The organism is Sodalis sp. RH15, assembly GCF_047324255.1.
GTDB classification, from domain to species: Bacteria; Pseudomonadota; Gammaproteobacteria; order Enterobacterales; family Enterobacteriaceae; genus Acerihabitans; species Acerihabitans ligni.
Genome location: NZ_CP178738.1, coordinates 6,046,064 through 6,101,671 on the forward strand (window position 1 = coordinate 6,046,064; position 55,608 = coordinate 6,101,671).

Annotated in this window: 59 protein-coding genes and 1 pseudogene (1 of these 60 running past the window's edge); 30 read left to right on the plus strand and 30 right to left on the minus strand. The window is 53.2% G+C overall.

From position 1 onward, the window contains the following. On the plus strand, positions 1-751 hold the 3' portion of the coding sequence (gene tpiA / locus ACL2XO_RS27290) for a triose-phosphate isomerase (RefSeq protein WP_132924317.1). 17 nt of this gene lie to the left of the window's left edge; the window shows 751 of its 768 coding nt (coding positions 18-768); the start codon falls outside the window, past its left edge; the stop codon is at positions 749-751. Between the two features lie 284 nt (positions 752-1,035). Here the strand turns inward: tpiA and rbsR are convergent, their stop codons facing one another. From rbsR to cpxP, 9 genes are all read right to left on the minus strand, one after another. Continuing rightward, positions 1,036-2,037, minus strand: coding sequence for a ribose operon transcriptional repressor RbsR (gene rbsR, locus ACL2XO_RS27295; protein ID WP_413741967.1), 1,002 nt, complete (start codon positions 2,035-2,037; stop codon positions 1,036-1,038). A gap of 1 nt (position 2,038) precedes the next feature. Further along, positions 2,039-2,965 (minus strand): ribokinase, encoded by a 927-nt coding sequence (gene rbsK, locus ACL2XO_RS27300; protein WP_413741968.1) that lies wholly within the window; start codon positions 2,963-2,965, stop codon positions 2,039-2,041. 84 nt (positions 2,966-3,049) lie between these two features. Then, entirely contained in the window at positions 3,050-3,937 is an 888-nt protein-coding gene (gene rbsB, locus ACL2XO_RS27305) for a ribose ABC transporter substrate-binding protein RbsB (protein ID WP_132924312.1), read from the minus strand. Positions 3,938-3,960: 23 nt separating this feature from the next. After that, positions 3,961-4,929: a ribose ABC transporter permease gene (gene rbsC / locus ACL2XO_RS27310; RefSeq protein WP_132927943.1), complete on the minus strand. Its 969-nt coding sequence runs from the start codon at positions 4,927-4,929 to the stop codon at positions 3,961-3,963. Continuing rightward, entirely contained in the window at positions 4,929-6,440 is a 1,512-nt protein-coding gene (gene rbsA / locus ACL2XO_RS27315) for a ribose ABC transporter ATP-binding protein RbsA (RefSeq protein WP_413741969.1), read from the minus strand. The genes rbsC and rbsA overlap by 1 nt, the downstream gene beginning before the upstream one ends. Positions 6,441-6,447: 7 nt before the next feature. Beyond that, positions 6,448-6,867: a D-ribose pyranase gene (gene rbsD / locus ACL2XO_RS27320; RefSeq protein WP_132924308.1), complete on the minus strand. Its 420-nt coding sequence runs from the start codon at positions 6,865-6,867 to the stop codon at positions 6,448-6,450. Between the two features lie 456 nt (positions 6,868-7,323). Then, positions 7,324-8,313 (minus strand): sulfate ABC transporter substrate-binding protein, encoded by a 990-nt coding sequence (locus ACL2XO_RS27325; protein ID WP_132924306.1) that lies wholly within the window; start codon positions 8,311-8,313, stop codon positions 7,324-7,326. Positions 8,314-8,490: 177 nt separating this feature from the next. Then, a complete protein-coding gene (gene pfkA / locus ACL2XO_RS27330) occupies positions 8,491-9,453 on the minus strand; it encodes a 6-phosphofructokinase (protein WP_132924304.1) in 963 nt (320 codons plus the stop codon). A 654-nt stretch (positions 9,454-10,107) separates the two neighbouring features. Then, positions 10,108-10,605, minus strand: coding sequence for a cell-envelope stress modulator CpxP (gene cpxP, locus ACL2XO_RS27335; protein ID WP_413741970.1), 498 nt, complete (start codon positions 10,603-10,605; stop codon positions 10,108-10,110). Positions 10,606-10,752: 147 nt separating this feature from the next. On the opposite strand from cpxP, the gene cpxR reads away from it, so the two are divergent. The 3 genes from cpxR to trmL all read left to right on the plus strand — a co-directional run bounded on the left by cpxR (position 10,753) and on the right by trmL (position 13,435). Beyond that, positions 10,753-11,451 carry an envelope stress response regulator transcription factor CpxR gene (cpxR, locus tag ACL2XO_RS27340; protein ID WP_413741971.1) on the plus strand — a complete coding sequence of 233 codons (699 nt, stop codon included), beginning with the start codon at positions 10,753-10,755 and terminating at the stop codon, positions 11,449-11,451. Beyond that, on the plus strand, positions 11,448-12,818 hold the full coding sequence (gene cpxA, locus ACL2XO_RS27345) for an envelope stress sensor histidine kinase CpxA (protein WP_132924299.1): 1,371 nt from the start codon (positions 11,448-11,450) through the stop codon (positions 12,816-12,818). Before cpxR ends, cpxA begins: the two co-directional genes overlap by 4 nt. Positions 12,819-12,967: 149 nt before the next feature. Then, entirely contained in the window at positions 12,968-13,435 is a 468-nt protein-coding gene (gene trmL, locus ACL2XO_RS27350) for a tRNA (uridine(34)/cytosine(34)/5-carboxymethylaminomethyluridine(34)-2'-O)-methyltransferase TrmL (protein WP_132924298.1), read from the plus strand. Positions 13,436-13,486: 51 nt separating this feature from the next. On the opposite strand, the gene cysE is transcribed toward trmL, so the two are convergent. From cysE to ACL2XO_RS27375, 5 genes are read right to left on the minus strand one after another with little or no spacing between them, the layout of a single operon-like run. Next, the gene (gene cysE / locus ACL2XO_RS27355) at positions 13,487-14,302 is read right to left on the minus strand and encodes a serine O-acetyltransferase (RefSeq protein WP_132924296.1); all 816 of its coding nucleotides are present in this window, start codon (positions 14,300-14,302) and stop codon (positions 13,487-13,489) included. A 52-nt stretch (positions 14,303-14,354) separates the two neighbouring features. Beyond that, positions 14,355-15,374 (minus strand): NAD(P)H-dependent glycerol-3-phosphate dehydrogenase, encoded by a 1,020-nt coding sequence (gpsA, locus tag ACL2XO_RS27360; protein WP_413726067.1) that lies wholly within the window; start codon positions 15,372-15,374, stop codon positions 14,355-14,357. Further along, positions 15,374-15,844: a protein-export chaperone SecB gene (gene secB / locus ACL2XO_RS27365; RefSeq protein WP_132924292.1), complete on the minus strand. Its 471-nt coding sequence runs from the start codon at positions 15,842-15,844 to the stop codon at positions 15,374-15,376. Before secB ends, gpsA begins: the two co-directional genes overlap by 1 nt. 58 nt (positions 15,845-15,902) lie before the next feature. After that, positions 15,903-16,154: a glutaredoxin 3 gene (gene grxC / locus ACL2XO_RS27370; RefSeq protein ID WP_132924290.1), complete on the minus strand. Its 252-nt coding sequence runs from the start codon at positions 16,152-16,154 to the stop codon at positions 15,903-15,905. A gap of 22 nt (positions 16,155-16,176) precedes the next feature. Then, the gene (locus ACL2XO_RS27375) at positions 16,177-16,608 is read right to left on the minus strand and encodes a rhodanese-like domain-containing protein (RefSeq protein ID WP_413726068.1); all 432 of its coding nucleotides are present in this window, start codon (positions 16,606-16,608) and stop codon (positions 16,177-16,179) included. A 249-nt stretch (positions 16,609-16,857) separates the two neighbouring features. Between ACL2XO_RS27375 and envC the strand changes: the two genes are divergently transcribed. The 7 genes from envC (at position 16,858) to ACL2XO_RS27410 (ending at position 24,223) form a co-directional block, all read left to right on the plus strand. Further along, the gene (gene envC / locus ACL2XO_RS27380; RefSeq protein WP_203524300.1) at positions 16,858-18,156 is read left to right on the plus strand and encodes a murein hydrolase activator EnvC; all 1,299 of its coding nucleotides are present in this window, start codon (positions 16,858-16,860) and stop codon (positions 18,154-18,156) included. 49 nt (positions 18,157-18,205) lie between these two features. Further along, entirely contained in the window at positions 18,206-19,087 is an 882-nt protein-coding gene (locus tag ACL2XO_RS27385; RefSeq protein WP_413726861.1) for a divergent polysaccharide deacetylase family protein, read from the plus strand. A gap of 83 nt (positions 19,088-19,170) precedes the next feature. Then, positions 19,171-20,103 carry an ADP-glyceromanno-heptose 6-epimerase gene (gene rfaD, locus ACL2XO_RS27390; RefSeq protein WP_132924285.1) on the plus strand — a complete coding sequence of 311 codons (933 nt, stop codon included), beginning with the start codon at positions 19,171-19,173 and terminating at the stop codon, positions 20,101-20,103. Positions 20,104-20,131: 28 nt separating this feature from the next. Then, complete coding sequence (gene rfaF / locus ACL2XO_RS27395) at positions 20,132-21,178, plus strand: ADP-heptose--LPS heptosyltransferase RfaF (RefSeq protein WP_413741972.1); 1,047 nt, start codon at positions 20,132-20,134, stop codon at positions 21,176-21,178. Next, complete coding sequence (gene rfaC / locus ACL2XO_RS27400; RefSeq protein WP_203524117.1) at positions 21,178-22,149, plus strand: lipopolysaccharide heptosyltransferase RfaC; 972 nt, start codon at positions 21,178-21,180, stop codon at positions 22,147-22,149. The genes rfaF and rfaC overlap by 1 nt, the downstream gene beginning before the upstream one ends. A gap of 81 nt (positions 22,150-22,230) precedes the next feature. After that, entirely contained in the window at positions 22,231-23,052 is an 822-nt protein-coding gene (locus ACL2XO_RS27405; protein ID WP_413741973.1) for a sugar glycosyltransferase, read from the plus strand. Next, positions 23,039-24,223: an O-antigen ligase family protein gene (locus ACL2XO_RS27410; RefSeq protein ID WP_413741974.1), complete on the plus strand. Its 1,185-nt coding sequence runs from the start codon at positions 23,039-23,041 to the stop codon at positions 24,221-24,223. Before ACL2XO_RS27405 ends, ACL2XO_RS27410 begins: the two co-directional genes overlap by 14 nt. A 7-nt stretch (positions 24,224-24,230) precedes the next feature. Here ACL2XO_RS27410 and ACL2XO_RS27415 read toward each other — a convergent pair whose 3' ends face one another. Both ACL2XO_RS27415 and ACL2XO_RS27420 read right to left on the minus strand, forming a co-directional pair. Continuing rightward, positions 24,231-24,947, minus strand: a complete 717-nt coding sequence (locus ACL2XO_RS27415; RefSeq protein WP_413741975.1) for a glycosyltransferase family 9 protein — start codon at positions 24,945-24,947, stop codon at positions 24,231-24,233. A 418-nt stretch (positions 24,948-25,365) separates the two neighbouring features. Further along, positions 25,366-26,319 carry a deacetylase gene (locus ACL2XO_RS27420; protein WP_413741976.1) on the minus strand — a complete coding sequence of 318 codons (954 nt, stop codon included), beginning with the start codon at positions 26,317-26,319 and terminating at the stop codon, positions 25,366-25,368. Between the two features lie 216 nt (positions 26,320-26,535). Here ACL2XO_RS27420 and ACL2XO_RS27425 point away from each other — a divergent pair, with 216 nt between their 5' ends. The 7 genes from ACL2XO_RS27425 (at position 26,536) to coaD (ending at position 33,680) form a co-directional block, all read left to right on the plus strand. Continuing rightward, positions 26,536-27,633: a glycosyltransferase gene (locus tag ACL2XO_RS27425; protein WP_413726074.1), complete on the plus strand. Its 1,098-nt coding sequence runs from the start codon at positions 26,536-26,538 to the stop codon at positions 27,631-27,633. A 124-nt stretch (positions 27,634-27,757) separates the two neighbouring features. Continuing rightward, the gene (locus ACL2XO_RS27430; RefSeq protein WP_132924270.1) at positions 27,758-28,759 is read left to right on the plus strand and encodes a glycosyltransferase; all 1,002 of its coding nucleotides are present in this window, start codon (positions 27,758-27,760) and stop codon (positions 28,757-28,759) included. A 63-nt stretch (positions 28,760-28,822) separates the two neighbouring features. Continuing rightward, positions 28,823-29,899: a putative lipopolysaccharide heptosyltransferase III gene (rfaQ, locus tag ACL2XO_RS27435; RefSeq protein ID WP_132924268.1), complete on the plus strand. Its 1,077-nt coding sequence runs from the start codon at positions 28,823-28,825 to the stop codon at positions 29,897-29,899. Then, positions 29,896-31,026 carry a glycosyltransferase family 4 protein gene (locus ACL2XO_RS27440; protein WP_413726075.1) on the plus strand — a complete coding sequence of 377 codons (1,131 nt, stop codon included), beginning with the start codon at positions 29,896-29,898 and terminating at the stop codon, positions 31,024-31,026. The genes rfaQ and ACL2XO_RS27440 overlap by 4 nt, the downstream gene beginning before the upstream one ends. 129 nt (positions 31,027-31,155) lie before the next feature. Continuing rightward, positions 31,156-32,424 carry a lipid IV(A) 3-deoxy-D-manno-octulosonic acid transferase gene (gene waaA / locus ACL2XO_RS27445; protein WP_132924264.1) on the plus strand — a complete coding sequence of 423 codons (1,269 nt, stop codon included), beginning with the start codon at positions 31,156-31,158 and terminating at the stop codon, positions 32,422-32,424. Next, on the plus strand, positions 32,425-33,201 hold the full coding sequence (locus ACL2XO_RS27450; RefSeq protein ID WP_132924262.1) for a glycosyltransferase family 2 protein: 777 nt from the start codon (positions 32,425-32,427) through the stop codon (positions 33,199-33,201). After that, positions 33,198-33,680 carry a pantetheine-phosphate adenylyltransferase gene (coaD, locus tag ACL2XO_RS27455; RefSeq protein ID WP_132924260.1) on the plus strand — a complete coding sequence of 161 codons (483 nt, stop codon included), beginning with the start codon at positions 33,198-33,200 and terminating at the stop codon, positions 33,678-33,680. The genes ACL2XO_RS27450 and coaD overlap by 4 nt, the downstream gene beginning before the upstream one ends. 1 nt (position 33,681) lies before the next feature. Here coaD and mutM read toward each other — a convergent pair whose 3' ends face one another. The 4 genes from mutM to radC form a co-directional block, all read right to left on the minus strand. Next, the gene (gene mutM, locus ACL2XO_RS27460) at positions 33,682-34,491 is read right to left on the minus strand and encodes a bifunctional DNA-formamidopyrimidine glycosylase/DNA-(apurinic or apyrimidinic site) lyase (protein WP_413726076.1); all 810 of its coding nucleotides are present in this window, start codon (positions 34,489-34,491) and stop codon (positions 33,682-33,684) included. A 76-nt stretch (positions 34,492-34,567) separates the two neighbouring features. Continuing rightward, a complete protein-coding gene (gene rpmG, locus ACL2XO_RS27465; protein ID WP_026738454.1) occupies positions 34,568-34,735 on the minus strand; it encodes a 50S ribosomal protein L33 in 168 nt (55 codons plus the stop codon). Positions 34,736-34,746: 11 nt separating this feature from the next. After that, entirely contained in the window at positions 34,747-34,983 is a 237-nt protein-coding gene (rpmB, locus tag ACL2XO_RS27470) for a 50S ribosomal protein L28 (RefSeq protein ID WP_132924257.1), read from the minus strand. Positions 34,984-35,221: 238 nt separating this feature from the next. Then, positions 35,222-35,905, minus strand: coding sequence for a RadC family protein (gene radC, locus ACL2XO_RS27475; protein WP_413726077.1), 684 nt, complete (start codon positions 35,903-35,905; stop codon positions 35,222-35,224). 183 nt (positions 35,906-36,088) lie between these two features. Here radC and coaBC point away from each other — a divergent pair, with 183 nt between their 5' ends. The 3 genes from coaBC (at position 36,089) to slmA (ending at position 38,486) form a co-directional block, all read left to right on the plus strand. Continuing rightward, a complete protein-coding gene (coaBC, locus tag ACL2XO_RS27480; protein WP_413726078.1) occupies positions 36,089-37,303 on the plus strand; it encodes a bifunctional phosphopantothenoylcysteine decarboxylase/phosphopantothenate--cysteine ligase CoaBC in 1,215 nt (404 codons plus the stop codon). Beyond that, positions 37,281-37,739 (plus strand): dUTP diphosphatase, encoded by a 459-nt coding sequence (gene dut / locus ACL2XO_RS27485; protein ID WP_132924251.1) that lies wholly within the window; start codon positions 37,281-37,283, stop codon positions 37,737-37,739. Before coaBC ends, dut begins: the two co-directional genes overlap by 23 nt. A gap of 150 nt (positions 37,740-37,889) precedes the next feature. Beyond that, positions 37,890-38,486, plus strand: coding sequence for a nucleoid occlusion factor SlmA (gene slmA, locus ACL2XO_RS27490; RefSeq protein ID WP_132924249.1), 597 nt, complete (start codon positions 37,890-37,892; stop codon positions 38,484-38,486). Positions 38,487-38,512: 26 nt separating this feature from the next. Here slmA and pyrE read toward each other — a convergent pair whose 3' ends face one another. Together pyrE and rph are read right to left on the minus strand one after the other, a co-directional pair. Then, positions 38,513-39,154, minus strand: a complete 642-nt coding sequence (pyrE, locus tag ACL2XO_RS27495; protein WP_132924247.1) for an orotate phosphoribosyltransferase — start codon at positions 39,152-39,154, stop codon at positions 38,513-38,515. A gap of 49 nt (positions 39,155-39,203) precedes the next feature. Then, positions 39,204-39,920 carry a ribonuclease PH gene (gene rph, locus ACL2XO_RS27500; protein ID WP_132924245.1) on the minus strand — a complete coding sequence of 239 codons (717 nt, stop codon included), beginning with the start codon at positions 39,918-39,920 and terminating at the stop codon, positions 39,204-39,206. 127 nt (positions 39,921-40,047) lie between these two features. On the opposite strand from rph, the gene ACL2XO_RS27505 reads away from it, so the two are divergent. Next, positions 40,048-40,911: a YicC/YloC family endoribonuclease gene (locus ACL2XO_RS27505; protein WP_132924243.1), complete on the plus strand. Its 864-nt coding sequence runs from the start codon at positions 40,048-40,050 to the stop codon at positions 40,909-40,911. 169 nt (positions 40,912-41,080) lie between these two features. Continuing rightward, positions 41,081-41,302, plus strand: a pseudogene (locus ACL2XO_RS27510) (type II toxin-antitoxin system Phd/YefM family antitoxin). A gap of 56 nt (positions 41,303-41,358) precedes the next feature. On the opposite strand, the gene ACL2XO_RS27515 reads toward ACL2XO_RS27510, so the two are convergent. The 3 genes from ACL2XO_RS27515 to ACL2XO_RS27525 form a co-directional block, all read right to left on the minus strand. After that, on the minus strand, positions 41,359-41,661 hold the full coding sequence (locus ACL2XO_RS27515; protein ID WP_132924238.1) for a helix-turn-helix domain-containing protein: 303 nt from the start codon (positions 41,659-41,661) through the stop codon (positions 41,359-41,361). Next, entirely contained in the window at positions 41,651-41,986 is a 336-nt protein-coding gene (locus tag ACL2XO_RS27520; RefSeq protein WP_413741977.1) for a type II toxin-antitoxin system RelE/ParE family toxin, read from the minus strand. The genes ACL2XO_RS27515 and ACL2XO_RS27520 overlap by 11 nt, the downstream gene beginning before the upstream one ends. Positions 41,987-42,474: 488 nt before the next feature. Next, the gene (locus tag ACL2XO_RS27525; RefSeq protein ID WP_413741978.1) at positions 42,475-42,810 is read right to left on the minus strand and encodes a DUF5375 family protein; all 336 of its coding nucleotides are present in this window, start codon (positions 42,808-42,810) and stop codon (positions 42,475-42,477) included. Between the two features lie 645 nt (positions 42,811-43,455). Between ACL2XO_RS27525 and ACL2XO_RS27530 the strand changes: the two genes are divergently transcribed. From ACL2XO_RS27530 to ACL2XO_RS27550, 5 genes are all read left to right on the plus strand, one after another. Continuing rightward, entirely contained in the window at positions 43,456-43,734 is a 279-nt protein-coding gene (locus ACL2XO_RS27530; protein ID WP_413741979.1) for a hypothetical protein, read from the plus strand. A gap of 96 nt (positions 43,735-43,830) precedes the next feature. Continuing rightward, positions 43,831-44,046, plus strand: a complete 216-nt coding sequence (locus ACL2XO_RS27535) for a DUF1127 domain-containing protein (RefSeq protein ID WP_413726084.1) — start codon at positions 43,831-43,833, stop codon at positions 44,044-44,046. 303 nt (positions 44,047-44,349) lie between these two features. Further along, positions 44,350-44,640 carry a hypothetical protein gene (locus tag ACL2XO_RS27540; protein ID WP_413741980.1) on the plus strand — a complete coding sequence of 97 codons (291 nt, stop codon included), beginning with the start codon at positions 44,350-44,352 and terminating at the stop codon, positions 44,638-44,640. 345 nt (positions 44,641-44,985) lie between these two features. Beyond that, positions 44,986-45,126 (plus strand): hypothetical protein, encoded by a 141-nt coding sequence (locus tag ACL2XO_RS27545; RefSeq protein ID WP_413726086.1) that lies wholly within the window; start codon positions 44,986-44,988, stop codon positions 45,124-45,126. Between the two features lie 66 nt (positions 45,127-45,192). After that, positions 45,193-46,401: a winged helix-turn-helix domain-containing protein gene (locus tag ACL2XO_RS27550; RefSeq protein ID WP_413743013.1), complete on the plus strand. Its 1,209-nt coding sequence runs from the start codon at positions 45,193-45,195 to the stop codon at positions 46,399-46,401. 344 nt (positions 46,402-46,745) lie between these two features. Here ACL2XO_RS27550 and ACL2XO_RS27555 read toward each other — a convergent pair whose 3' ends face one another. Further along, positions 46,746-48,119, minus strand: a complete 1,374-nt coding sequence (locus tag ACL2XO_RS27555; protein WP_413741981.1) for an MFS transporter — start codon at positions 48,117-48,119, stop codon at positions 46,746-46,748. A 108-nt stretch (positions 48,120-48,227) separates the two neighbouring features. Between ACL2XO_RS27555 and ACL2XO_RS27560 the strand changes: the two genes are divergently transcribed. Beyond that, a complete protein-coding gene (locus ACL2XO_RS27560; protein ID WP_203524303.1) occupies positions 48,228-49,097 on the plus strand; it encodes a LysR family transcriptional regulator in 870 nt (289 codons plus the stop codon). Between the two features lie 353 nt (positions 49,098-49,450). Here ACL2XO_RS27560 and ACL2XO_RS27565 read toward each other — a convergent pair whose 3' ends face one another. After that, positions 49,451-49,609 (minus strand): hypothetical protein, encoded by a 159-nt coding sequence (locus ACL2XO_RS27565; protein ID WP_165934199.1) that lies wholly within the window; start codon positions 49,607-49,609, stop codon positions 49,451-49,453. Between the two features lie 516 nt (positions 49,610-50,125). Here ACL2XO_RS27565 and ACL2XO_RS27570 point away from each other — a divergent pair. Then, positions 50,126-51,781 carry a UbiD family decarboxylase gene (locus ACL2XO_RS27570; RefSeq protein WP_413741982.1) on the plus strand — a complete coding sequence of 552 codons (1,656 nt, stop codon included), beginning with the start codon at positions 50,126-50,128 and terminating at the stop codon, positions 51,779-51,781. 120 nt (positions 51,782-51,901) lie between these two features. Here the strand turns inward: ACL2XO_RS27570 and ACL2XO_RS27575 are convergent, their stop codons facing one another. The 3 genes from ACL2XO_RS27575 to ACL2XO_RS27585 all read right to left on the minus strand — a co-directional run bounded on the left by ACL2XO_RS27575 (position 51,902) and on the right by ACL2XO_RS27585 (position 55,579). After that, complete coding sequence (locus tag ACL2XO_RS27575) at positions 51,902-52,447, minus strand: hypothetical protein (RefSeq protein ID WP_413741983.1); 546 nt, start codon at positions 52,445-52,447, stop codon at positions 51,902-51,904. 16 nt (positions 52,448-52,463) lie between these two features. Beyond that, on the minus strand, positions 52,464-54,272 hold the full coding sequence (locus tag ACL2XO_RS27580) for a hypothetical protein (RefSeq protein ID WP_413741984.1): 1,809 nt from the start codon (positions 54,270-54,272) through the stop codon (positions 52,464-52,466). Between the two features lie 437 nt (positions 54,273-54,709). Further along, the gene (locus ACL2XO_RS27585; protein WP_413726092.1) at positions 54,710-55,579 is read right to left on the minus strand and encodes a MurR/RpiR family transcriptional regulator; all 870 of its coding nucleotides are present in this window, start codon (positions 55,577-55,579) and stop codon (positions 54,710-54,712) included. Between the last annotated feature and the right edge of the window lie 29 nt (positions 55,580-55,608).

Below are 55,608 nucleotides of genomic sequence, written 5' to 3' on the forward strand. Positions count from 1 at the left end.
GATGGGTAACTGGAAACTGAATGGTAGCAAACATTTGGTGAACGATCTGATTACTGCCCTACGCAGTGAACTGAGTGGCGTCGTCGGCTGTGATGTGGCTATTGCGCCGCCGGTCATGTATCTGGATCAAGCCAAACACCAGCTTGCCGGCAGCCGCCTGGCATTGGGCGCCCAAAACGTCGACGTTAATCTGTCCGGCGCCTTTACCGGTGAAGTTTCCGCCGCCATGCTGAAAGACATCGGCGCCAAATACATCATCATCGGCCATTCCGAACGTCGAACCTACCATAAAGAAAGCGATGAGCTGATCGCGAAGAAATTTGCGGTACTGAAAGACGCCGGACTGATTCCGGTGCTCTGTATCGGTGAAAGCGAAGCTGAAAACGAAGCCGGGCAAACCGAAGCGGTATGCGCCCGTCAACTGGACGCCGTATTGACCACCCTGGGTGCCGGCGCGTTTGAAAACGCAGTGATCGCCTATGAACCCATTTGGGCCATCGGCACCGGCAAATCCGCCACCCCGGCACAGGCGCAAGCGGTGCATAAATTCATCCGCGACCATATCGCCAAACAGGACGCCGCGGTCGCCGAACAGGTTATTCTTCAGTACGGCGGCTCGGTTAACGCCGGCAACGCCGCTGAACTGTTCACCCAGCCGGATATCGACGGCGCGCTGGTGGGCGGCGCTTCACTGAAAGCCGATGCATTTGCCGTTATCGTTAAAGCCGCGGCACAAGCCAAACAGGCCTGATACTGAATCAAGACGAAAACGGGAACAGATGTTCCCGTTTTTTTTTTGCGCAATACCCAGCCATGAACAGTGCGAGAACATGCAACGGCCGGGTCGCATCGGCGAAAACTGATGACCTCATGGCACGACCCGCGATCGCCGGAGGTTACACCGAGCGTGTTAAAGGGAGACCGTGCTGATGGGGTCGAAGCGGGCGTGGTTTTACCGCCTGCCGGAGCGCCCCACAGCTCGGTAGGCCCGCGATCACCGGCGGTTAAACCAAGAGAAACGGGGCAATGGCGCCATCATCGACGCCCCACCGACGCCCGCTCCACCAGCTCCGGGGTCAGCACCAGCACTTGCGGTTCAGTCTCGGGATTTTGCAGCCGATAAATTAAGGTATCAATGGCCAGCTCGCCAAGGGAATCTTTCGGCTGATTAATGGTGGTCAGCGGCGGAGTAAGGTATTTGGCCAGCTCGATATCGTCATAACCCACCACCGCCATATCTCCCGGCACCGATAGCCCGGCCTGAAACAGCGCCTGGTAAACCCCAACCGCCACCGCGTCATTGCCGGTGAAAACCGCATGGGGCGGTTCGGGCAACGCCAAAAGCTGTTTCATCGCCGCCACACCGCCGCCAAATTCAAAATCGCTGAACACTTCATATCCGGCCGGAATAACCAGCCCGGCGCGATTCATGGCGAGACGATAGCCCTCCAACCGGTGGCGGGCAGTGGTTTTATCCTGGGGACCGGCAATACAGGCAATTTTATGATAACCACGGGAAATCAGATAACGGGTGGCCAGATCGCCCCCCAGCAACGAATTATCCTGGATGATATCCAGCGCGTCCTCAAACGGCGTCCAATCCATCATCACAATGGGCAATGAAGGATAACGACGCAACGCCAGCCGGGAGGGACGATTGTTTTCGGTACACATGATAAGCAGGCCGTCCACGCGTTTTTGCAGCAACGTCTCCATGCTGCGGCTCATGCGATCCGCATCCTCCTCGGTATTGCACAGGATCAAGCTATAACCGCGCTCATAGCAGCTGCGTTCCACCCCGTGCACCACTTCCGCATAAAACGGATTATTACTGGAGGTTATCAACATCCCGATGGTGCGCGTCTGGTTTATCTTCAAACTGCGGGCCAAGGCCGAAGGCGCGTAATTCAGCTGTTCCACCGCCGCCAGAACCTTATCTCGCACCGCATCGCTGACAAAACGATTGTCATTGATCACATGAGAAACCGTGGAGGTTGAAACGCCCGCCAAACGGGCGACATCTTTCATGGTGGACAAGCTAGTCTAACCCTTGCAAAAAGGCGTCGATTTCTTTGCGCCAGGGAATGGACGGCTGCGCACCCGAGCGGGTGACCGCAATGGCGGCGGCGGCATGGGCAAATCTCACTGCCTTGTCCATATCTTCCCCTTCCAGCAATGCCGTAACCAACGCGCCATTGAATGTATCCCCCGCCGCAATGGTATCCACCGCGTCGACCTTAAACCCCGGGATCAGTTTGCCATGACCCTGCCGGCTAAGCCATACGCCGCGGCTGCCCAGGGTAATCAATACCGTGGGAATGCCTTTGCCATGGAGTATTTGCGCGGCGCGGGCGGCGGAGGCGTCATCATTGATTGCGACGCCCGTCAGACGTTCCGCTTCAGTCTCATTCGGCGTGATGGTATCCACCAGGGCCAGCAACGGGTCCGGTAACTCACGGGCCGGAGCCGGATTCAGAATAACCTGCGTCTGATGCAGCTTTGCCAGCTTGGCGGCGGCAATCACCGTCTCCAGCGGCGACTCCAGCTGCATCAGCAGCACGGAGGCATCGATAATCTTTTTCTCGTATCGCGCCAGATAATCCGGCGTAAGCGCGGCGTTGGCGCCCGGATCGATGGCAATCACATTCTCACCATCCCGGTTCACGAAAATCAGCGCAACGCCGGTGGTTGTGCCGGGGCTGGCTTCCACCGATCCGACACCGATGTTGTCCGCCGCCAACTGCTTACGGATACGCTGCCCTATATCATCCTCGCCGACGCAGGCGACAAAATCGATATTCGCCCCGCTACGCCCGGCCGCCACCGCTTGATTGGCGCCTTTACCGCCGAAAGCGACGGTATAGTTTTTTCCAATAACCGTTTCACCGGGACGAGGAAATTGCTCAAGGTTGAGGATATGATCGGCATTGATACTACCCAGCACCACCAGCTTGTTTGTCGCCATCGTATTTATCCTGATTGAATGCGTTATCGTCCCCCGGCTGGCGGGTCGATAACGCAATACCTTGCTGTAGAAAGTGAACCGGCGTTATTTCGTGACCAGCTTAAGGGCTACCGGGATTATGGCATCCACCTTGCCGCCTTTTAATACTTTGTCTGCGGTTTCAACACCGATAATACCGATTTGATCGGGCTGCTGCGCCACGGTGGCGGCCATTCTTCCGCTTTGCACCGCTTTGAGTCCATCCGCCGTACCGTCAAAGCCTACCACCAGCACATCGGTTTTATTGACGGTTTGCAGGGCACGCATCGCGCCTAAGGCCATTTCGTCATTTTGCGCGAATACCGCTTGTACCGTCGGGTGGGCGGTCAGCAGGTTCTGCATGACGTTAAGACCTTTGGTGCGATCGAAATCAGCCGGCTGGCTGGCCAACATGGTGAATTTGTATTGATCGGCGGATTGCTTGAATCCTTCGCCGCGTTCACGGGCCACTGAGGTGCCGGCAATCCCTTCAAGTTCAATAACCTTGGCGCTGTTACCCAGTTTTTGCCCGATAAAATCACCCGCCATTTTGCCGCCGACCCGGTTGTCCGAGGCGATATGACTGACGATCTGGCCCTTGTTCGCCTTACGATCCAGGGTGATGACCGGGATCTTGGCTTGGTTGGCCAGGATAACGGCATTGCCCACGGCATCGGAATCCGTCGGGTTTATCATGACCAGCTTGACGCCGCGCACCGTCAGATCCTGCACGTTAGCCAATTCCTTGGCCGGATTGTTTTGCGAATCGAGGACTACCAATTGATAACCCAGTTTATTCGCTTCCTGTTGCGCCCCGTCTTTCATCGAAACAAAGAACGGATTGTTAAGAGTGGAAACCACCAGCGCAATAGTATCTTTTGCCAGGGCGTTGGCGCTGAAAGCGGCGCTTAACGCAACGGCGGACATCAAAACAGCTAATTTTTTCATTTTCATCTTTATGTTTCCTGCAGGGGAGGTTATTTACTGCTTTTGTTATCTACCAATACCGCCAACAAAATGACGACAGCCTTTACAATCATCTGATAGTAGGAAGAAACACTTAATAAATTCAGTCCGTTATTCAAAAATCCGAGGATCAGCGCGCCAATAAGGGTTCCCATGATGCGGCCTTTACCGCCGGACAGGCTGGTTCCCCCCAGCACCACGGCGGCAATGGCATCCAGTTCATACCCGGTACCGGCGGTGGGCTGCGCCGAAGAGAGCCGGGCCACTTCAATCACGCCGGCCAGCGCCGCCGTCAGCCCGCACAGCGAATAGACGATGACCTTGACCTTATCAACGCTGATGCCCGACAACCGCGTCGCGGCTTCATTGCCGCCCAATGCGTAGATATAGCGGCCCAAACGGGTGTGGTGCAGCATGTACCAGGCGGCGAGAAACACCACCGCCATAATCCACACCGGCGTAGGCACGCCCAGCGGACGGCCGATACCAAACCAGCCGAACGCATCGGCCGCATCGCTGAAGCCGGTATTCACCGGGCTGCCGTCGGTATATACCATGGTGACGCCCCGCAGCAGCAGCATCATCACCAGGGTCGCGATAAAGGCCTGTACCTTTCCTTTCGCCACAATGACCCCCGTCACGGCGCCGATTGCCGCGCCCAGCAATAGGGAGGCTCCCACCGCGACGAACACGTTGATTTCAAGCCCCACCACCGACGCGGCCACCGCACCGGTCAGGGCCAGCAGCGAACCCACGGAAAGATCGATACCGGCGGTCAAGATCACCAGCGTCATGCCCACCGCCATAATGGCGTTCACGGAGGTCTGTTGAAGAATATTGAACAAATTATTGAGGCTGAAGAAGTTCGAACTCATGGAAGACACCACGGCGATAAGCACCAGCAGCGCAATCAATGATTTCTGTTCTAATAGCCAAGTTTTGCTGAAACCGCGTTTAACGGGAATAATCCGGGTACTCATCATTGATTCTCCTGCTGGGTACTGTATTGCTTACCGACGGCCGCGGCCATCAGGACCTCTTGAGTGGCCTGCCCTATGGGGAAAATGCCGCTTAAGCGGCCCTCATGCATCACCATCACGCGATCGCTCATTCCCAGCACTTCGGGCATCTCCGAAGAGACCAAAATGATACTGAGCCCTTCTTCTTTGAACTGATTGATTAATTGATAAATCTCTTTTTTAGCGCCGACATCGACGCCGCGGGTCGGTTCATCCAGAATCAATACCTTGGGCCGGGTCATCAAGCCGCGGGCAATGGCGACTTTTTGTTGATTGCCGCCGGACAGCAGGCCTATTGGCTGCTCCATCGAGGGCGTTTTAATATTGAATAAACGAATAAAATCCCCTACCGCCTGCTGTTCTTCCGCGTGTTTCAATCCGCCGCCCTGACGGCTGAAATAGCGCAGGGCGGTGAGGGTCATGTTCTCCTTCACCGACATCCCCAGCACCAGCCCGTCCCGCTTACGATCTTCGGAAATGTAGACGATACCGTTAGCCAACCCGTCCTGAGGGGTGCGGGTCATAATGGCTCGCCCGTCCAGCACTACCGTGCCGCCGGTGCGTTTCGCCGCGCCATAGAGGGTTTTCATCAGTTCCGTGCGTCCCGCGCCCATCAAGCCCGCGACGCCGAGGATTTCACTGCGGCGCAGCGTAAAGCTGACATCGTCGACGCCGGGGCCGCTAAGATGATTGACCGCTAGACGTTCCTCGCCGAGAGGGACTTCAATGCGCGGGTATTGCTCTTCCAGGCGACGTCCCACCATCATTTCGATCAGGGCGTCTTCCTGTAACTCGGTTACCCGGCGTTCGGCGATAAACTGCCCGTCCCGAAGCACCGTGACATCGTCGCAGATTTGAAAAATCTCTTTTAACCGATGGGAAATATAAACGATGCCGCAGCCCTGCTGCCTGAGTTCGTTTATCACGCTGAACAGCGACGCCGTTTCGGTATCGGTGAGCGCATCGGTAGGCTCATCCATGATAATGACCCGGGACTTGAAGCTGATGACCTTGGCTATTTCCACCATCTGCTGATCGCCGATGGACAGCTCCCCCACCAGACGGTGGCTGCTATACCGCAGATTGAGCCGGGCCAACAGCTGGTCAGCTTCGCTGTACATCCGTTTCCAGTCGATACCGCCGAACCGATTGAGGAATTCGCGGCCGAGGAAGATATTTTCCGCAATGGTCAACTGAGGAATAAGATTCAATTCTTGATGGATAATGCCGATACCGGCTTCCTGGGATGCCTTCGGCCCGCTGAACGCCACCTCTTTTCCCAGGTATGACAGGGTGCCGGCATCTTTGCTGTAGATGCCGGTCAACACTTTCATCATGGTAGACTTGCCGGCGCCATTCTCTCCCACCAGCGCCATAACGCGGCCGGGATAAACCGTCAGCGCCGCGCCGGTAAGCGCCTTAACCCCCGGGAAGGATTTGTCTATCCCTGTCAATTGCAGTAACGGTTGCATAGATGCCTCAGAAGGTGACGCCGGAGCACAGGATGACATTGGCGAAAGGAGTGCATTCCCCACTGCGGATGACCGCGCGGCTATATGCGGTCTGGGCTTTGAATACCTGGTGGCTGATATACTCGATGGCAATGGTATTGCCCTGTTGCTGCTCAAGGGCCGTCAACTGATCCAGCAGCGCCTCATGCAGCTGAGGATTAATTTCCGCCATTTCCTTGGCCAAAATGGCCTTTTCTACCTGCATTTCGCTGACAACCGCGCTCACCACCTGTAAAAAGGTCGGCACACCCCGGGTCAACGCCAGATCAATCCTTTGGCTTGAAGAGGGAATGGGCAATCCCGCATCGGCAATCGTGACCTGATCCGTATGGCCCAGACGGGAGATGAGCGCAGAGACGTCAGCGTTCAGTAAAACACCTTTCTTCATTTTCCTGCCTCCACCAGCGAAACGTTTCGCTGAGGATGAAATTAGTTAAAAAAGCAGAGGTGTACAAGCTCAATCCATCAAAAATGTGATCGCCATCGAAACGTTTCGCTAGTGATAAAAAAGATTATTCACACAAGCAATTGAATTTGAGAGTGAAGCGAGAAGAGGATGCGGTCGCCGGAAAAACGTGGTCCGTCAGGGCAGCGGGAAGAAGATGTGAGGAAAAAAACCGACGGCTTATTGCCATCGGCCAGACTGTTGACAAATGCACTCGAAGTCAATAAGGCAGGGCAGGTTGCCAGAAGAGTAAACCGTCCGCGCCATGGGTGGCGCGGATCGAGCCTACAGGGATGTATTCACGGCGTGTTTACGATCTGGTAGCCTAACCCGACCGAACACTTTGTCAACAAGCTCACCGATGGCTTATAGCCATCGGCGTTATGCTTGGGTTAACGGTTAACGTTGGTTGATTTGATCGAAGCTGCCGCCGTCGGAGAAATGCACTTTTTGCACCTGCTGCCAGCTCCCGAACACATCCTTCAAGCTGTACAGCTTGAGCTGTGGGAATTTATCGGCAAATTCCTTCGCCACTGCCGGATCACGGGGACGATAATAGTTTCTGGCCGCGATACGCTGGCCTTCCGGCGAATAAAGATAGGTCAGATAAGCGGTAGCCACGTCGCGGGTTCCCCGTTTGTCCACCACTTTATCTACTACCGATACCGTAGGCTCCGCCACAATTGACTCGCTGGGAACAACGATATCGAATTGGCCTTTACCCACCTTATTCACCGCCAGCAAAGCCTCGTTTTCCCAGGCGATTAAAACGTCGCCGATGCCGCGTTCCACAAAGGTATTCGTGGAATCGCGGGCGCCTGAATCCAGTACGCTCACATTTTTATAAACCGCCTTGACGAAATCCTGGGCTTTCGCCTGATCGTTATTATTATGATGCAGCGCATAACCCCAGGCGGCCAGATAGTTCCAACGCGCGCCGCCGGAGGTCTTCGGGTTCGGCGTGATGATGGAGATGCCAGGCTTGATTAAATCAGGCCAGTCATGAATTTGCTTGGGATTGCCCTTACGTACCAGAAAAACAATAGTGGAGGTATAAGGCGCCGAGTTATCAGGCAGCCGGGTAATCCAGTTTTTATCAATCCGGCCGCGCGCTGCGATGGCGTCCACATCAGATTCCAGCGCCAATGTCACCACATCCGCATCAATACCGTTGATAACCGAGGTAGCCTGCTTACCTGACCCGCCGTGGGATTGCCGAATGGTGACCTTGTCGCCGGTCTTAGCCTGCCAGTATTTGCTGAAGGCAGCATTGTAGTCCTGATAAAGCTCCCGTGTCGGGTCATAGGACACGTTCAATAATTGGATATCTTTTGCCAGCGCGCTTCCCGACAATAAAATCAACAACAACCCTGCTTGCCACTTTGACATCGTTGCTCTCCCGAAGAGTCTTTTTATCACCTGAATATCGACTAAGCAGAGAGTGTCAGAAATCCTGTAACATTTTAAAGAATAAAAACGTAATTTATATAAGCAAAAGAGCTAAACCACAGAGGGTAAAAAAAACCCCCGATGACGGGGGCGTTAAATAGCGGGAAGTTGAAGCGATCAGTAGAGTTTTTTAGCACATTCCAGCAAATCACTTTTGAACGGCCGTTTCATGTTTTCTATGGCGTCGATAATGTCGTGATGGACCAATTTATCATTTTGCACCCCGACGCAGCGCCCGCCGTAGCCCTGCAGCAGCAGTTCGATGGAAAATGCCCCCATGCGCGAGGCCAGGATGCGGTCATAAGCTACCGGGCTGCCGCCACGCTGGATATGACCCAATACAGTGGCGCGGGTTTCACGGCCGGTTTCTTTTTCAATATATTGCGCCAATTCGCTGATATTGCAGATATGTTCGGTGATGGCAACGATGGCGTGCTTTTTACCCTTGGCGATACCGGCTTTAATTTCATAAACCAGATCTTCCGGTTTAAACTCCACTTCCGGCAGTACGATAAATTCGCATCCGCCGGCAATGGCCGCCGACATGGTCAAATCACCGCAGTAGCGGCCCATGACTTCAACGATGGAAATACGCTGGTGTGAAGAAGACGTATCGCGCAGCCGGTCAATAGCCTCGACCACCGTTTCCAAGGCGGTGAAATAACCGATGGTGTAGTCAGTGCCGGCCACATCGTTATCAATGGTGCCGGGCAAACCGATGCAGGGAAAGCCCATTTCAGTGAGACGCTTGGCACCCATATAAGAACCGTCGCCGCCGATAACCACCAGCGCATCGAGTTGACGTTTTTTCATGTTCTCAATGGAAATAACGCGGGTTCCCTCTTCACGGAACTCAGGGAAACGGGCCGAGCCCAAAAAGGTACCGCCACGGTTAATCATATCCGATACGCTATAGCGGTCGAGCTTGCTCATTCGATCCTGAAACAGTCCGAGGAAACCGTCATAGACGCCATAAACCTCCAAACCTTCGGAAAGTCCGGCGCGCACAACGCCCCGGATCGCTGCATTCATGCCCGGTGAATCACCACCGCTTGTCAGTACACCGATTTTCTTAATCATGACTACCTCTGAGCTTTAGCTATTATTTGTAGAATACACTATGCCGGTTAACTTTGAGGAACGGATTAAATCCGACCTATGGCTTATGGTGGAAATAGTATATCAAATCCCTTTTGCTGAATTGATTCAGGTCAGGCAATTTCCCACTATCCTCACGTTTATACCCTATGATAATGCATTACATTTACCAGTGTCTTAGCTTTTCACCACTCGGTACACCGGACAATTTGTAACCCAATGGGAAAAAGGATGGGTCTGGCTTGGCGCCGCAATTACCATAATGCCAATCATCGGCACATGCAGCACCACAGTTGATAAAAGATGTTGCAAACCGCGTGTTAGGTTATTTTCGCCAGATTGCAGAGATATGAAAGCGAGACCGGTGCCGGCCTGCCCGGGAGGCCGGCTTCCTTTGGTTTATGTCACACTTTTGCAAGACATTTTAGGATGCGGCACGGGAATATCGTAGCATTAACGCAGCGGAACTGCGGGCACTTTGCTTGTGTCTTATGTCGCCACATTCCAAGGACTTGTCATTGCCGGCATTGGTTTGCTGCTTGTCGATGATTGTAGGTGTCAGTCATTAAAAAAAACCCCACCTTTCGGTGGGGGAAGACAGGGATGGTGTCTATGGCAAGGAAAAATGAAGATGTCTTATTTAAGGGTCACACTCTGTACCGGCTTCTGGGCAGAAGATGGCATCATTTCCGATATTTGCGACGCCATTTCTGCCAGGCGTTGCTGATGATTCTGATTCAAAATTTGTCTTTGCTCCGGCGTCAGCAGGTTGTACATTTGATTCCGCACTTTAGCCATTTCAACCTGGCGAGCGACATTTTGCCGGGACATTTTTTCAATTTGGGCCCTAACAGCCGGCTCATCAAAATTTTCTGCTGTTACCAGTACATGCAACTGTTCCATTTCACTCACATTGATACGGGGAATATCAAGGCGAGCCTGACTCATCAAATCGCGCATTTGCTGCCGCTGGTGTTCCGTCAGCCTTACGCCTTCAAACATGCTGTAATGACTATCGCCGCATCGGTTTGCGATGTCATCCTGATGCCAACTTCCCGTTGCATTGTTCTCACCGGCCACAGTGCTTCCGGAAAAAAGAGTGGCGGCGATGAACATGGCGTTAAGTTTGTGCATCCCTAACCCCTACACCCATTACTAAGTTGCTTAACGATGAATTCATTCTACTGTCGCCGCTGCAAACTAGCGTCAGGGGATGTAAAGCTACGTAAAGTCATGGATTGGTAGTGATTGATGACGTATTTTGCGTTTGGAGGTGAGAAAATGAATAAAATCCTTTTGGTCGACGACGATCGTGAATTAACGGCATTGTTAAAAGAATTGCTTGAGATGGAAGGCTTTAACGTCCTGGTGGCTTATGACGGCGAACAGGCGTTGAATATGCTGGATAGCTCGGTTGATCTCTTATTGCTTGACGTAATGATGCCCAGGAAAAACGGTATCGATACGCTTAAGGAATTACGCCAGCAACACCAAACGCCGGTTATTATGCTCACGGCGCGCGGCAGCGAGCTGGATCGCGTGCTGGGACTCGAACTGGGCGCGGATGATTATCTGCCCAAGCCGTTCAACGATCGGGAATTGGTGGCGCGAATCAGAGCCATTTTGCGTCGTTCCCAGTGGACGGAACAGTTGCAAAACGGCGAAAACGGCACGCCATCGCTGGAAGTTGATTTTCTGCGCCTCAATCCCGGCCGGCAGGAGGCGACCTTTGACGGCGTTCCCCTGGAACTGACCGGGACGGAATTCACCCTGCTCTACTTACTGGCGCAGCATCTCGGCCAGGTGGTTTCACGGGAGCACCTCAGCCAGGAAGTCCTGGGTAAGCGCCTGACGCCGTTTGATCGGGCAATCGATATGCACATCTCCAATCTGCGGCGTAAATTGCCGGAGCGCAAAGACGGGCATCCCTGGTTCAAAACCCTGCGGGGCCGGGGTTACTTAATGGTATCGGCCGCATGATAAACAGTTTGACCGCGAGGATATTCGCCATCTTCTGGCTAACCCTGGCGCTGGTTTTGATGCTGGTGTTAATGGTTCCCAAACTGGATACCCGCCAGCTGACCCCGTTGCTGGACAGTGAACAGCGACAGGGCGTGATGCTGCAACAGCATGTCGAGGCCGAACTGGCCGCCGATCCGGCCAACGATCTGATGTGGTGGCGCCGCCTGTTTCGCGCCATCGACAAATGGGCGCCGCCGGGCCAGCGTTTGATTCTGGTCACCAGCGAGGGGCGTGTTATCGGCGGTCAGCGTAATGAAATGCAGGTTATCCGCAATTTCATCGGCCAGTCCGATAACTCGGATCAGCCGCAAAAGAAAAAATATGGCCGCATGGAATTGGTGGGGCCCTTCGCGGTGCGGGATGGAGACGATAATTATCAGCTCTATCAAATACGGCCGGCGGGCAATTCGCAATCGGATTTTATCAACTTGATGTTTGACAGGCCGTTTCTGCTGCTTATCGTTACCATGCTCATCAGCATTCCGTTGCTGCTTTGGCTTGCCTGGAGCCTGGCGAAACCGGCGCGTAAACTCAAATACGCCGCGGATGAAGTCGCCAGGGGCAATTTACGCCAGCATCCGGAACTGGAAGCCGGTCCACAGGAATTTTTAGCCACCGGCGTCAGCTTTAACCAGATGGTCAGCGCGCTTGAAAGAATGGTCAGCGCACAGCAACGGCTGCTGTCGGACATTTCCCATGAACTGCGTACCCCCCTCACCCGCCTGCAGCTGGCCACAGCGCTTATGCGGCGCAAGCATGGCGAAGGCAACGAACTGGCGCGTATTGAAACCGAGGCCCAGCGGCTGGATTCCATGATAAACGACCTGCTGGTATTGTCGCGTAATCAGCATAAAAACGAGTTGACGCGGGAGTTTATCAAAGCCAGCGAGTTATGGAACGATGTGCTGGACGACGCAAAGTTTGAAGCCGAACAAATGGGAAAAACCCTTGAAATTACCGCGCCTCCCGGCAGTTGGGTATTGGTGGGTAATCCGGCGGCGTTGGACAGCGCCCTGGAAAACGTTGTGCGCAACGCCTTGCGTTATTCTCATCAGCGTATCGCGGTGGCCTTCAGCGCCGACGCGCAGGGCGTCACTATCACCGTGGATGACGATGGTCCCGGCGTGAGCGAAGAGGATCGCGAACAGATTTTCCGTCCTTTCTATCGCACCGATGAAGCCCGCGATCGCGAGTCCGGCGGCTCGGGCCTTGGCCTGGCCATTGTTGAAAAAGCGGTTGAGCAGCACCATGGCTGGGTCAAGGCTGAGGATAGCCCGCTGGGCGGGCTGCGCCTGGTGATGTGGTTGCCATTGCAGCACCGTTGACCTGGTGATGCGGTTGCCATTGGAGCCTTGATGAACCTGAGGAAGTGGTTGCCTTGCGGCATCGTTAGCCAGTTGTAGCCCAAAGCGGCGGGGAGTTGCGGCGCGTTGGGCTTTTTTTTGTTATTCTTCGCCCTCTTCAAGGGGGCAGTATGTTAAATATCGTTTTATACGAACCGGAAATCCCGCCTAATACCGGCAATATCATTCGTTTGTGCGCCAATACCGGCTTTGCGTTGCATCTTATCGAGCCTTTGGGATTTACCTGGGACGATAAGCGTTTACGCCGCGCAGGCCTGGATTACCATGAATTCGCCCATATAAAACGCCACCACGATTACGCGGCGTTCCTGGCGCAAGAACAGCCGGCGCGGCTGTTTGCGTTGACCACGAAAGGCACGCCGGCACACAGCGAGGCGGAGTACCGGGCGGGGGACTATTTGCTGTTTGGGCCTGAGACCCGCGGATTGCCGCCGTTTATTCTGGATAACCTGCCCGTGGGCCAAAAAATTCGCATTCCCATGCAGCCGGGCAGCCGCAGCATGAATTTATCCAATGCCGTTTCGGTGGTGGTATATGAGGCATGGCGACAATTGGGGTATGCAGGCGCGGGCAGGTAGCGTTCGACTACGCCACGTGGCGTATGGATTTCAACCAACGCTGGAAACGAATCAGATGCCGTCGCCGTACTCAAAGCCATGGCTGCCGAAAAACTGATCCATATCCATGGAGGGTTTATCGCTGTCCGGCTTGCCGACAATCCTGGCGGGAACCCCCGCCGCAGTGGTGTGGGGCGGTACTGATTGTAATACCACCGAGCCCGCGCCGATTTTAGCGCCGCGTCCCACTTCGATATTGCCCAGAATGGTGGCATTGGCGCCGATCATGACCCCTTCGCGAATCTTGGGATGGCGATCGCCGCTGGTCTTCCCGGTACCGCCCAGCGTCACCGACTGCAGAATGGAGACGTCATTTTCAACAATGGCCGTCTCGCCGATAACAATTCCGGTGGCGTGGTCAAGCATGATGCCGCAGCCGATTTTGGCGGCCGGATGGATATCGACCCCGAAAGAAACCGAGATCTGGTTTTGAAGATAGATGGCCAGGGCCTGCCGATCCTGGCCCCATAGCCAGTGGCCGATACGGTAGGCCTGCAGGGCATGGAACCCTTTGAGATAGAGCAACGGCGTGGAGTATTTGTCCACCGCCGGGTCGCGCAGCCGCACGGCGGTGATATCGCGGGCCGCCGAATGGATCATTTGCTCGTCGTTCTTGTAGGCCTCTTCCACTATTTCACGAATGGCGATGGCCGGCATAATGGTATTGGCCAATTTATTCGCCAGCATATAGCTCAGGGCGCTGCCTAAATTTTCATGTTTCAGCAGAGTGGCATGAAAAAAACTGGCCAGCATGGGTTCACACTCCGCCAGCAAACGCGCTTCAGCTTTGATGTTATTCCATACCGCTTCCAATTCTTCAGTGGACATACTCACGACCCTTTTGCTGATGTAATCACTCTTGCCGGACGGCCGACAGCCGTCAACCACCTGTTTTCTCGTCTTTTTGGGCTCGTCCGAGCAGGCTAAGCGCCGCTTCATGGGCATTTTTGTTACGGTAGAGCACCTGGTAGATTTGTTCGGTGATCGGCATCTCGACCCCGTAACGCCCTGCCAGCGCCAGCACCTCTTTCGTATTGCGATAACCTTCCACTACCTGGCCGATGCGGTCCTGAGCGGTCTGAACGTCGACACCCTGACCGAGCAGCATGCCGAACCGACGGTTACGGGATTGGTTATCGGTGCAGGTCAAGACCAGGTCGCCGAGTCCCGCCATGCCCATAAACGTCCCCGGGTCCGCCCCCAGGGCGGCGCCAAGACGCGACATCTCCGCGAGTCCGCGGGTGATAAGCGCCGTACGGGCATTGGCGCCGAAGCCGATGCCATCCGACATGCCGGCGCCGATGGCTATCACATTCTTAACCGCGCCGCCCAGCTGGACGCCGATAAAATCAGCGTTGCCGTAGACGCGAAAGCTTTTGCCGCAATGCAGCAGATACTGTAAATCAGCCGAAAAATCGGCGTCGGTGGATGCCAGGGCAATGGCGGTGGGCAAACCCGCCGCCAGCTCCTTGGCGAAAGTCGGTCCCGAGATCACCGCAAGGGGGATCGTATCACCCAATACTTCACGGGCCACATCCGCCAATAAGCGGCCGGTGTCCGCCTCCAACCCTTTGGTTGCCCAGACCACGCGTGCATCGGGCCGCAAATGCGGCCGGATTTGCGTCAATACGCTGCCGAACACATGGCTCGGCACCACAATCAGCACGTCGCGGCTGAACAGCATGGCACGGGACAAATCCGTCTCAAGACGCAGCGAAGGCGGGAACGGCACATCGGGCAGAAAGACCTGGTTGCACCGCGCCGCCTCCAGGGTATGGATATGATCGGGATCATGCCCCCATAACAGTACCTCATGACCGTTTCGCGCCATGGTAATAGCAAGGGCCGTGCCGTAGGAGCCGGCACCGATAACAATCATGGAGGCACTTTTAGGCATCATCAGGCTTCCTGGGTCGGTTGGTTTCCTTCACCATCGGTCTGCTGTTGCAGATAGTTCATGAACAGTGCGTCAAAGTTCACCGGCGCCAGGTTAAGCTGCGGGAACGTACCACGGGATACCTGGCTGGTTATGCACTCGCGGGCATAGGGGAAAAGAATATTCGGGCAATACGCGCCCAGGCAATGAGCCAACTGCGTCCCGTCAATGCCTGAAATGGTAAAGATGCCGGCCTGCTGCACTTCACACAGGAAAGCGGTCTCTTCCCCCAGCAACGCCGTTACCGTCACGCGTAATACCACTTCATAGATGCCTTCCGCCAGCTGAGTGGAGGCGGTATCGAGGTCCAGCTTGATTTCCGGCTGCCATTCCTGCTGAAAAACCTTTGGTGCGTTAGGTGCTTCAAAAGAGACGTCCTTGGTGTAAACGCGCTGGATCTGGAACGTCATCTCGGTATTATTTTGCTCGGACATTAAAAAACCCTTTGGTTAATTTCGCTTCATGCACCCGGGCGCGCGTCTGGCTCCCGGCTTATTTAAGCAGGGGATCCAATCCACCGCGCGCATCAAGTGCGTGTAAATCATCACAGCCACCCACATGCTGTCCGTCGATGAAAATTTGTGGAACCGTGTTGCGGCCGCTGCGTTTAATCATTTCTTCCCGTTTATCCGCATCCCCGTCAATGGGTATTTCCTGGAATACGGCGTGCTTGCGGGTGAGTAAAGCCTTGGCGCGATGGCAATATGGACAAGTCGCTTTGGTATAGATTTCAATATTGGCCATGGTTCCCCCTTTCAGGTTTGTCTTACTTGCCCCGGACAAGGGGTAAGTTCTCTCCGCTCCAGCCGGATATGCCCTCCTTAAGGACATAAACCCGTTCAAAGCCCGCTTTGTTCAGGTTTTCCGCCGGCTCGCGCGACGTAGTGCCGGTTGCGCATACCACGATAACCGGTTTCGTTTTGGCTTTATCCAACTCGCCGAAATTGCCGCTTTTCACCTCGGACGAGGTGAGATTCAACGCGTTGGCAATGTGTCCTTTACGGTAGTCATCCCGGCTGCGCAAATCAACTATGACAGCGTCTTCCTTATTGATCAGACGGATGGCTTCGCCGCGGGTAATTTCATTCACCTTGGAAAAACGTGTTTTTACAGTGGTTACGATGACGGCGATCAATAAAGCGACCCAGGCCAGACAAAGCATGGGGTGATCGCTAACGAACGGCATAATTTCTTGCATGGGGTGTAAAAGCTCCCGTGAGTTGTGGCCACGCAGTAAAGGCTTCGAGTATACCCTCGCATTACGGCAAATTCAGCCAATATACATGGCCGGAAAGAAGAAACTAACCACATTGCGCCCCATGTCGCTAAAAATTGTGGCCTTTATCGCCTAATTTTATCTCTTACCCAGGCATGCAGACATGCGGGCGAAGGGATTTACGCCATAGATAACTGGTAAGCCGCTGTTCAACGTGGAATAATCTTGTCAATGAGGGGAAAGGCATCGTTGAAAAGAGTGAATACCGGGGAAAACGGCAGCCGAGGCCCTTTTCCAACGTTAAAGCATCATGTTTACGCCAGCCTGTTTTATGCTGGCGTAATGTTATTGCCTATAGCCGGCCACGCCGATGACAACAAGCAACAGCTTAAAACCCTGCAGCAAAATATCGCCGAGAAAGAAAAAAGCGTACAGCAACAGCAACAGCAGCGCGGCGCATTGCTGAGCCAGCTGAAAAAACAGGAAGAGTCCATTTCCAAATCCAGCCGTGCCCTGCGCGAGACGCAAGGCACGCTGGCGTCGCTGACTCAGGATATAGACAGGCTGAACCAATCCATCAAGCAGTTGCAAGCGCGCCAGGCCGCTCAGCAGAAGCTGCTGGCGCAGCAGTTGGACGCCGCGTTTCGCCAGGGCCGCAACTCCGGTCTGCAATTGATTTTAAGCGGGGAAGAAGGCCAGCGCAGCGAAAGGATCCTGGCGTATTTCAGCTATCTCAATCAGGCGCGGGAAAAATCCATTCAGGATCTCAAACAGACACGGCAGCAACTGGCGGGTCAGAAAACCGATCTGCAGCAAAAACAGCTTCAGCAGGCGACAATGCTGCGACAGCAGCAGTCCGAGCAGAAAACGCTGGAAAATGCCCGGCTGGCGCGAAAGAAAACGCTCTCCGCCCTCGATACCTCCATCCATCAAAATCAGCTCAGCCTGAACGAACTGCGGCAAAACGAAGCCCGCCTGCAAAACGATATCGCCCGCGCAGAACGGGAAGCCAAAGCCCGTGCCGAGCGGGAAGAACGCGAGGCGCAGCAGGTGCGGGAACGGCAGGAACAGGCTAAACGCCAGGGAGCGACCTATAAACCTTCCACCAGCGAACGCGAGCTAATGTCCCGTACCGGCGGACTGGGCCAGCCCGCCGGGCAAGCCATGTGGCCGGTCAGGGGCCGCACCCTGCATCAGTTCGGAGAAGCGCTGCAAGGCGAGCTGCGCTGGAAGGGCATGGTGATCGCCGCCCCCGAAGGCACCGAAGTCAAAGCCATTGCCGACGGCCGCGTGCTGATGGCCGACTGGCTCCAGGGCTATGGCCTGGTGGTGGTGCTTGAACACGGTCAAGGAGATATGAGTCTCTACGGCTACAATCAAAGCGCCCTGGTGAAGGTGGGGGATCAGGTTAAATCCGGCCAGCCCATCGCGCTGGTGGGCACCAGCGGCGGGCAGGATACCTCAGCCCTCTATTTCGAAATTCGTCGTCGCGGCCAAGCGATCAACCCCTTGCCATGGTTAGGAAGATAGCGTGTTGAATAAAAAAACCGGTGCCCTGGTACTGTTGCTCCTGCTCGGTATGGCTAAAACCGCTTTTGCCGGCAGGCTGGCCATCGTCATCGACGACTTCGGCTATCGTCCGCATACTGAATATCAAGTGCTGTCGATGCCCACCGCCGTATCCATCTCCGTCTTGCCCAATGCTCCCTTTGCCGCCGAGATGGCGCGCAAAGCCCATGCGCAGGGACGGGAAGTTCTGATTCACCTGCCGATGGCGCCGTTGAGCAAGCAGCCGCTGGAACGGGACACGCTGTTCCCAAGCATGAGCCGGGATGAGATCGCCCGCATCGTGCGCGATGCGGTGGGCAAAGTTCCGTATGCCGTCGGGGTGAACAACCATATGGGCAGCGCCATGACCTCCAGCCTGGCGGGCATGCAAAATGTCATGCAGGTACTGAGCCGCTATCCCTTTTATTTTCTCGACAGCATGACCATCGGCAACAGCCAGTCGCGCCAGGCGGCGGCCGGCACCGGCGTCAAGGTAATCAAACGCAATGTATTTCTGGACGACACGTCCAACCAGGACGACATCCGGCAGCAGTTCAACCGTGCCGTAGCCCTGGCCCGCCGTAACGGCTCGGCCATCGCTATCGGGCACCCTCATCCGGACACCATCAAGGTGCTGCAGCAGGTATTGTCGGCGTTGCCGTCGGATATCGTGCTGGTGCCCCCCAGCGCGCTGGTGAACGAGGCGGCTTCACCCTCCCCCGCGCCGACGCCGTTACCGGCCCCCGGCCGTCCGCGCCATCGGTTCCAGGGCGTTCCGCAATGTATTGTCAAGCAGGCTCCGCCGCCGGTTTATGCTGATGCGATGTTCAGCGTGATATTTTCCAGCTTGAATCAGACGTCTTGGGTGACGCAGATTAAACATTGGTTCGCTTCAGCGCCGGACGGATATTAAGCTTTCACCGAAAATGTTATGCTAAGAACCATAAAGGGGCAGACGCAGTGCCTGCTCCGCCAAGATTACACAAGGGTTAATCCATGATAGTCGTCACTGGTGGGGCCGGTTTTATCGGCAGCAATATTGTTAAGTCTCTGAATAATGTCGGATATAACGATATCCTGGTGGTGGATAACCTTAAGGATGGCACCAAATTCGTCAATCTGGCGGATCTGGATATTACCGATTATATGGATAAAGAGGATTTTATCGCCAGTATCATCGCCGGCGATGATTTCGGCGATATTGAAGCGGTATTCCACGAAGGCGCCTGTTCGTCCACCACCGAGTGGGACGGGAAGTATATGATGGACAATAACTATCAATACTCCAAGGAATTGCTGCATTACTGCCTTGAACGGACCATTCCCTTTCTTTATGCGTCTTCCGCCGCTACCTATGGCGGCAGGACGGAAAACTTTATCGAACAGCGTCAGTATGAACAGCCGCTGAACGTTTACGGCTATTCCAAATTCCTGTTCGACCAGTATGTGCGCACCCTGCTGCCGCAGACGGACTCTCAGATCTGCGGATTCCGCTATTTCAATGTGTACGGACCCCGTGAAGGCCACAAAGGCAGTATGGCCAGCGTGGCTTTCCACCTTAACAACCAGATCCTCGCCGGTGAAAATCCCAAATTATTTTCCGGCAGCGAAGGGTTCAAACGCGATTTCATCTACGTCGGCGACGTGGCCGAGGTGAATTTGTGGTTCTGGCAAAACGGCGTTTCCGGCATTTTCAACTGCGGTACCGGCCGGGCGGAATCATTCCAGGCGGTGGCCGATGCGGTGCTGGATTTCCATAAAAAGGGCCAGATCGAATATATTGATTTCCCCGAGAAACTCAAAGGTCGTTATCAGGCCTACACCCAAGCCGATTTAACCCAACTGCGCGCCGCGGGTTACGATAAGCCATTCAAAACAGTAGCCGAAGGCGTTTGTGCCTATTTGGCCTGGCTGAATCGCACCCGTTGAAATCAGCGCAAGGGAAGATAGCGGCGGCATGAAAATACTGGTTATCGGGCCATCCTGGGTGGGCGACATGATGATGTCGCAAAGTTTGTATCGCAGCATAAAGGATCTTCATCCCGCTGCGGAAATAGACGTGATGGCGCCGGCCTGGTGCCGTCCGCTGTTAAACCGGATGCCGGAGGTGCGCCGGGCGCTGCCCATGCCCCTTGGCCATGGGACGCTGCAGCTGGGTGAACGCCGCCGGCTCGGCCGGGAGTTGAGGGATGAACGCTACGATCGGGCGCTGATTCTGCCCAACTCGTTCAAGTCCGCCCTGGTGCCTTTTTTTGCCGGCATCCCGATACGTACCGGGTGGCGCGGCGAAATGCGCTACGGACTGCTCAACGATCTGCGGGTATTGGATAAAACCGCGTTTCCCCTGATGGTTCAGCGCTATGTCGCCTTGGCTTATCCCCCTACCGTCCGTTCGGCGAAAGCGTTGCCGAACCCTTTGCCTTGGCCGCGCCTGCGGGTCGATGAGAATGAATCAACCACCGCCGTCAGTGAATTCGGGCTCGATAACGGCCGTCCCCTGGTGGGTTTTTGTCCCGGAGCGGAGTTCGGGCCCGCCAAACGCTGGCCCCATTACCACTATGCAACCTTGGCGAAATCGCTGATAGACGGCGGTGATCAAATCGTTCTTTTCGGTTCGGCGAAAGACCGCCAGGCGGGGGACGAAATAATCGCCCTGCTGCCGGCAAACGAACGGCCTTATTGCCGTAATCTGGCCGGCGCCACCGCCCTGGAGCAGGCCGTCATCCTGATAGCCGCCTGCCGGGCCGTGGTGAGCAATGATTCAGGGCTGATGCATGTAGCCGCCGCGCTGGGGCGGCCGCTGGTGGCGCTTTATGGCCCCAGCAGTCCCGATTTTACCCCGCCGCTATCCCACCAGGCCAGGGTAATACGGCTGATTACCGGCTATCAGCGAGTGCGTAAAGGCGACGGCGATCAGGGTTATCATCAGAGTCTTATCGATATCCAGCCTGAACAGGTTATGGCCGAACTGGATACCCTTGCTGCAGCCGGTAAGGAAAACTGATGCGGGTGCTTATCGTCAAAACCTCTTCCATGGGAGATATCCTGCATACCCTGCCCGCCTTGACCGACGCTATGCATGCCATACCCGGCATTCGTTTCGACTGGGTGGTGGAAGAAGGTTTTGCGCAAATCCCTTCATGGCATCCGGCGGTGGAACAGGTGATCCCGGTGGCCATCAGGCGCTGGCGTAAAAACTGGTTCGGCAGCGTTGCCCGCCAGGAGCGCTGCGACTTCAAAAAACACTTGCGACGCCAGCAGTATGACCGGGTGATTGACGCCCAGGGACTTATCAAGAGCGCGGCCCTGGTCACCCGCGTCGCCCGGGGAGAAAAGCACGGCCTGGACTGTAAGAGCGCGCGCGAACCTTTTGCCAGCTGGTTCTATAACCAACGCCATGCCGTTGCACGCAGCCAGCACGCAGTGGAACGCATCCGCCAGCTCTTCGCCCTCAGCCTGGGTTATGACGTTCCGGCGGGTAAAGGCGATTATGCCATCGCGGGGCATTTCAGCTCTCTGACAAGCAAGTCGGCCGTCGAACCGTATCTGGTATTTTTACATGCCACGACACGGGCGGAAAAACATTGGCCGGAATCGCACTGGCGCGAATTGATAGGATTAATGGCGGCTCGCGGCCTTACCATCAAATTGCCTTGGGGTTCGGAGCCGGAATATAAGCGAGCGCTTCGACTTTCAGATGATTTCCCTTTTGTTGAGGTGCTTCCAAGACTTACACTCAGTGACGTCGCGCAGGTACTGGCCGGCGCTAAAGCGGTAGTGTCGGTAGACACCGGCTTGAGTCATTTGGCCGCTGCGCTCGATCGGCCGAATATCGTATTATATGGCCCTACCGATCCCAAATTGATTGGCAGTTACGGTAAAAACCAGATTTTTGTGACAGCGCCCGCCGGAAGCCATTATATGAAAGACATTAAACCCGCTAATATTGCAGAAGTGCTTGACAATATTGAGTGAACAATGAGTACATTTTTTAAGCAAATCTATCGATACACCCGGCCACGGGCCTATAGGCACAACGAGAATCTATGGCCTTACGTGAAAATTGCCCGTGCGCCCAGCGGAGAGATAACGTCATTGCGCTATCGTGGTGAATCGGTGAAGATACAGAAAATCTCATCATTGCAGCAAAGGCATACCGGGAACATTCTTATCACCGCCACCGGACCTTCCATCAACGATATGGATTTTTCCCGTTTCCCCGCAATGCCGGTAATGGGTGTCAACGGCGCTTATGCTCTGCGGGATAAGATAAATTTTCAATTTTATGTCATCGTTGATATGACTTTTATCGATAAAAAAATCGAGATGGTACAAGGAGTGATATCCGATCCGGCTATCACACTGTTTACCACCTTGCACGGCGTCGTTAAAATCATTAACGCGTTTACCACGTTAAAAATACAATGCAAAGTGGTCATCATTGAAGATGCTTGCTACAAAATTTATGAACGCAAAGTGATACCGGTGCAGATTTTAGACACTTATCGCAATGCCAAAGACGTGTCTATTTGCCCTGGGCATAAGCATATCGCTTTTAGTAATGACATCCGCAGCGGAATTTTCGATGCCGGCACCGTTGTTTATTGGGCATTGCAAATCGCGGCATTCATGGGTTTTCAGACGGTTTACATTGCCGGCCTGGACATGAATAATTTTACTCAGCCGCGTTTTTATGAAAATGAAACGAATAAATTGCCCTGTTTTCTTGATGAAAAATTTGCAAGTTTGATTGAACCTGCCTTTAGGCATGCCAGCATTGTGTTGAAGAAAAAAGGCGTTACCGTCAAAAATCTTTCCAAACATAGTGCATTGGGTAATGATATATTTGAAAAGGTCGATTTTTATGACGTCCATTAGAATTAAACAATTTTCTGAAAAGAATTATATTTTTTTCTACCAACTTTTTTTATTGCTTAGCGCTATATTTTGCGGCTATACCAAAGTTAACAATATATATCATTTGTCTCTTATCTTGCTGGGGATAACTCTTTTCACTGACAATAAAAAATTAATTAGACTCTTTCTTGAAGATACTGCTTTCAGAAGGGGCCTCACCATTACGGCCGTTTTCCTGATGTACTTCTGCCTGAGTACCTTTTGGTCTGATAATCCTCGTGATTTTATTTCAGCCATAACTCATTCTCTCTATCTGCTGGGTTTTTTATTCATTTACCGGCAAGCCTGCCTCAATGGAAAAAAAACAGGAATATTGCTTTTCGCGCTGGCAGGGATAATGATTCTGCTGATCTTGACTTTTTATTGTGTCGATAAGAAATCCATTCTTACCAATAGATTGATGGTTTCTTTTTTTGCCGCGCCATCAAACGTTATTGACCTGGCGGGATATTTTTGTATTGGGATTTTTTTATGCCTGATAATTATCAGAGATACTAACAATAAGTGGTTTTATCTGCCTATTCCCTTTTTATTTATCGGCGTAATTTTGACACAAAGCCGAGGACCACTGCTTTCGTTTGTGGTTTCACTGTTACCACTGCTGTTAATGAAACCGGCCATTAGAAAGCAGCATATATTCATTTTTCTAATTTTCATCATTATGCTCGCATCATTTATAGTAATGATGAATTTTGAATATATTTTATTCAACCGTTTTGAGACCGCGTATCAGCAAAGCTTCATTCGCGTCGGCATTTGGGCGCATACCCTGGATATGGTACAAATACACCCCTTTTTCGGTTGGGGCTTTAACAAAGAATTGCATTTTGTAAATAGTCTCAATGCGCCGGTCAAGACTACACACAGCCTTTACCTCTCAACACTGCTGAAGGGCGGTATCGCCGGACTTTTTTTGCTGGGGGGAGTTCTGTCCTATGGCCTGTACATGGCCAAAAAACATCTGGCTGATCGGCAGGGTTTTGAAGCGGCGCTTTTTTTATTCATGATTTTTTTCTTTACCACGCAAGGCATGTTTATCATCAGCAATCCCGGGGTAACATGGTATTTGTTCTGGTTCCCCCTGGCGGTGATATTAAGCCCGCCCGGCAAACAAACCACGCTGAGTGTCTGATACCCGCTTACGCTTTCGGTGACATAAGCGGTTCAGGGTGTAGGCCCATTTTTTTGATTTCGCCGAAAACCTCATCGGCGGAAATAATAGCCAACGGGAAATCCTTTGGCGACGACGCACCTGCATCCAAACGGTCTTTTACATAAATAATCTTGTGCAAATCCAGCGACTGCAATGGCCCGGTATGATGGGGATTCGCCGTTGCAAACAGGCTGATGGTTTTAACGTTCAGCGCAACCGCGATATGCAATGGCCCGGTATCGCCTGTTACCAATACATCCAGATTGGCAATGTTTGACAGCAGCTGCTTCAGATTGGTTTTTCCTACCAGCGAGACGATATATTCACGCTCTTCGGCATTCAGCGACCCTAGGTAGGCATCCGCCAGATGATTTTCCCTGGCGCTGCCTATCAGTATGATCCGGTATTGAACTGCCGCCGAATTCAGGGCCAGAATTGCCCGGGTCAGTTCAGCAAAGCGGTAAACCGGCCATTGCCGGATGGTTTCCGAAGCCCCCATCTGGAAACCTATATTGATTTGATGGGGAACCTTTTCAATATGCTCAAAAGCCACCGGTATATGCATCCTGATATCGTCGGTATCGCATCCCAGGACATTCAGCAGCTTTAATTTACGTAGGATGATATGGCCATTGAATCGTCCCGACGAGGCCGCCAATAAGGGATTAAGCAATTGCGAATCCGTCGCATAATTATCACGCATGATGTAATGGCTGCCTGCCATCACGGCGATAAGAACATCATAGGGCATATGCGAATGGAGTATTACCGTAAGCTGTGGCTTGGATTGCCGTAATTTTTTTATGACTCCATATGCGTGCTTTATTTTATTATCCCAATAGATGATTTTATTGAAATAAGTGCTGCCCTCCACCATAGCGCTGTTCTTGTTGCTCGAAACCAACGTCACATGGGCTGCAGGATAGCGTTTGCGTAACGCATGAATGGCCGGCGTATTAAATAGAAGGTCCCCTAATGCCGTCGTGGACATGATAACAATGCTGTCGAATTCAGAAGCTGCGCTTAACGTTGCGGTATTTTTTAAATGCCCGAAAATTTTATTATAAATATTGAGAAAAATATAAATCAGGAAAATTTTCTTTTTCTTCATTTCTCACGGCTCATGTCTTTTTTTGATAATATTCTGCCAGTGTCATGCCGACGACACGTCCGCTTAACCACTCAAACAGCTGCTCAAGATCCGCATATAACCGCTCAATGGCGGCCTCATCGGCAAAGGTGGGGCTGCCGCCGGGCATCAGTTCCGATGAATGGAGCATGAATTCAACATAATCGCTTCTCCGGGCCAGCATGGTATCAACCACCCATTGCATATTCGCCACATTGCCGCCATGAGGGCGCAGCCAGTGCACCGACGGCGTCCGGCTTTTACCCCTGAGACTGTCATAGAGGCTCTTGACGGAGTTGACCCATGCCGGGTGCTTGTAGCGGGTGCTCATGGGGACTTCCAGCAACGGGGAATCACCTGCGGCGGCAATATTTTCCGGGTTGATGAAATAGGCTTGATCGGGGAAGCCGATATAGTTGGTACCGCCCTGGCCTTGAGGCGCGCCGGGAGAACGGCGCCAGTCCACCCGAGGCGTGACGGAACAGTCGACGCGATAGCCGTGTTCAATCAATATTTTTACATAAAGCTCGTTCAACGCCCAACGCCCGGCGCGATGGCTGAGCATTTTGGTCTGGAAGGTCTCTTCCAGCAATTGCGTCTGGAACTTCACCTTAGCGGCAATGATTTCATCGGGATAATCGATCAAATACGGCTTGTGCCTACCGTCGTCGCCGGTTAAATCAAACAGCGGCGGGCTGTTCCAGGCATGCAGATGCATGCCCACTTCGCCTTGGGCCCGGGCGATGACATCTTTCGCAAACTCGACATATGCGCTATCCACCGCCATTTCATAGTTGGTGAGATAAACAGGCTTGAAACCGAATTTTTCGCACAGCGACTGGAACCGGGGCAAAAAAAGCGCATTTTCCGTCAGAATCTGCCCATGATTACGCCAAAGATTATCGCCCTCCGTATCAATTGTAATAATAAATGCGGGTTGATTCATGTGAAAAATCCCTGGAAATCAGAGTCCGGTATGTTACGCTGCCGAGCCCCTGAGGGCAAACGCCGTAGATAATGCTCCGATTGGACATTAGAACAAACGCATTGGCAAGATGTCTATCGCAAAAGGCAATAGACGGTCAATGTCCGCAGGATTTTATCGTTATCTTAGGGTAGGATCGCACCTTAATGACTCAGGCAGGGCAAAGGATAACAGCGCATGCGGGTATTGATGATCATCGACGGATTGCCGGGCGGCGGCGCGGAGAAAGTACTATTGACCCTGTCGCAAGGATTAATGGCCGCCGGTCACCGCGTTTCGCTGTTTTCATTACGCTCCGTTTGCGACTATACGCTGCCTGAGGAGATCGATTACCGGGTTATTGTCGATGATTGCCGAACTCCCTGGCGCAAGCTTACCGAACTTTCCCGTCGGGCGAAAAAACTGGATTCGGCTATTATCGAGGCCGAGCGGCGGGAGGGTAAATTCGATTTGGTGATATCCCATCTGCATAAAACCGACCGCATCGTCGCCCGCAGCCGCGCCCTTGATCCGAAAAAAGTCTGGTTTTGCCTCCACGGCATGTTTTCCCCTTCCTATCTTGGCCATCGCAAAGGGCTATCGCGCGCCTTGAAACGCTACAAAATCGGCCGGGTGTACCGGCATCGCAATATTACCGCCGTCTCCCGCGCGGTGCTGGAAGATATGACCGGCACATTTGCCGTGACTCCCGCTGAATCGGCGGTCATCTATAATCCGTTCGATATAGACGACATCCGCCGGCTGGCATCCGAACCCTGCGATATGGCGGGACAGGATTATCTTATTCATGTGGGCCGATTACATCCCCACAAACGCCATGACCGGTTGCTCAGGAGCTATGCCCTTACCGGTATCCAAGCGCCGCTGGTCATTATGGGCCAGGGCAGTGACCGGGAGCTCAGCGCGCTGAAAACCTTGGCCAATGAACTGAATATTGCCGATCGCGTCATATTCAAAGGTTTTACCGCGAATCCCTATCCTTATATCAAGCATGCCCGCATGCTCATTCTCTGTTCCGACAGCGAAGGGTTCGGTAATGTCTTGGTGGAAGCGCTGATTTGCCAGACGCCGGTGGTCAGTACCCGCTGTCCCGGCGGGCCCGCCGAAATATTAACTGGCGATTTGGCCCGCGGCCTGGCGGAATTGAACGATGACTCTCTGGCCGAAAAAATTCTTACAATTTATAATAATCCTCCCCTTATAAATCTCCACCAGCTGGAACCCTACGGTATCGCCGCTATTTGCCGAAAATATGCTGCATTAGCCAGGAGTTAATAGGTTAATTGAGCTAGCAACAGCAGAGCGCGGCGGGTTTCAGCGATCTCAACACATCAGCTTATGTTATTATTCAGTATGAATTTAACAGTTTCCTAATTGGACAGCTGGCGTTGATTGCAAAATGTTAGATAACCATAAGCCGCTACGTAAACTCAGCGTTATCGTTCCGTTGTATAATGCCGGTTCGATGTTTGAAGACTTTATGCGGTCATTGGTGGCCCAAACGCTTAAAGATTTAGAAATAATCATCGTTAATGATGGTTCGACCGATGGGTCCGACGCTCTTGCAAGGTTATATGCCGAGCGTTACGAAAACATTATTGTTATCGATCAGCCCAATGGCGGTGTTTCTAGGGCGCGTAACGCCGGTATGGCCATTGCCAGCGGCGAATATGTGACGTTTCCCGATGCGGACGACCGGCTTTATCCCGATATGTACCGAACGCTGGTGGATATGGCGCAGCGGGACGACCTTGATGTAGCCCAATGCAATGGCGAGCGGTATTTTATGGGTTCGAAAGAAATAAAAACCCTGATTCCTCTCGACCGGCTAACCTCCACCGACGTACTCGACGGGCCGACCTGGCTGCATAAGGCCTTAGGCACCAGACGCTATTTGCATGTGGTCTGGCTGGGTATTTATCGGCTGTCATTGATAAAACAGCTTAACCTGCAGTTTGTGCCGGGCTTGCATCACCAGGATATTCCCTGGACCACGGAATTAATGCTTAACGCCGGTCGGGTAAGGTACACGCAGGAAGTGTTTTATCGTTATTATATTCACGACCAATCCATCAGTAATCAGAAAAGAACCGGCATGAAAAATGTCGAATACCAGCGCCATTACATCCGCATTGCCGAATTGCTGGAGGATATCAACCACCGGTATCGTGGCAAAGTGAAAATGTATCGTGAATTTCCTTTGCAGGTGACTCATGAGGCATTATCCGTTTGCCATGCGGTGCGTCGCGAACCGGATCCTGTGGCCAGGCAGCTTATACTTAATGATATTTTCGCCAGCGGCACACATAAACGCATGATTCGCAATGCACGCGGCATAAAGCAGTGGTATCAGCTATTACTGTGGCTGAGAAGAATATATGCCTGGCGCAAGCCAAGATAATCCGCTTCTCTCCCGCCCTGTCTTGACCTAAAATCAACGCTGGATTTTCTTTGGTCAGACAACATGCCTATATCTCATGACGTATCACCGACTCCCGTCAAAAGGATTCTCCTGATCAAGCTACGCCATCACGGCGATATGCTGCTGACCACACCGGTTATCAACACTCTGCATCGGCAGTATCCCGCCGCTGAGATCGACATATTGTTATACAAGGAAACCGAGGCCATCCTCCGTTATCATCCTGCGCTAACCCATATCCATGTCATTGATCGATCATGGAAAAAACAGGGGGTCAGGCATCAGATTCAGCAAGAGACCGGGCTGATAAAAATCCTGCGATCGCGGCATTATGATATCGTGGTAAACCTGGCCGACCAGTGGCGCAGCGCGATAATCACCTACCTCAGCGGCGCGGCGGTGCGTATCGGCTTCGATTATCCCAAGCGACAATCTTTTTTATGGCGCCTGGCCCATAACCGGCTGGTTTCCACCGTTAATCACGGCCGGCTTCACACCGTTGAACAAAATCTCACCATTCTGGCGCCATTGGACATCGCCTTGACCGACCGGCGCACCTCGATGCATTATTCCCCCGCCGATGAGGCCCATCGCAACACCTTGCTGGCGTCAAAGGGCATTACCGGAGATTACCTGGTGATTCAGCCCACTTCCCGCTGGAGCTATAAATGCTGGGACGATGAAAAGGTGGCGGAACTGATAGACGCGCTGCAGGAACAGGATTTGCCCATCGTACTGACCGCCGCGCCGGATAAAAACGAGCTCGACATGATCGGGCATATTCTGTCCCTTTGCCATAATCCCCGGGTCGTCTCCCTGGCGGGAGAACTAACCTTAACGCAGCTGGCGTCGGTTATCGACGGCGCCAGGCTGTTTATCGGGGTCGATTCGGCGCCGATGCACATGGCGGCGGCGTTGAATACGCCCTGCGTCGCTCTGTTCGGTCCCACCAAGTTGACGTTCTGGCGGCCCTGGAGTGAGAACAGCACCGTTATCTGGGCCGGCGATTTTACTGAACTCCCGCCGCCGGATGACATCGACACCAAAACCCAACAGCGTTATTTAAGCGCCATCCCGGTGGATGCCGTCCTCCAGGCCGCACGGGGATATTTGTCATGAAAAAAATCCGGCTGGCTATAGTCCGGCAAAAATATCGCCCCGACGGCGGCGCCGAACGTTTTATTTCCCGGGCGTTGGAAGCCCTGGACAGCGACGAGCTGGAATTGAATATCCTGACCCGGCAATGGTCGGGAGAGCCGCGCCCGAACTGGCATGTTCATATTTGCAATCCGGCCAAATGGGGACGCGTCTCGCGGGAACGCGGTTTTGCCGAAGCGGCGAAACGCTGCTGGCAGCGTGAACATTTCGATTTGGTACAAAGCCACGAACGTATCGCCGGTTGCGACGTGTTCCGCGCAGGCGACGGCGTTCACCGGGTATGGCTGGAGCAGCGGGCGCGCATCGATACGCCATGGCAACGATGGCTGACCTCAATAAGCGGATATCATCGTTATGTGCTCGCAGCGGAAGAAGCGATGTTTCATTCTTCTTCATTGAAAAAAATCATCTGTAATTCCGCGATGGTGATGAACGACATTATCCGCTGTTATCAGGTGCCGGCGGATAAATTCGCCCTGATCTATAACGCCATTGATTCGTCGAGCTTTTATCCTGCAAGTTCGGAGCAGCGCCAACTGGCCCGTGAGAGGCTTTCCCTGCCTGATGAAGCCTGCGCGCTGATTTATGTGGGGTCCGGCTTTGAGCGCAAAGGATTGCGGCAGGCCATCGCCGCCATCGCCGCCACCGATCGTTATCTGGTTGTGGTAGGTCAGGACAAACACCAGCCCAAATATCTCGCTTATGCCAACAGCCTGGGATGCCGGCAACGCATCCGTTTCGTCGGCATACAAAAGGACGTGTTACCTTTTTATCACGCGGCGGACGGTTTGATCCTGCCGACACTGTATGATCCGTTCCCCAACGTGATATTGGAGGCCATGGCTTGCGGCTTGCCGGTGATTACCAGCCAGACTTGCGGCGGCGCCGAATTTATCGAACCGGGCATCCAAGGGTATGTTTGTGATGCCCTGGATCTGAAAACGCTTACAGAATTGGCGGCGGCCATACCGTTACGGCACCGGCGTCCCGACATGGGTCTCGCCGCCCGCGAACGGGTTAAAGAGTGCACCCCCGCCCGGTTGTCCAGTGAGCTGACGGAGCTCTACCGGCAACTGCTTGAGGATTAAAAGCACCGGATATCAATGAGGGATAGCCACTTATCTGTTAGCATGAATGCGCTTACCATGCGATTCTAATTATTTGGTTAAAAATTAACTCAGCACATCGGTCGCCGTGCCTTACAATAGCTAACTATAATGATCTATAACGTAATCATCTATTTTCTTCAGCCCTTTATATGGATCCGGTTATTATGGCGTAGTCGAAAAGCGCCGGCCTATCGCCGGCGTTGGGGGGAGCGCTACGGGTTTTGTCAGGGCAAAGTCAAACCGGGCGGCATCATGCTGCATTCGGTTTCGGTGGGTGAAACATTAGCGGCAATTCCCCTGGTGCGAGCCCTGCGCCACCGTTATCCTTTTTTACCCATTACCGTCACCACCATGACCCCCACCGGCTCCGAACGCGTTCAGTCCGCGTTCGGCAAAGATGTCGATCACGTTTACCTGCCGTATGACCTGCCGGGGGCGATGAACCGGTTTCTCAACCAGGTCAATCCCAAACTGGTGATCGTCATGGAAACCGAGTTATGGCCTAACCTGATCAAAGCCCTTTATCAGCGTAAAATTCCCTTGGTGGTGGCAAATGCGCGCTTATCCGCCCGTTCCGCCGCCGGCTATAAAAAATTCGGCAGTTTTACCGCGGGCATTATGGGTAAAATCACGCTTATCGCCGCACAAAACGAGGAAGACGGCGAGCGCTTTTTGTCCTTAGGGTTAAAGCGTAACCAATTGGCGCTAACCGGCAGCTTGAAATTCGATATTTCGGTCACTCCCGAACTGGCGGCCAGAGCATTGACGCTGCGCCGTCAATGGGCGCCCCATCGTCCGGTGTGGATAGCCACCAGCACTCATGAAGGGGAAGAGAGCCTGCTGTTGCAGGCTCATCGTCAATTATTGGCAAACTTTCCCAATCTACTGCTGATCTTGGTGCCACGGCATCCCGAGCGGTTCCCCGTGGCGAAAGAGATGACGCAAAGGGCCGGTTTCAGCCTTACCACCCGCAGCTCCGGTGAAGTGCCTTCGCCGGGTACGCAGGTGGTGATCGGCGATACCATGGGCGAACTGATGCTGCTATACGGCATTGCCGATATCGCCTTTGTCGGCGGCAGCCTGGTGGAACGGGGCGGTCATAATCCCCTGGAGGCCGCGGCCCACGCTGTCCCTGTTCTCATGGGCCCCCATATCTTCAATTTCCGGGATATATGCAGCAAACTGGCCGAAGCGGGCGGTCTGATTACCGTGACCGATGTCCCTTCGTTGGTGAAAGAGATTTCAACTTTGCTCACCGATGAGGATTACCGGTTATATTACGGTCGTCACGCGGTGGAGGTTTTGCACCAGAACCAGGGCGCGCTGCAGCGGCTGCTACAATTGCTGGAGCCTTATTTGCCACAGCGGAGCCAGTAGATGCCGACGGTAAAACGTCTTTCCGTGGTCCTCATCACCCGCAACGAAGCCGAGCTGCTGCCCGAGTGCCTCGAATCGGTGCGGTGGGCGGATGAAATCGTGGTGCTGGACAGCGCGAGTACCGATCTCACCCGTCAAATCGCCGAGCGGTACGGCGCGCAAGTCTTTTCGGCACCGGATTGGCCGGGATTCGGCAAACAGCGCCAGCGGGCGCAGGAACACGCCGTAGGGGATTATATCCTGATGCTCGACGCCGATGAGCGGGTCACTCCCGAGCTGCGCCGGTCCATTGAAGAGGTCTTGCGCCGCCCGTCTCCGGATACGGTTTACAGCTGCGCCCGCTCGAACCTGTTCCTGGGACGCTATATGCGGCACAGCGGCTGGTATCCGGACAAGGTGGTGCGGCTGTATGCCCGGGAAGCCTACCGTTATAACGACAGTCCGGTACATGAATCCCTCGATAGCCGCCAGGCCAAGGTCGTTACCCTGCACGGGCATCTGCAGCATTTGACCTGCCGCGACCTGATAGCGTTCCAGCGCAAGCAGCTGCAGTACGCTGAAGCCTGGGCAATGGAACGTCACCGTCAGCATAAAACCTGCGGTTTTCTTTCCATTATCGGTCATACCCTTGGGGCTTTTATCAAGACCTGGCTGCTGCGGGCCGGCTTTCTGGACGGAAAACAGGGTTGGTTGCTGGCAGTGGTGAACGCACAGTATACTTTCAACAAATATACCGCTTTATGGGCGCTGCGCCGTGCCGAGAGAGACGTATTATGACAACCAAGGCCATTTATCCCGGAACCTTCGATCCCTTCACCAACGGGCATTTGGATTTGGTGACCCGTGCCGCGAAAATGTTCGACGAAGTCATATTGGCCATCGCCTTCAGTCCCAGTAAAAAGCCGCTGTTTACCCTGGAAGAAAGAGTAGCGCTGGCAAAAGACGTTACCCGGCATTTAACCAACGTTGAGGTGGTGGGTTTTAGCGATTTGATGGCCAATTTCGCCCGGCAGCAGCACGCCAATATCCTGGTGCGGGGGCTGCGGGCGATTTCGGATTTCGAATATGAAATGCAGCTGGCGAAAATGAACCAGCATTTAATGCCGGAGCTGGAAAGCGTTTTCCTGATGCCGGACCAGGAATGGTCGTATATTTCTTCATCTCTGGTCAAGGAAGTGGCGCTGCACGGCGGGGATGTGGATCATTTCTTGCCCCCCGCCATCGCGAAAGAAGTGAAACTACGGCTTCATCCCTGATTTAATGCTGGCAATGAGGGCAAAAAAAACTGCTCCGCTGCCCGAGCCTGACGGTCTGGATAGGCGTACCGCATACCCGGCAGCTCTCGCCTTCACGGCCATAGACTTGCAGTTCCTGTGCAAAATAGCCGGGCTTACCGTCCGATTGCAGAAAATCACGCAAGGTGGTGCCGCCCTGTTCGATGGACCGCAGCAATACCGCCTTGATGGTACGCGCCAGCAGTTCCGCCTCGGCCAGAGTTAACGAACCGGCCTGCCGCACCGGCAGGATGCCCGATACAAACAGCGACTCGCTGGCATAAATATTCCCCACCCCCACCACCAGTTTGTTATCCATCAGCCAGGGTTTAACCTGCGTACGCTTATTGCGCGATTTATCGAACAGCCATTGACCGTCGAACTCGTCGCTCAGGGGTTCCGGACCCAGTTGGGAAAGCACCCGGCTGGTTTTAAGGTCATCGCTCCATAACCACGCGCCGAAGCGCCTGGGGTCGGTATAGCGGATGATACAGCCGTTGCTCATGATGAGATCCACATGATCGTGCTTTTCCGGCGGCTGCGGCTGCTGCAGGACGCGCAGGCTGCCCGACATACCCATATGGATGATGATCCAGCCCGGATCCAGCTCCAACAGCAGGTATTTCGCCCGCCGCCGGACGCTTACCACCAGGGCGTCGCGCAGAGCGATGATCTCGCTGGAAACCGGCCAGCGCAGACGCGCATTACGCACCTCCGCCCGGACTATCCTATGGCCGGCTACCCAGGGCTCAATGCCCCGGCGGCTGGTTTCAACCTCGGGCAACTCAGGCATGTTCGCCTCCGTGTAGCAGTTAACGCCAGCAAATAAAAAAACCCGCCGTGGCGGGTTTTTATGCAACTCACTAAAATTACTTGATTTTAGCTTCTTTGTAAATCACATGCTGGCGTACCACCGGATCGAATTTTTTCAATTCCAATTTTTCCGGTTTGGTGCGCTTGTTCTTCGTGGTGGTATAGTAGTGACCAGTACCAGCAGAAGAAACCAGCTTGATCTTCTCGCGAACACCTTTAGCCATGATTCATTTCCTTAATACTTTTCACCGCGGGCACGCAAATCGGTCAGAACCGTTTCGATGCCCTTCTTGTCGATTACACGCATACCTTTAGCAGATACACGCAGCGTAACAAAGCGTTTTTCGCTCTCAACCCAAAAACGGTGAGAGTGCAGGTTAGGCAGAAAACGGCGTTTGGTCGCATTCATTGCGTGGGAGCGGTTGTTGCCGCTCACCGGGCGCTTGCCAGTAACTTGGCAGACTCGGGACATGTCTATTCTCCAAAAATCAATCAGCTCGAGCTCAAAAAAAGGTGTCAGCCGCCTCGTCAGGCTTTAGAGCCCATCTCAGCACATTCACTGAGGAGAGACTTACAACAGGTTTGAACCTGCTGAGATAGGCTCTCAACGCTACACCCAAGATTCTCAAAGGTGGCGTAGTATACGCTTTGAAGCGCAAGTGCTCAAGTCCCGCGCAAGCAAAGATCCTGGTGGATCGCAAGAATAAAGCTCACAACCACCCTCTTTCGGCAAAAGAGACGCACTCTTCTGCCCCGATGACCAGGTGATCCAGCACCCTGATATCCAGAAAAAGACCTGCTTTCACCACCTGTTCGGTGACTTCGCGATCGGCGCGGCTGGGTTCGGCCCTACCCGAAGGGTGATTGTGCGCCAAAATAATCGCCGCCGCATTGACTTTAAGCGCCTCGCGAAGGATTTCGCGGGGATGCACCTCGACGCTGTTCACCGAGCCGTGAAATAATTCCATGTGTTTTATAAGATGGTGCTGATTATTTAAAAACAATACCACGAACACTTCCCGCTCCCGGTGCGCCAACATGATCTGCAGGTAATTCTGCGCAATATTCGGGCTGGTCATGGCGTCTTCGCGCATCAGGTGCGAACCGTAATACCGCTGCGCCATCTCCCTGATGGCCTGCAGCTGGGTATATTTTGACGGTCCCAGGCCTTTTGTGGCGCACAGGGTTTTACAATCGGCCGACATCAATTTATCCAAAGAGCCGAACCGGGCCATTAACTGCTCGGCAAGATGAATGACATGTGAACCCGGCAGACCGGTTCGCAAAAACAGGGCCAACAGCTCCGTATCCGACAATGCCGACGGGCCTAACAAGGTTAATTTTTCCCTGGGCGCCAGTCCATAGGGCCACTCCTTTTTGTTTCGCTTCGCCATATCCTTATCATCCCCCATTCGCCGCCTATCATGCCATCCGGCGCAAATTTGCTCGACGGTCAGATGACGAAATTACGGCAGGCATTGCAATTTGCGATGGATTGCCTCAAAGAGACAAATGATGGTTAACCGTAGGGTTATGATAAAATGTTACCTACTCAAGCTTTCAAGTGGACATTCGAGATGACGGAACTTGCCGGCAAACATATTGTACTTGGCATAAGCGGCGGCATCGCCGCCTACAAGAGCCCTGAACTGGTGCGCCGTTTACGTGACAGGGGCGCTGAGGTACGGGTTGTCATGACCCCCGCGGCAAAAGCGTTTATCACCCCGCTGACGCTCCAGGCGGTTTCCGGACATCCGGTAGCCGACGATTTGCTGGATCCCGCCGCCGAAGCCGCAATGGGGCATATCGAACTGGGCAAATGGGCCGATCTGGTCCTGCTGGCCCCTGCCAGCGCCGATGTGCTGGCCCGTATGGCGGCGGGCATGGCCAATGACCTGGTGACCACGATATGCCTCGCCACCGCCGCGCGCATTGCCGTGGCCCCGGCCATGAACCAGCAGATGTACCGGGCGAGCGCTACCCAGGCCAACCTGCAGACCCTGGCCGCGCGCGGCGTACTATTATGGGGTCCGGATGACGGCAGCCAGGCCTGCGGCGACATCGGCCCGGGCCGGATGCTCAATCCCCTGGAGCTGGTGGAGAGGGCGCGCCGTCATTTTACCATCGACCGCAGCCTGGAACATCTCAACATCATGGTCACCGCCGGCCCCACCCGGGAGTCCCTTGATCCGGTGCGTTATATCAGCAATCAAAGCTCCGGCCGGATGGGATTCGCCATCGCCAAGGCGGCGGCGGACCGGGGCGCCCATGTCACGCTGGTGGCCGGCCCGGTGGATTTGCCCACCCCGGCCAACGTCTGGCGCGTCAACGTTACCAGCGCGCTGGAGATGCATGACGCGGTAATGAATGATATCGAACTGCAGCAGATTTTTATCGGCTGCGCCGCGGTGGCGGATTATCGCGCCATTCAAACCGCCAGCGAAAAAATAAAAACCCAGGGTGACGAAATCACCATAAAAATGATAAAAAACCCTGATATTGTGGCCGAGGTGGGGGCCATGACCAAAAATCGCCCGTATGTGGTCGGATTTGCCGCCGAAACACAGAATATGGAAGAATACGCCCGGCAAAAGCGCATAAAGAAAAATCTCGATTTGATTTGCGCCAATGACGTGTCCCGGCAAGACCAGGGATTTAACAGCGAGACCAACGCCTTGCATTTATTTTGGCAGGATGGGGATCGCCTTTTGCCGCTAAGCGATAAGACCTTGCTTGGTCAACAATTAATCGACGAGATTATCAGCCGTTATGAAGAAAAAAATCGACGTTAAGATCCTTGATCGCCGCATCGGCGAGCAATTTCCCCTGCCGGCCTACGCCACTGAAGGCTCCGCCGGCCTGGATTTGCGCGCCTGTCTCGATAGCGCCGTTGTCCTGGCGCCGGGAGAAACCACCCTGGTTCCCACCGGCCTGGCCGTTCATATTGCCGATCCGGCGCTGGCGGCGGTGATATTGCCCCGATCCGGGCTGGGACATAAGCACGGCATTGTACTGGGCAACCTGGTGGGACTCATCGATTCGGACTACCAGGGGCCGCTGATGGTCTCGGTGTGGAACCGCGGTCAGCAGGTCTTTACTATTGAACCGGGCGAACGCCTCGCGCAGATGGTCTTCGTACCCGTAGTGCAGGTGGATTTTAACGTGGTGGACGATTTTACCGCCAGCGAACGTGGCGAAGGCGGCTTTGGTCATTCCGGACGCCACTAGTCCTTAATGGAAGCGTTAATGTAGACGTTAACGGGCAAACCTTCCCCGGCATTGATAATTCATTTTTTTAACGCCGTAACACAGGGTGATGTTACGGCCGATGCCTGATGTTGATTCGATTTGATTTTATTACCCAGGGACCCGTTAGGTATGACAGAACAAAAAAACAAGAAGCGTAATCGACGCGAGGAAATTCTTCAGGCATTGGCGCAAATGCTTGAATCCAGCGACGGCAGTCAACGGATCACCACCGCTAAACTGGCCGCGGCGGTGGGGGTATCGGAAGCCGCGCTTTACCGCCACTTCCCCAGCAAAACCCGCATGTTCGACAGCCTGATAGAATTTATCGAAGACAGCTTGAGCAGCCGCATCAATCTCATTCTGCAGGATGAAAAGGAAACCTTTAATCGTCTTCGTCTGATTTTACTGCTGATCCTGGGCTTTGCCGAACGCAACCCCGGCCTGACGCGCATCATGACCGGCCATGCCCTGATGTTCGAACAGGACCGTCTGCAGGGCCGCATCAATCAGCTTTATGAACGCATAGAAGCCCAGCTGCGCCAAGTGTTGCGGGAGCGCAAGCTGCGCGAAGGCCAAGGATTCGAAAGCGATGAAACCCTGCTGGCCAGCCAGCTGCTGGCCTATTGCGAAGGACTGCTGGCGCGTTTTGTCCGCACCGAATTCAAATATTTGCCGACCCGGGACTTTGAAGCGCGCTGGCCGCTGCTGCTGGCTCAGTTGAAGTAAATGCCGCCGCCCGGGGCGGCAATGCTTCAGACACCGTATTGCCGCTGGTAAGCATGCACCGCCGCCAAGTGATCGGCCATCTCGTTTTTTTCTTCCAGATAATCGATAAGATCGTCCAAGGTAATGATAGCCAGCACCCGGCAGTGATAATCCCGCTCCACTTCCTGGATCGCTGAAATATCCCCCCGGCCTTTTTCCCGGCGGTCGAGAGAAATCAACACCCCGGCAAGGGTGGCCTGATGGGCGGTGATGATTTCCATGGACTCGCGAATGGCGGTGCCGGCGGTGATAACATCATCCACCAGCATGACTTTCCCCTGCAAAGGACTGCCCACCAGGCTGCCCCCCTCCCCATGTTCCTTGGCTTCCTTGCGATTGAAACAGTAGGGCACATCCCGCTCATAGTGCTCCGCCAGGGCTACTACCGTGGTGGTGGCGATGGGGATGCCCTTATAGGCCGGCCCGAACACCACATCGAAATCAATACCGGAATCCATCAGCGCGGCGGCGTAGAATCGGCCCAGCAGCGCCAGATCGCGGCCGGTATTAAACAAACCGGCATTGAAAAAGTAAGGGCTCTTGCGCCCTGACTTCAGCGTAAATTCGCCAAATTTAAGCACCTGTTTATTTAATGCGAACTCTATAAATTCACGCTGGTAGTCTTTCATATACACTCCTTCCAACCCGCAGGCGGCGCATCGGCGCCGCCCGGCAACATTAAACCGACAGCGCCGCTTTCTGCGCCTGAATCAGGGTTTCGATGCCCCCGCGCGCCAGCTCAAGCAAGCCGAGCAGTTCCTGTTGGCTGAACGGCTCTCCTTCGGCGGTGCCCTGGACTTCTATCATCCGGCCGTCTTCCAGCATCACCACGTTCATATCGGTTTCCGCGGTGGAGTCTTCCACATATTCCAAATCGCATACCCCGCGGCCCGCCACTATACCTACCGATATAGCCGCCACAAAACCCTTGAAGGGGCTCACCTTGAGCTGGCCTTCCTTCACCATGCCGTTAAGGGCATCCACCAGCGCCACGCAGGCGCCGGTGATGGACGCGGTGCGGGTGCCGCCATCGGCCTGCAGCACATCGCAATCAAGGGTAATGGTATATTCGCCGAGCTTGGTCAAATCCACCGCCGCACGCAGGGAACGGGCAATCAGACGCTGGATTTCCATAGTCCGGCCTCCCTGCTTGCCGCGAGAGGCTTCCCGCGCATTGCGGGTGTGGGTTGCCCGGGGCAACATGCCGTACTCCGCGGTAATCCAGCCTTGTCCCTGCCCCTTGAGAAAACGCGGTACGCCTTCTTCCACCGTGGCAGTGCAAAGCACCCGGGTATCACCGAATTCTATCAGCACCGAACCCTCGGCATGTTTGGTGAAATGGCGGGTAATGGTGACGGGGCGCACTTGCTGTACTTCTCTGCCTGCTGGACGCATTGTGTCTCTCCGGACGGGTTAATCATGTATTGGCTGCGCATTATACGGTCTTCGTCGCCTTATGCCTATCATGCTCGTCCATGCGACGCTATAATCCCCCCATCTTTTTTAATGGACGGGTATGTTTATGATCCGCAGTATGACCGCTTTCGCCCGACGTGAGATCAAGGGTAACTGGGGCAATGCCACCTGGGAGCTACGCTCTGTCAATCAACGCTATCTGGAAACCTATATCCGGTTGCCGGAGCAATTTCGCGGGCTGGAGCCGGCCATTCGTGAACGCACCCGCAATCGCCTGACCCGCGGCAAGATTGAATGCAATTTGCGCTTTGAGGCCAATCCCCATATGCAAAGCGCGTTGATCTTAAACGAGGCATTGGCGAAACAGCTGGTGGAAGCCGCTCAATGGGTCAAGATGCAAAGCGACGAGGGTGAAATCGACCCGGTGGAAATCTTGCGCTGGCCCGGCGTGATGGCGGCGGAAGAGCAGGATCTGGACGCCATCAGCGCGGAACTGCTGGCGGCCCTGGACCAGACCCTGGATGATTTTATCCTGGTACGGGAAACCGAAGGCGCGGCAATGAAGCTGATGATCGAGCAGCGCCTGGCGAACGTCAGCGCCGAAGTCGCCAAGGTGCGCCAGCAAATGCCGGATATCCTGGTGTGGCAGCGGGAACGCCTGCTGGCCAAAATGGAAGACGCCAAGGTCCAGTTGGAGAACAACCGCCTTGAGCAGGAACTGGTGCTGCTGGCCCAGCGCATCGATGTCGCCGAGGAGCTGGATCGCCTGGAGGCCCACGTAAAAGAAACCTACAACATCCTCAATAAGAAAGAAGCCGTCGGCCGCCGCCTGGATTTCATGATGCAGGAGTTCAACCGGGAATCGAACACGCTGGGGTCGAAGTCCATCAATGCCAGCGTAACGACCTCGGCCATTGAGCTGAAGGTGCTGATTGAGCAGATGCGGGAGCAGATACAGAATATCGAATAAGGCCAAGCCGTTGCTGCGACAACTTCGCTTTCAGTCTGGCTTCCTTTAAACGAAATGGCAGAATGATAAGCCCGGCGCAGTGGATAGCTCTGCTGTGTTTTTCATGCCGATGAATGAAAAGAGAACAAACGATGTGTACACTTAATATGTACAACTTAGGAGAAACGATATGCTGACCTATACCTCGACTCAAGCCAGAGCTAATATCTCCGTAGTGCTGGATGTCGCTGTCAACGGCGAACCGGTTGAAATCACTCGTCGGGATGGCAGCGTTGCCGTGGTGATCAGCAAAGCGGAATTCGAGGCTTATCAGAATGCCTAACGGGATGCTGAGTTTGATATCATCATGCAACGGCACGGCCACACAATAGCGGCACTGACCGATCGATGAACTGGGTAGCTAACAAGATTGTGATCTTAGCTTAAACCAATCCCTGCAACGCAGATTCATGTTAAATGATTTAATTGAAAAACAAAAGAACCACCCAAGGCCGCTGCGTACTTATTCAGCGTTGAGAAATTCGGCGATACCAAACCATTTTCAATTCGGCTGATATTCTGCTTTTTTATCCCGGTCTTTAAGGCGATATCTTGCTGTGTAAGGTGCATAGCTTTGCGGGCTGTCTTGAGCTGAGCGGCGAGCGCTTTTCTGACTTGGATGTCGTTATAAGCTTCCTGTACATCCGGGTTTTTCAAGGCAATGGCTTTAACTTCAGCAAATGGGACGAGATCGAAGTCTTCATTTGTCATTTTTAAGCATCCTCTTCAACATATTCATGCGTTCTTTTGCCAGTTCCAATGCCGCTTTTGGTGTTTTTTGACTCTTCTTTTGTAGGATATGCACGACATAAATTTGCCGGTCAGCCTCAAAAAAGAAAAAGCCCCTGGCGATACCCTCTTGCGCGTTCGCACGCAGTTCTTTCAAGCCGTTGCCTATATCTCTAACTTTTGGTTCTTTTAAAGAGACTCCTGCCTCACCTAATTCTTCCATCAAATCAAGCATCGCCGCATACAGGCCGGCAGGCAGCTTGACTAACTCTTTTTGCGCCGCCCGGATAAGGCTAATGGTGAACATGAGTACATCCTTGTAATCAATTATGATTACTTTAGCATTCTCCTCTAAAGTAATCAAATATGAATTTTAAGTTACAATTCACTGATAATAAAGTAATTATTAACAGTTGTAGTTGCTTGTAATTTTGTAATAAAGAGTGGTTTCACGTATAGGGTATGGTTAGTGTTTCTCCGTTTTCAACGTTCCTCAAAACCTCCCAAGATATTTAACATCCATTTGTACGTAGTGCCGACTAATTTGATAAGGAATCAATTTACCGAATTTACGACGATTTGGCCTATTCTAGGCAAATCAAAGTGTGAAAGCGCGACTACAATGCCGAGAATATCCGGGATATCCGGCTATTAAAACAATGATTGTCCCACTCGGAGACCTAATCAAGGAGCTCGAACAGAATCCATCCTTGAGCTCCTCGGTATTTTACCGACTGCAAAGCATCAACATTGAAAATGATTAATACGCATATGCTCGGCCAGCAAGGCCCTGGCTTAATGCAGCACCTTGCTTTCAGGAATATCATCAATCCTGCTATTCACAATCAATTCCATGGCTTCGATGCCCCATTCCGTCAGCTGTGGCGGTTCGGTAAGGAAATCAGGGTCAACCAAATCACGTAAAAATTCACAGGCGTATTCCGGGCCATGTTCCAAACCATATTTAATTATATGATCGGCTTCAACTTGCCAAGCGATCTTGATTTCAAGCGCATCCAACGCCAATGGCTGGCCCATCCCTTTGGATAAGCAGAAATTTTGGTAAGCCAGTGCGGCAACGCGACGATACAGGGCAATACGAAGTTCGGTGGTGAGAATGGCGGTATTCATAATACAATCTCCATGGAGTAACATTAAGATTGCGCTGGCGCGCGTTCGCCATGGAGCTCATCGGGCTGCAAATCCCGGCTGCCGGCTCTTCGGCAGCAAGAGAATCATATTAAATTACGAATAATAAGAGAAGCGTTCTCAGTATAAAAATGGTTTTGTTGAACAAATATTTATTGTATAAACAAATTACTCGTTAAATTAACACTTCATGAATCTTATAAATAATTTTTATTATTGTTAGGGCCGATATCTAGTACTGAATTCATACTGAAGTAACTGGAATCCCGTCGGCAGGTTCTCTACAGCTCATACAGCAGCTGTACTTTCTCATCTGTTCACACCTTCTTTTTGTTCATGAGTCATGAACGTGTTAATTCAATGAACAAACGAACCTTTATAAAAAAGCCCAAAAAAATCTTTTACATTTGGCTTCCTTGCCTTTTGAATGAGCAAGCAAATAGGAAAAAGAGACGAGACAATTGACATAGTTCGCTACCGAACTATGCGCCTCGATGGAACCGATAGCCACGCCTCTTTCCCATCCCTGGTCGGGGGTGTTGAACGGAACCCTGGCGCGAAGCCTGGGCTTCCGGCCCGAAGTGCCAACGACATGGCAAGGTGAACCACCATAGAGAGGATCGATAAATGGCTGTTAACCAGGAAAACGTTTCAAAACCTTATACTGTAGAACGAGTGCAATCCGGTTTTCGTATTGAAAAACGTCTTCTAAAAGTACTTAAGGGTCTGGCTGAATATCACGATATAAGCTTGGGAAATCTTGTCGAAGGTATCGTACTACATGCCTTTGAAGGTAAGTGCGCATTCGGTGACCAAAGCCTTGCTCGTATAGGCGAGCTAAAGAAAATCTATGGCCTTGATTTGACTGCTGATGTATCCCACCAATTGGTGGAAATTGAAAAATAATCTGGCTGAAACGTCAAATTATAGTGCCATTCTTATATTGTGGACCAATGGCGATACACAAGTATCGCCTGGTTTAATATTAAAAGAATATGTAAAATGCATAATAAAAAAAGACGTCAGAATAAAAATTTTATTTTTTCTAGATTAAATATTTCTACTTCTAGGCCCAGGCTAATATTTGTTTTATATTCGAAATTTTGTATTTTCTTATACAAAAAGAAACTGCGTCGCAAAGCACGTATCGAACTGCTCAGAATGAATGATCGACAATTGCGTGACATTGGTTTAACTCGGGATGATCTACCCCGATAGCAATCCCGATTACCATCCCGCAATTTGTCCCCGCCATAGAATCTACCAAGCAACGGACGCTCGTCGCGTCGCAACCAAGGCGTGTGGCGGCAACTCGATTTTTTGCCGGGAAGATACGTGGCGGGGGTGAGGCCAATGCCATGCCATGAGCCACGCCGATTTGGCAATGGTTGGACCCGGACTTGTAAAAACCGGCAATACCGTGCTCATATTGACTTTTCACGGATTTAAGCTATTCCTTAAGAGGTGAGTAAAATAATTTTAACCCCCCCGCAAATTTTCTATAAAAAATAAGGTCAGGCAATGAAATACATTATCTCCATACTGGCTGTAACCGTTCTGTTTTCTGCCTCTACATTTGCGGCAAAGCAGACTACCCGTGAAGAGTCCGCTAATTACACCAAAATAGGCGATGTGTCTCTTACGCAGACGGGCACCCCTTCCATCGGTCATAAAAAACTGGCAAAAGAAGCAAATAAAAAATGTTGGGCATCGGGCAACGTAAAAGCACGTGATTGCTTCTATCTTATTGTCGATAGATCAGGTCACGAGTCGGATCATAAAACCGTTAATGCCGAAGTCTTCAAAAAATAAAGTATTAAAGCCTCGTATTTAATATTTTAAATCGTAAGCATGTGTATCTGATTAAATCTGATCTTAACGTTATATGTTTTTACAGGTGTCTGTCTGGTTAAATCTGGCTTAAATTTTCTAGGCCAGATGCGCCTGCAGTTTAGTAATGTTTCATCTACGACCGGGCACGGCATAATTTTAGCAGATGCTTCCGTTCATTCACTTTCAGTACCTTCGACAGTCAGTAAATTTGCCCAATCGTACTGCTGCTATCAAAACAATCGACTGCCGGTGCTTGCCGGTTCCAAACGACCCACACCTTGATAAAAATTCCTCTTGTACATGATGCAAGCTAATGTATTAAATATGAAACGCTACGGTGCCTTTGCCGCAACCGCCGCTCCGCTCAATGTTGAAGCGTTTTACAAACGACGATCCCGCATTGATACCAAGACAGCGCTTTTCGGAGAAAAAAATGGCTTTAGCTTATCCAATCTACCTATGTGATAACCGATCCGCCAACCTGCGCGCACTTATCTCCATTGTTACGGGAGAGCCATTCTGAAGGCGGAAATCTCCGTTGCGGAAGCACGTCGCGTCGCGCTTACGGCCCAGGGCTTTAACGGGCTGCATCGCCTGGAGGCTGTCGGCGCGGCTCAGCTGCGCAAGGGCGTTGAAAAGCTCGGTCTGCTTCAGATCGACAGCGTGAATATTCTAGTGCGCGCGCACTATATGCCGCTCTACTCACGCCTGGGCTCTTACGAACCGGCGCTCCTCGACGCGCTGTCGGCAGCCAGACCCAAGCGCTTCTTCGAATATTGGGGACATGAGGCGTCCATGCTGCCCATTGACTGTCAACCACTGCTGCGCTGGCGTATGAACCGCGCGCTTCGCGGCCAGGGCGTGTGGCGGCAACTCGAGCCCTTTGCCGGGGAGAAGCGGGGCGAGGCCGATGCCCTGCTTGCCCGCATTGAGGCAGAGGGTCCGCTGGCCGCATCCGATATAGCGGGCAGCCGAGCCGCAAAGGGCATGTGGGTATGGAGCGCCGCCAAGCATGCGCTGGAATGGCTGTTCTGGGCCGGGCTGGTTGCCTCAACCCACCGCAGGGGCAGCTTTGAGCGGGTCTACGATCTGCCCGAGCGGGTGTTGCCACGGGCTATCCTGCAACTCCCCACGCCAAGCGGCGTTGATGCCCGGCGGGCGCTTATCGAACGCTCCGGGCGCGCCTTGGGCATCGCGACGGTGGATGACCTGCGTGACTACTATCGCATCCCCGCGCCGGACGCAAGGTTGCCCATCGAACAGTTGGTGGAAGAGGGAACCCTCATCCCGGTGCGGGTGCGTGGCTGGCAGCAGCAGGCCTATTTACACAAAGAGGCCCGCGCCGGTCGCAAGCTTGAGGGCGCGGCACTTCTGTCGCCCTTCGACCCGCTTATATGGCACCGTCCGCGCACCGAGAGGGTATTCGGATTCCGCTATCGTCTTGAAATCTACACGCCCGCCCATAAGCGCGAGCACGGTTATTACGTACTGCCTTTCCTGCTGGATGGCGCGCTCGTCGCCCGCGTGGACCTGAAGGCGGAACGCAAAACCGGCACACTGCTTGTCCTGCGGGCACATCTCGAGCCCGGTGCGCCGCAGTGTACGGTGGAACGACTTATGGGAGAACTTCGCCTGATGGCGTCCTGGCTAGGACTGTCGAACCTGACCATTTTGCCGGCAGCGGCTGTCCATCCTCTATGTTGCGAGCAAGTCTGTTTTGGCAATATTAGAAACAGTTAAGGAACCATTTAGTCTCAGGATGGCACTCTACAGCCTCATTCTTTTGCTGTGTGCCATGGATGGGCAAGTGAGATCGGTCGGGCTGTCAGGTCCGACCTTTTTTTCAACCCGCCGGGTCTGTTTGCGATGTCATGCCCTTTCGAGTGACGAGCAGAAGTTGCGCGTGTAGATAACGCCATAAACCGACTGCATAGCCAACATTTCAAGGGATATCAGTTAATGGCCGTCAATACCAAATACGAAACATAGTGATGTTCGTTATGTTCCATTAGCTGTAACAATCTCGGATGGACAAAAAGCTGTTCTTTCCCAACCGCCATCTTGTTCGTTCATGTACGGATTTTTCATTTTTCAGGTAGCCATCGCCAGACCACCAGCGCCAGCAGGAGATGAACCAGCGCTGAAACCAGCATCAGCATCGCCAAAGGCGAGACGAGAAGCGAAAATACCAGGCCGGTCAGGGCGATACCCATCAGCGACCCCAGCTGACGCAGCGTGGTGTGTACCGCAGAGGCGGAAGCCACCATCGCTAAAGGCGCTCGGTGCAAGACGGTGGATGTCATCGGCGGCACGACAAAGGCGGCGCCTCCGGCCAAGAGTGCCATAGCGATAATCACCAAGGGGGTGATGTGATCTGCTAAAAACAGCATGCCAAGATAGCCGCAGGCGCTTAGCGCTAATCCAGTGATCATCTGGTTTTTGCCCCCCCAATGCGCCATCAACCGACCGGAGAGTATATTGCCGGCCATCAGGCAAAGCGCCAACGGCAGCAGCGCCATACCCGTACGCAAAGGGGACAGGTGCAAATGGTGCTGCAATTCCAGGCTCATGGCATAGATGCCGCCGAAGTAACATACGTTAATCATCATGCCGGTGAGATTGGCGATGGTAAACCCGGCATCCTGAAACAGGGACTGCGGGACCAGCGGCGAAACGGCGCGTCGTTCCACCATGATAAAGCCTGCCGCGCCCGCCAGGGAAATCCCTGCGGCAAGTTGGATCAAGCTGCTGGCCCATCCCAGCGCAGGCAGTTCTATCAGCAGATAACTCAACGCGGTCAGCGTCGTTATACCGAGCACTTGTCCCGCCATATCAAAATCCCGCTCGCGGCCGCCGTGAACTCGGGGCAACAGACGAAACGCCGCCAGCAGGCCGCACAGACCGATGGGAATATTGATCAAAAAAACGCTGCGCCAGCCGAAAAAATTGACCAGAAAACCCCCCAATATTGGTCCCGCCGCGGCGGCAAGGGAAACGACGGCGCCAAACAGGCCAATATTCCGTTGCCGGAGCGCATTGTCTGGCCAGATAAGAGGCATAAGCGCAAAGGATGCGGGAATAAATAACGCCGCGCCCATGCCCTGGATCAGCCTCAGCATAATCAATTGGCCGATTGAATGGGCCAGACCACACCCCAATGACGCGCCGATAAACAGCAGCAGGCCAAGCATCCATATACGACGGGCGCCGTGGCGATCGGCCAGCGCACCGGCGGACAGCATCAGGCCGGTCAGCGTCAGGTTGTAAGCGTCCACTGCCCAGGTAATGCCCGCTACCGTCGTTCGCAGCTCAGACTGTATGCTGGCGATAGCGATATTAATCACATTAACATCCAGAATCGCCATAAACATGCCGGCGCAGAGCACCAGCAAAACGGCAAATTGCCTCCTTTGGGCGGGAGTTTCGCCGCCGTTAGCTATAACTCTCGCTTCGGTCATGGTTTATTCCTTCTGTTTCCTTGTCTGCCATGAGTGTAAAGAGGAATCAGCGGGCTTAAAATGCAGCAAGAATAAGGTCAGGTGCGGCAAAAATGCAGCGGAGGAGAAATGAACTGGGATAATACGCGTTATTTATTGGCTATCGCCCGCACAGGCAGCCTGCGTGCGGCGGCGGCCAGCCTCGGCGTCGATCAGGCCACCGTTGCCCGTCGCCTGCGCACGCTGGAGCAGGAATTAAACATCGGCCTGTTTACCCGCCATCCCGAGGGTTATAGCCTGACGGCCGCCGGTAGGTTATTGGTGCCGGAAGCGGAAAAGATGGAAGCCGCCGCGGCGGCAATGGGGCGCAAAACCATCGGTTTGGACACAACCTTAGCCGGCACGGTGCATATTGCCTCAACGGAAACGCTGGCGCGCTGTTTTTTACTGCCGGCACTGCGGGAATTGCGCCAGTCGTCTCCCGGTATTACCGTAACGCTCTCCACCGCACCCGCGCTGTTGGATATTAAACGCGGCGAAGCCGACCTGGCGGTGCGCAGCGCGCGTCCGACGGACGGCAGCTTGATTATCCGCCGGCTGGCCACCGTACGGATGGGGTTGTACGCCTCGGCGGAGTATGTTTCCAGGCACGGCCTGCCGGTAGCCGGTAGCGCCTTTGCGGGACATGAGCTGGTCATGTTTCCCCGTGACGTGCTGCCCCAGTATTGGCAGGAATTGTGTGGCGAACCCTTGACCAACGGCAATATCGTTATGGAAACCGCCTCGCAATTGCTGATGATTGAAGCGGTCAGGCAAGGAATGGGGATCAGTATGATGGCGCAAGAAATAGTGGAAAGATGCTGCCCCGAACTGGTCAACGTGATGCCGTCCCGCAGCGACTCCGCCGATATCTGGCTGGTGGTCAATCCTGATGTCTGGTCTGCGGGGCGCGTCCGTGTGGTAATAGAGGCGATTAAGGACGCTTTTGGCTCGCGGTAAGTGAACGTGAATGAGATTGTATAATGGCAAGGCAAGTATAAAGGGTTCCCTAGCGGCTCCCGACGTTGTCGAATCCGCCATGCCCGCGTCAGAATTTGCCGCGTCTCGTTTGACATCGGTTCCCGGCTTGGATTTGAATTATTCCACCATGATCACCATACCTTTACCCGCCCATATTAAAAGGTAGGCTTGGAATTAGGTTTAAGACTGATGGCGGGTATGGAACACCAAGATACTAATACAGGAAAAGGCTAAGCGTATAAGGGGTAAAACGGCCGGCCATAAAAAACGGGCTGATTAAGATAAATCTAATCAGCCGCTGGAATGCCGTACCAGGCTTGGTCTATAAGTCATTATTTCTTGGTGCTGCCTTTTCCTTTTGACTTATCGCCCTTTTTATCATCACTTTTGTCCTTACCGGATGCCTTTGCTTTTTCCGCCGGCTTCTCTTTTGCAGGCGCCTTTTCCTTTGTTGGAGCAAACGTTCTCTTACCTTCTTGATATATAGTCATTTTAACTCCAATATAATACGTAAAAGTTAGGGTAAGGTATAAATTAAAATGCTTTTAGCATATAATCAACACTATGCATTTTATTCGCACTTACTTAAATAAGTTTAGTCATAGAGTGAGCTTATACAAATTTATTTTGCGATCTATTTAACACTATGCAGCATTGACGGATTTATTTTCTCGATTAACGTCACAGGTTTCCGTGCCTGACATTTTCTGGGCGAGTTTGCCGTCAATGACTTCGTCAATATAGGAAATAGGTAATGGTTCATTGCTAACCCGTGGGGAAACGGGTTTGGCAAAGGCCTGAACTTAGGTACCAGGTGCTGAAAGATTTTCCGACAAAGGCCATTGCCACGCTAAATCGCGATAATGACATCGGCTTACAAATCAGCGGGAACGGTATATTGCGTTCAGGAAAATTCCATTGCAGCATGGAGACTCGGCATTACGCTGGCGACGCTATTGCCACCGGGTCTTAGAGCCGTGCCCTTTCCCCTAAAAGAGCATTTCGATATGAATGGCGCAGAATCAGTAAGCAAGACGGTGAGCCTTGATTTCCAGAGTCACCTTGCGGAGCTTGAGGCACAGGGCCTGCTTGTTCGCATCGATCGTCCCATCAATAAAGATACCGAACTGCATCCTTTGGTCCGTTGCCAGTTTATCGGCGGGATCGCCGAGGACGATCGCCGGGCTTTTCTTTTTACCAATGTCGTCGATTCCGCCGGCCGCCGCTACGATATGCCTGTGGCGGTAGGCGCCTTTGCCGCGTCGCCGCGTATTTATGGACTGGGCATTGGCCGGACTCTGGAAGATATCGGCGCCGACTGGCTAAATGCCATCAAAAATCCCATCACGCCGGTTACGGTCACTGCGCCGCCTTGCCAGGAAATCATCATCACGGGTGACGAGCTCAAGCGTCCCGGCGGCGGGCTGGCAGCGCTGCCGGTACCGGTTTCAACGCCGGGCTTCGACGCCGCGCCGTATCTCACCGCAACCCTGTGCATTACCGCCGATCCTGATAGCGGGGTGCGCAATATCGGCACCTATCGGGCCGCTTTGAAAAGCACCAATCGGTTGGGGGTGCGGATGTCGTCACGCATCGGCGGCGCCGGCGGCTATCTACACTGGTGCAAATACCGCGATCGGGGAGAACGGATGCCCTGCGCCATTGTTATCGGCGCCGCTCCGGTGGTGATGTATACCGGCCCGGAAAAGCTGGCTATTGATCAGGATGAACTGTCGGTGGCCGGCGCCCTGGCCGGTACGGCAATAAGGACCGCACGGGGTGTGACGGTGGACCTTGAAGTCCCCGCCGACGCTGAGATTGTCATTGAAGGGCTAATCGATACCAGCCTGCTTGAACCGGAAGGACCGTTTGGCGAGAGCAACGGCTATGTCGCCCTGGAGGATTTCAATATGTCCATGGAAGTGACCGCCATCACGCACCGGCGGGCGCCCGTTTTTGCCTCTATGATAAGCCAGGTGTCCCCCAGCGAATCCAGCGTTATCAAAAAGCTGGCCCTGGAACCTCTGTTCCTGAACCACCTGCGCGAGCATCTGTCCCTGAAAAGCGCTTTGCGGGTGGTGATGCATGAGCCGCTGAGCAATCTGCGGCCGATCATCTTTGTCCAATTTGCCAATAACACGCCAAAAAGCGAAATCTGGCGGGGCCTGCAGGGCACAGCCGCCCGGCAGGCCGACAGCGGCAAAATGGTTATCGCCGTGAGCGAGGATATCGAACCGGAACATACGGACGCGGTAATGTGGTCTCTGGCCTATCGCTGTAATCCCATTGAAGACGTGCATATCGAGCCCTACCGTTCCGGCGGGCATTCGCCCAAATCGGGACCGGCCCACGCCGATTCCACCCTGCTTATCGATGCGACGCTTAAATATCCCATGGCGCCCCTCGCGCTGCCGGGGCGGGAATATATGGAACGGGCGCAGACGCTGTGGCGGGAACTCGGTCTGCCCGCCCTCACCCCGCGTTCACCCTGGTATGGGTATTCCATGGGAGACTGGAATGATATCTGGCAAGATTTCGCCCGCAATGCCGTCGCGGGAGAGTGGTCGAAAAACGGCGAGAATACCTGGCAACGGAGGCGTGGCGGACTGACGCCGGAAACACCGGCGCGTTTGGTGGAGACCGAAAAGAAGCCCAATAAATAGATTCAGCCTTTAACCCGTGCATCAACCGGCGCACGGGGGATACTTGCAGACATCGACAACCGGCACAGAAGAGCGGGTTAAGACTTCCGCTGCTTCAAAGCTATATTTCTCAGCTATTGGCTAACGACATAGTAAACGCCCACCGTGATCAGGATAACAGCGTTCTACCGGCTGACGGTCAGGATTGATTACCGCCATAGTCCCTCGCCCGTTATGCGTGCTGAACTGGAAATCATTGGTATTGATGTTGATATTGCCAATAGTATCGCGACGGTCGCCGGAGACGGTAATACTGAAAGAGCCGATATGCTGTAATTCGGCACTGGAGATATCGCCGGTAAAACGGTGTATTCCGTTAAATACCGAGGTGCTTGTTACCAGGACCGACAACGGCGGGCCAAAAGGATAAGCCTGGAGAATAAATTTACTGCCGGAATGAAGTTGGCCCAGTACGTTATCATTTATCGTCATGGGGTATTCGTTGGGATGCTGCGGCAGAACCCGTAAATAGCGAAATATAAATGACTCGGTTTTTACCGCCACCGCGGCGCCCTGACTGTCTTGGATAGCGGCGGGGGTTAACAGGGCTGCGTGGGTCTCCTCGTAACCCATCGCCATCGACGCGGTAATCAGCAACAAATAAGACATGCTAAAGAGTCTTTTCATGATGTTCACCTTACGGTTAGCGAAATGCGGCCACGATGGGAGAATTGGTATTCATCATTCTCACGGCATCCACTGAATCGATTGCTCCCATGGGAATACCCATCTGCGCGGTATAGCGTTGGGGAGTAGAGTAGAAAGGAATGGCATTACCGGCCATAATGGTGCGCGTAATCTGATCGCCTCGCGCCCATAGAGGCGTCGGCCGCTCATCACCGTGGTGAATGCCCATATTATGGCCGAATTCATGGCGCGTACCGGTCGTCGCGCAATCGACCGTCTCTGCGGCTACCATGGTTGAGGCGTTGGGTACGGTATTCACATAGGCTAACCCGCAATCCAGCGGGAGACCGATAGTGATATAGTTCACCGCGTCGGCGCTTACCGCATTACGCAATCCCTGAACTTCAGGGTTTACTACCAATTGCGGTAAAATACTGCTAAGCGAGGTCCAGCCCTCCGGCTGGGCCAACTCGTTTAACCCCACCAGCCGTACGCGGAAATTGGCGCCAGAGTTTTCCAGCCCATCATTAATGAGGCCAAATGCCTCAATATTCCTGGCCTCAATGGCCGCCTGTCCGAGACTACTCCTGGCTAAATCGCTATAGATCATCAACAAATCAACAGTGATGGTTTCCTTTTGCCATAGGCCGTTTTCCCCAACCCTAAACGAGACGACTTCTCCCGGCAGTGCCGAATAGGCGAGGCCGGAAAAGAGAACAGAGGTCGCTTGAGCCGCGTTGTTATTGATGATGACCCGGGCGCCCGGCAATTGGCCTTCGCGCAGGGTTATCTGTGGACGAAAATTGCCGGGACTCAATTCTATGCGGGTGCGCGGTGCCCGTAAGGTAGGGACCACTCCGCTTGGCAAATTTAATGCCGTATAAACGCGAATGGGGCTGGAAATCAGCTGCCAGCGCCTACCGGCCGGATTTTCCGTAATATAAAAAAAATGATACTCATTACCATTGGCTAATTCCATGGGACCGGAATAATGAGTATTGGCATTACTGATCGTTGCCGCAGAGGTGGCGGTTGATCGAATAATAATTTCATCGCGGTTATTGGCGGTTTGCGGTAACTGGATAGAAGAAATAAAATGCTGATTACTAAAGTTCACTTCAGTCAAAGGCACAATAGGCGGCGGCATTTGAGCAATGTCGGCATTGGTATCCAGCCTTTGCACCGGCGGCTGGGTTATTACCCAGCGTTGCAAATCCGTTCGGTATTGCAGACCGTAATTATCCGACACACGGATATTGGTCGTGCTGGCAAAGAGCAAATAGTCAGGTAAAAGCCGGGAACTGTTGGTTGCCCTTGAGCTTATTAATAATAAATTCTGCGGCGTGGCCTGCGATGGCAATCTTATTTCCGCCGCCCAGTTGCCATCATAGATCTCATAAATAGTAATACGCGCAGTGAGATTAGGAATATTTGGCCCCACCGAATTCGGTGACATCGATGTTACCTGGGCACCGGAAGGAATCCAACGCTGCTGGCCGGCATCAAAAGTGAACGTAAAAGTATCGCCATCAATTATTTCCATTTCCGGTCCGAGACCAACAGGCCGGGCATCGAGAAAAGAATTATACGAGGCGTGAGAAATAAGAGTAACCGAGCTATTGGCATTCGGCTGTAACGGCAAAGCGATATTCCTAACCCAATTGCCATTGGCCGTCGTAAAATTGATATGGCTGTATCCCGAGGGGAGCTGCCCGCTACCGCCGTTGGTATTGGGCGTAAGGTCAATACTGAAGGAGGCAGCGCTATAGAATGCAATTAATATGGTTAACATGAAAAACAGTTTTTTGAGATAAATGGTATTCATCTTTCACCTCTGACGTGGCCGCACTCATTATATAATTGATTGGGATAGGTGTTATTTAACTCGTGACGCTGAACGCGAGTATAAAAAAATCTACTCGGCGCAATGGATTTTCGTTACTCAAACACTCTATTTTGTTTTAAAAAAATCTTTATCAGCCAGCCAATTTATTGATAATGAATTACATTTTGTGGGCAATTATCATGAACTCGCTGATGAAATAAATTTATTCCATGCTTTTATCAAAAATTTATGATGCAGCCCAGGATCATTAAAACGCAGACGTCTTATTTTCAATATACTGGCCTTCAACTTATTTATAGTGTGCGCTATCACATCTTGCTTTTTTTGCCGATGCATAACGTGATAGATACAAAAATTATTAATAATAAGATATGCGCTTGGATGTTATCTAACAAACCCGCCTTCTTGACGCGCAATCAGCTGATCCTGCGCTTTATCGCTTGGCTGTCCGCCTTATGCACCAGGGGCGATACACGTTCAAAGTGCGAATAGCCGATAATGGTATAAAGGATATCGGTAATCATCAGTTGGGAGAGTCGGCCGGTCATGGAATCACTGGAAAAAACCGTGGTTTTCGCCGAGTAGGTCAATGTCAGGTCGGCAATTCTTGCCAGGGGTGAAAAGGGATCGTGGGTCATGGCCATCGTCCTGGCTCCGGCCTGTGCGGCGCTGCTGATGGCCGCCACCACCGGTTCGCTTCTGCCGGTATGGCTGATACCCATGGCGAGATCGCCGCTCTTTAACCCCGCCGATGAAATCATCATCAGATCGTTATCGGAATAACATGCCACCGGCAACCCCAGCTTGAGGAATTTATGGCGTATATCGATGCAGACCGTGGCGCTTCCTCCGATACCGTAAATATCAATCCTGCCGGCCTGGGCAATAGACTGCGCCGCCGCCAGCAACGCGTCGATATTCAACATTTTTTGGGTATCGGTCATGGACTGAGTGGTGGCCGCCACCAGCTTATCCCGTATCACCCCGACCTCGTCGCTGACGTTTAACGCCTCCCCCGACGCCGGCGGCGGAATCAACACCAGGTCCTTGGCAAGCCACACGCGTAGCTGTGAAAAGCCGCTGTAACCGCTGTTTTGCGCCAGCCGGGTCACCGTAGCGACGCTGACCTCAGCCGCCGCGGCCAATTCCGAAATAGTGCAATGAATGGCGCTGTCGGCGTGGGATAGGATGTAATCCGCCAGTTTTCTCTCGGTGGGCGTCAATGAGGAACGGACAGTTTCCAAACGAAGACGAACTTTTTCCAAAGGCACCAGAATGTCACTCATAAAGGACCGCTCGTGTTGTGCTCATGTTA

Bases quoted from the DNA above. Each gene is read 5' to 3' on its own strand.
- rbsK (WP_413741968.1), bottom strand. From the start codon at position 2,965: ATGGCGACAAACAAGCTGGTGGTGCTGGGTAGTATCAATGCCGATCAT.
- rbsB (WP_132924312.1), bottom strand. From the start codon at position 3,937: ATGAAAATGAAAAAATTAGCTGTTTTGATGTCCGCCGTTGCGTTAAGC.
- rbsC (WP_132927943.1), bottom strand. From the start codon at position 4,929: ATGAGTACCCGGATTATTCCCGTTAAACGCGGTTTCAGCAAAACTTGG.
- rbsA (WP_413741969.1), bottom strand. From the start codon at position 6,440: ATGCAACCGTTACTGCAATTGACAGGGATAGACAAATCCTTCCCGGGG.
- rbsD (WP_132924308.1), bottom strand. From the start codon at position 6,867: ATGAAGAAAGGTGTTTTACTGAACGCTGACGTCTCTGCGCTCATCTCC.
- ACL2XO_RS27325 (WP_132924306.1), bottom strand. From the start codon at position 8,313: ATGTCAAAGTGGCAAGCAGGGTTGTTGTTGATTTTATTGTCGGGAAGC.
- pfkA (WP_132924304.1), bottom strand. From the start codon at position 9,453: ATGATTAAGAAAATCGGTGTACTGACAAGCGGTGGTGATTCACCGGGC.
- cpxP (WP_413741970.1), bottom strand. From the start codon at position 10,605: ATGCACAAACTTAACGCCATGTTCATCGCCGCCACTCTTTTTTCCGGA.
- cpxR (WP_413741971.1), top strand. From the start codon at position 10,753: ATGAATAAAATCCTTTTGGTCGACGACGATCGTGAATTAACGGCATTG.
- cpxA (WP_132924299.1), top strand. From the start codon at position 11,448: ATGATAAACAGTTTGACCGCGAGGATATTCGCCATCTTCTGGCTAACC.
- trmL (WP_132924298.1), top strand. From the start codon at position 12,968: ATGTTAAATATCGTTTTATACGAACCGGAAATCCCGCCTAATACCGGC.
- cysE (WP_132924296.1), bottom strand. From the start codon at position 14,302: ATGTCCACTGAAGAATTGGAAGCGGTATGGAATAACATCAAAGCTGAA.
- gpsA (WP_413726067.1), bottom strand. From the start codon at position 15,374: ATGATGCCTAAAAGTGCCTCCATGATTGTTATCGGTGCCGGCTCCTAC.
- secB (WP_132924292.1), bottom strand. From the start codon at position 15,844: ATGTCCGAGCAAAATAATACCGAGATGACGTTCCAGATCCAGCGCGTT.
- grxC (WP_132924290.1), bottom strand. From the start codon at position 16,154: ATGGCCAATATTGAAATCTATACCAAAGCGACTTGTCCATATTGCCAT.
- ACL2XO_RS27375 (WP_413726068.1), bottom strand. From the start codon at position 16,608: ATGCAAGAAATTATGCCGTTCGTTAGCGATCACCCCATGCTTTGTCTG.
- envC (WP_203524300.1), top strand. From the start codon at position 16,858: ATGAGGGGAAAGGCATCGTTGAAAAGAGTGAATACCGGGGAAAACGGC.
- ACL2XO_RS27385 (WP_413726861.1), top strand. From the start codon at position 18,206: ATGGCTAAAACCGCTTTTGCCGGCAGGCTGGCCATCGTCATCGACGAC.
- rfaD (WP_132924285.1), top strand. From the start codon at position 19,171: ATGATAGTCGTCACTGGTGGGGCCGGTTTTATCGGCAGCAATATTGTT.
- rfaF (WP_413741972.1), top strand. From the start codon at position 20,132: ATGAAAATACTGGTTATCGGGCCATCCTGGGTGGGCGACATGATGATG.
- rfaC (WP_203524117.1), top strand. From the start codon at position 21,178: ATGCGGGTGCTTATCGTCAAAACCTCTTCCATGGGAGATATCCTGCAT.
- ACL2XO_RS27410 (WP_413741974.1), top strand. From the start codon at position 23,039: ATGACGTCCATTAGAATTAAACAATTTTCTGAAAAGAATTATATTTTT.
- ACL2XO_RS27415 (WP_413741975.1), bottom strand. From the start codon at position 24,947: ATGCGTGATAATTATGCGACGGATTCGCAATTGCTTAATCCCTTATTG.
- ACL2XO_RS27420 (WP_413741976.1), bottom strand. From the start codon at position 26,319: ATGAATCAACCCGCATTTATTATTACAATTGATACGGAGGGCGATAAT.
- ACL2XO_RS27425 (WP_413726074.1), top strand. From the start codon at position 26,536: ATGCGGGTATTGATGATCATCGACGGATTGCCGGGCGGCGGCGCGGAG.
- ACL2XO_RS27430 (WP_132924270.1), top strand. From the start codon at position 27,758: ATGTTAGATAACCATAAGCCGCTACGTAAACTCAGCGTTATCGTTCCG.
- rfaQ (WP_132924268.1), top strand. From the start codon at position 28,823: ATGCCTATATCTCATGACGTATCACCGACTCCCGTCAAAAGGATTCTC.
- ACL2XO_RS27440 (WP_413726075.1), top strand. From the start codon at position 29,896: ATGAAAAAAATCCGGCTGGCTATAGTCCGGCAAAAATATCGCCCCGAC.
- waaA (WP_132924264.1), top strand. From the start codon at position 31,156: ATGATCTATAACGTAATCATCTATTTTCTTCAGCCCTTTATATGGATC.
- ACL2XO_RS27450 (WP_132924262.1), top strand. From the start codon at position 32,425: ATGCCGACGGTAAAACGTCTTTCCGTGGTCCTCATCACCCGCAACGAA.
- coaD (WP_132924260.1), top strand. From the start codon at position 33,198: ATGACAACCAAGGCCATTTATCCCGGAACCTTCGATCCCTTCACCAAC.
- mutM (WP_413726076.1), bottom strand. From the start codon at position 34,491: ATGCCTGAGTTGCCCGAGGTTGAAACCAGCCGCCGGGGCATTGAGCCC.
- rpmG (WP_026738454.1), bottom strand. From the start codon at position 34,735: ATGGCTAAAGGTGTTCGCGAGAAGATCAAGCTGGTTTCTTCTGCTGGT.
- rpmB (WP_132924257.1), bottom strand. From the start codon at position 34,983: ATGTCCCGAGTCTGCCAAGTTACTGGCAAGCGCCCGGTGAGCGGCAAC.
- radC (WP_413726077.1), bottom strand. From the start codon at position 35,905: ATGGCGAAGCGAAACAAAAAGGAGTGGCCCTATGGACTGGCGCCCAGG.
- coaBC (WP_413726078.1), top strand. From the start codon at position 36,089: ATGACGGAACTTGCCGGCAAACATATTGTACTTGGCATAAGCGGCGGC.
- dut (WP_132924251.1), top strand. From the start codon at position 37,281: ATGAAGAAAAAAATCGACGTTAAGATCCTTGATCGCCGCATCGGCGAG.
- slmA (WP_132924249.1), top strand. From the start codon at position 37,890: ATGACAGAACAAAAAAACAAGAAGCGTAATCGACGCGAGGAAATTCTT.
- pyrE (WP_132924247.1), bottom strand. From the start codon at position 39,154: ATGAAAGACTACCAGCGTGAATTTATAGAGTTCGCATTAAATAAACAG.
- rph (WP_132924245.1), bottom strand. From the start codon at position 39,920: ATGCGTCCAGCAGGCAGAGAAGTACAGCAAGTGCGCCCCGTCACCATT.
- ACL2XO_RS27505 (WP_132924243.1), top strand. From the start codon at position 40,048: ATGATCCGCAGTATGACCGCTTTCGCCCGACGTGAGATCAAGGGTAAC.
- ACL2XO_RS27515 (WP_132924238.1), bottom strand. From the start codon at position 41,661: ATGACAAATGAAGACTTCGATCTCGTCCCATTTGCTGAAGTTAAAGCC.
- ACL2XO_RS27520 (WP_413741977.1), bottom strand. From the start codon at position 41,986: ATGTTCACCATTAGCCTTATCCGGGCGGCGCAAAAAGAGTTAGTCAAG.
- ACL2XO_RS27525 (WP_413741978.1), bottom strand. From the start codon at position 42,810: ATGAATACCGCCATTCTCACCACCGAACTTCGTATTGCCCTGTATCGT.
- ACL2XO_RS27530 (WP_413741979.1), top strand. From the start codon at position 43,456: ATGGCTGTTAACCAGGAAAACGTTTCAAAACCTTATACTGTAGAACGA.
- ACL2XO_RS27535 (WP_413726084.1), top strand. From the start codon at position 43,831: ATGCATAATAAAAAAAGACGTCAGAATAAAAATTTTATTTTTTCTAGA.
- ACL2XO_RS27540 (WP_413741980.1), top strand. From the start codon at position 44,350: ATGAAATACATTATCTCCATACTGGCTGTAACCGTTCTGTTTTCTGCC.
- ACL2XO_RS27545 (WP_413726086.1), top strand. From the start codon at position 44,986: ATGAAACGCTACGGTGCCTTTGCCGCAACCGCCGCTCCGCTCAATGTT.
- ACL2XO_RS27555 (WP_413741981.1), bottom strand. From the start codon at position 48,119: ATGACCGAAGCGAGAGTTATAGCTAACGGCGGCGAAACTCCCGCCCAA.
- ACL2XO_RS27560 (WP_203524303.1), top strand. From the start codon at position 48,228: ATGAACTGGGATAATACGCGTTATTTATTGGCTATCGCCCGCACAGGC.
- ACL2XO_RS27565 (WP_165934199.1), bottom strand. From the start codon at position 49,609: ATGACTATATATCAAGAAGGTAAGAGAACGTTTGCTCCAACAAAGGAA.
- ACL2XO_RS27570 (WP_413741982.1), top strand. From the start codon at position 50,126: ATGAATGGCGCAGAATCAGTAAGCAAGACGGTGAGCCTTGATTTCCAG.
- ACL2XO_RS27575 (WP_413741983.1), bottom strand. From the start codon at position 52,447: ATGAAAAGACTCTTTAGCATGTCTTATTTGTTGCTGATTACCGCGTCG.
- ACL2XO_RS27580 (WP_413741984.1), bottom strand. From the start codon at position 54,272: ATGAATACCATTTATCTCAAAAAACTGTTTTTCATGTTAACCATATTA.
- ACL2XO_RS27585 (WP_413726092.1), bottom strand. From the start codon at position 55,579: ATGAGTGACATTCTGGTGCCTTTGGAAAAAGTTCGTCTTCGTTTGGAA.